The organism is uncultured Nostoc sp. (assembly GCF_964247315.1).
In the GTDB taxonomy this organism is placed as follows: Bacteria; Cyanobacteriota; Cyanobacteriia; order Cyanobacteriales; family Nostocaceae; genus Nostoc.
In genome coordinates this window covers 1-57,671 of record NZ_CAXTTT010000017.1, presented here as the reverse complement: position 1 = coordinate 57,671, position 57,671 = coordinate 1, and the positions used below count along the sequence as shown (strand labels likewise).

The following is a 57,671-nucleotide window of genomic DNA, read 5'->3' as shown; positions in this document are numbered from 1 at the left end:
GCGATCGCGGTTTAGTTATTCGTGTCTGGATTAAAACACAGCCCCTCAAACAATGGGATGTCGCACGGGAATTTCGCCGCCGCCTGAAAGTTGCTTTAGACGAAGCGGGAATTTCCATCTCTGTGCCTCAACAAGCAATTTGGGTTAATGACGAGCAGTTGTTAAATTTTCCGAGTAATGGCAAAGATAATTAGAAATTTGGTTTTATTACTGCCTTTTTCAGTTGATTAGACCAAATCCTGACTTTTTCTAGCTGGGGACTGGGAACTGGGGATAAGGAGAATAACTATACCCAATGCCCAATGCCCAATTTTGTGCGATCGCCTACACTAAGCCTTAATAATCCTTATATTAATAAAAAGCTACTACCTTACTAACGAGTCTTGAACTTTTCCTTGATTTATGTTTGTCAATACCTTCATCAAACGTCCAGTCCTAACAACGGTCTGTACGTTCATTATTTTGCTGTTGGGAAGCATCTGTATTCCGATCCTGCCGATTTCTCAGCTACCAGAGCTTGCTCCGGTGCAAATCACTGTTAGCTCTAACAATATTGGTGCAGATGCTCAAACAACAGAAAGTACTGTCACCAACATTATTGAGCGACAAATTAATGGTGTTAAAGATGTATCTTATATATCTTCTAATACGGGGAATGATGGTTTTAGCAATATAACTGTCTCCTTTCCAACTAATGTCAATAGCGATATTGCTCAAGTAAACGTTCAAAATAAACAAGCACTTGCCGATCCTCAACTGCCAGATACAGTTCAACGAACAGGTGTCACTGTTGAAACGGCATCGAGCAGTCTGCTTCTCGTCTATGGGTTTTACTCAGAAAATAATGAGTATGACAACATTTTTATCAGTAACTATGTTGACCTGTATATTTTCGATCAGATCAAACGGCTTCCAGGTGTAGGAAAAGCCACAATTTTTGGGGAGCGCAAATATGCTATGCGTCTTTGGCTCGATCCCAACAAGCTTGCCCAACATCAACTAACTCCTCAAGATGTTACAGCCGCCCTGCAAGAACAAAATATTCAGGTGGGTGCAGGGGCGATTGGTAAGGAACCAGCACCAGATAATCAAAGCTTTGAATTTGCTTTACGGGCAACCAGTCGATTTAAAGATGCGGCTGAATTTGAAGATATGGTGTTGAAGGTGAGTCGAGGTGGCACTAATAGTACCACTAATGGCACCACTAATAGCACCACTAATAGCACCATTAATAGCGCTACTAATAGCACCCTAGTTAAGGTCAGAGACATCGGTCGAGTTGAACTAGGAGCAGAGAGCTATCTCGCTGATGCCAAATTCACCCTCCCAGGAAATGCTCCCAAGCCAGCTGTGGGTTTGGGTATATATCAACTTCCGGGTAGTAATGCCCTGAACGTTGCTCATGCTGTTGAAAACCAGATCAAAATATTAGAGAAGAATTTTCCACCTGGACTAAAAGCACAGGTGGCATTTGATACCACTCCATTTGTAGAAATTTCTTTAGAAGAAGTTCTGCACACTCTGGTTGAGGCGATTGTCCTGGTGGTCTTGGTAATTTTTGTCTTTTTGCAAGACTGGCGTACCACGATCATTCCCACTGTTGCGATCCCCGTTTCCCTGATTGGGACATGTGCGGCTCTGTTAGTTTTAGGATTTCAGATTAATACACTAACCTTATTTGGTTTCGTTCTGGCGATCGGGATCGTCGTCGATGATGCGATTATTGTGGTCGAGGCAGTTGCGGTCAAACTAGAGGAGGGCATGAGGCCCTTTGAGGCCGCTGTTGAAGCCATGAAGGAGTTAACTGGGGCAATCATTGCCACTTCACTTGTACTCATGGCGGTATTCATTCCAGTTGCATTCATTCCGGGCACTACTGGGATTGTCTACAAACAATTTGCGTTAACGGTTGCTTGCTCCATTGGCATCTCGACCTTCAATGCCTTAACCTTCTCTCCGAGTATGGCAGCCATCCTCATGCGTCCAGCTCAAACTCCACGGGGTCCTTTAGGTTGGTTCTTTAGGCAGTTTAATCGGGGATTTGGCTGGTTCACGCGCCGATATGTCGGGTTTGTTAGCTACCTTACCCATGTCAAGCCGATTGTAATCGGGGTTTTCATTACTGGTTTAGTCGCAACGGTTTTGATGTACAGAGCAGTACCTACCGGATTTATTCCAGAGGAAGATCAGGGTTACTTCTTTGTAATTGTCCAGGGGCCTGACGGGGTTTCTTTGAAATACACCGAATCTGTTATGGAGCGGGTTGCCAAAGAAGTCACATCGCTTCCCGAAGTTCAAGCTAGTTTTATGATCAGTGGGTTTGGTTTCGATGGCAATGCTTCTAATTTAGGCATTGCCTTTGCTAACCTGAAACCCTGGAAAGAGAGACCTAGCGAATCTGAGTCTGTCTATGGAATACTTCAGAGGATGAACAAAAAGCTCTCTGCAATTACAGATGCTAGAGCGATCGCTGTGAATGCTCCTCCAGTGAGAGGATTAAGTACTACGGGTGGTTTTGAGTTTATTATTCAAGACAAAACCGGAAGTGCGCCGATTGAAACCCTAATTGAGAATGCTCAAAAATTGATTGGGGCGGCAAATAAAAATCCTGTTCTCCAAGGAGTCTTCACTCAGTTCACCGCAGACACTCCCCAATTTGACATTCAGGTAAACCGCAACCAAACCAAAGCTCTCAACGTCGAACTCAACGATATCTTTGGGACTTTGCAAAGTTACTTGGGGTCGCAATATGTGAATGACTTTGTGCAGGGACAGCGACAGTATCGAGTATATATCCAAGCAGATGGGGTGTTCCGCTCTAATCCAGATGATATTGGCAAGCTGTATGTTCGCTCTGCAAATGGTGCGATGATTCCGTTGAGCAGTTTGGTGAAAATTACTCCCTTTGTGGGGCCGAAAACCATCTCCCATTACAACTTGTACAGGTCAATCAAAGTACAGGGCGCTCCTGCTCCCGGTGCTAGTTCTGGACAGGCGATTAAAGCGATGGAGCAAATTGCAGCAGAAGTCTTGCCTCAAGGATTTGGTTATGAGTGGACAGGGACTTATCTCCAAGAGAAGACATCTGGGGGAGCTACGGGATTGATTTTTGCCTTAGCGATCGTGATTGTCTTTCTAGTGCTATCGGCTCAGTATGAAAGCTACATTGACCCGATCATTATTTTGCTGACGGTTCCTCTAGCAGTCTTGGGAGCGATGACAGCCCTTTGGCTACGATCGAATATTTTCATGGTAGGTAGCCTCTTCCCCAAAGTGGTGGATGATATCTATTGCCAGGTAGGTCTGGTGACTTTGATTGGTCTAGCTGCAAAAAACGCGATTTTAGTCGTGGAATTTGCCAATCAATTGCATGAGCAGGGCATGAGCTACACAAGGGCGGCGGTGAAAGCGGGGCAAGAACGTCTGCGACCGATCTTAATGACATCTTTTGCCGCGCTGTTAGGATTTTTACCCTTGGTAATCTCTCAAGGGGCTGGAGCTAGCAGCCGTTGGTCTTTAGGAACAGCGCTGTTTGGGGGGCTGATGCTTTCGACCTTCTTGAGTTTGTTCTTAGTGCCAATTTTGTATATTTTGGTTAAGAGCTTGGCTCAGGCTATATCACCTCGGAAGGGATCGGGAGGTTCAAAACCTCCACATTCTCCAAATGGAACTTCGGGATCTAGACATGAGGCTCTACCTGCTGGCTCAAATCAGCCAGAGACGCAACTTAGGTCTCAGCAGGATGGAATAACCTAACTTTTGCCCTTAAGTCTCCTAGTAAAGTGCAGACAACCTAAGAATGCTTGTCAGTGTTAGGGGACTTCTCTAGTCCCTGCATCTTTTTTTTTAGCGATTTGAACTATGCAGGTTATAAAGCGTATCAGCTTATCCACAACATTCTCTAACTCTGATACCATTTTCTGTAATTTCCTGGTTGCTAAAAAAATTAGTCGAATAGAATTAAGTACTTAGATAAGGAAGAGTGAAATGGGACTTAGCGACGGACTTTTGAACCCGACCAAAAAGGCTATGGTCATAGATGATTGTTGCAACATGATTGAAGGACAGCTCGCATCCAAGTCAGGCATGAGCGGCATCGCTTTGAAAACTGCCTTTGCTGCTTTGAAGGGGGTTAAACCAGGGTACATTCCCTATGTCGTTGAGCAGATATTACCGCAATGCTTTACAGCTCTCGATCCCATCTGGAGTCAAGGACTAGAGAAAGGCGACCCAGTTGAATATCTGAGTGCGAATCGCTCTAATACGGCAGACGCGCTACTGGGTGTTACCGATGCAAGAGTCAAGAACTCAAAACGCCAAATCGTGCGAGGAACTTATGAAAAACTTCGCGGTTCAGCCAAAAAGCACGTAGAAGAAGCAGTGCCAGACTTAGCCAAAGTAATCAATAATTACACTAAGGTCTGAGCCAGAGAAGTAGAGACGCGATTAATCGCGTCTTTTAGATTAATTGAAACCAATACAGTTCAGATAAGCCCAAGAAAGTATCTAAAAATACTGCCTAACGCTTTTGCTCTCACTCATTTCTCTGGTTGTTCAATTATGAAGTCAATAGAATCGAGTGTTGAGCTATTAATGCTATAGTAGTATCAGGAATCCAGCAAGATTTCCCTAAATTTGCAGCATTTGAAGGTAAAATAGATACTCAAATGTCTGAATAAATAGTTTGGAGAGGTGTCCGAGCGGTTCATGGTGACGCACTCGAAATGCGTTTTGGGGAAACTCAACGGGGGTTCGAATCCCCCCCTCTCCGTTCAAAAGATTATTGAAAATTTACTACAATATGGCTGAAATTTACCTGCCTTTAACAAGAATCTAGAGCAACTTGTCTGTTTATTTGCAAGTGAAATAGGATTATCGCTTAATATTTACGTAGTCAAATATTCGCCAAAAAACACTAAAATATACATCGCCAACACAGGTTTTTGGGATAAACTAATGCCATCGTGTGAGGAGTGAACGATGGTAAATCGCAGCTTGGGGCGAGTATTCTCATTTAGTCTTATCAGCATTTGTTTATATCTGGGTATTAGTATAGGAGTCATTATCCGGCTTGGGCAATCACAGCGATTAAACGCTGCTACTACACGTACTAAGCCTGTGCAATTTCCATTACCTATTCCTGAACTTACGCCATCAATAACAGAACAACAAACCTTTCCAGATACTATTACCATCAAAGCCGTTGGAGATATTATTCCCGGCACTAATTTCCCTAACTATAGATTACCTCGCTTTCAAGATCAATTATTACCAAAGTCAGTGAGAACTCACTTGCAAGGATCTGATATTTTGTTTGGTAATTTTGAAAGTAGTCTAACTAATTATCCCTATACCGCCAAAGATATTAGTCGAGGACAAGTCTTTGCCTTTCGCTCTCCACCTGCATACGCCCAGCTTTTTGCTGAAGCTGGTTTTAATGTGTTCAATATGGCAAATAACCATGCAATGGACTTTGGGCCAGTAGGGTTCAAAGATACAATGAAAAATCTTCAGGCTGTGGGCATTGCAACATTAGGTCATAAAAATCAAATTCTTTATTTGGAAGCTAACAATATCCCTGTGGCAATGGTTGGGTTTTCTCCTTACGAAATGTATAATTCTATCCATAATTTAGGAGCAGCTCAAGCACTCGTGGTAGAAGCCAAAAATAAAGCCAATATTGTAGTAGTATCGATGCACGCTGGAGCGGAAGGAACGGGGGCACTACACGTTAAGAATCAAACAGAGTTTTTTTATGGAGAAAACCGAGGTAATGCGATCGCCTTTGCTCGAAACATGATTGATGCGGGAGCAGACTTAGTACTAGGACATGGGCCTCACGTTCCCAGAGCGATGGAAATTTATAAGGGAAAAATCATTGCCTATTCTTTAGGAAACTTTTTGGGATATCGGACTTTATCTACAAATGCCCAAACAGGTGACTCAATGATTTTAGAAGTCAAACTCAACTCAGCAGGAGATTTGGTATCAAGTAAAATTATTCCCGTTCGGATGGATCGGCAGGGAATTCCTCATATCGATCGGAGTTTTCAAACTGTGAAACTTATGCGTTATTTGAATAATCAAGCTTTTCCCAAGAATCCGGTGAAAATTAATAAGAAGGGGGAAGTTGTTGTACAGAATAGACTTGATCCTCCCTAAAATAATTCGTAATTCGTAATTCGTAATTAGTTAGTAGGAGTCGGCGCTGTGCTGGACTCACCGCGCTGCTTCACCAAAATCCCAGATTGAAAATCTAAAATTGACTAGTTATTGTCATCTTGTGGCTTTTCCTCGAACTTCTGAATATTCTGAGGTTGACTATTAGTGGGTGAATTTTGCTTTTCCAGTGTTGGTACTACCACAGCAGAAGGATCTGATTGTTTGGATTGTGTTGGTGGTGGTGGTATAAGTACGGGTTTTGACGGACTTACGGGTTGAGGGGAGGCAGGATTTTGACTAGAAGCGGGTAAGTTATTTTGTGGAAATGGCAATGGTGCGGGGGAAGCATTTCGAGATGAGCGGATTGCCCGTAGTTTCTCCACTAAGGAGGGTGTCGGTGAAACGCTACGTGAAGGTGTGGATTGTTCGGAATTACCGCGTTGCGATTCTCTTGTAGGGCTGCTGGTAGATTCTTCTTGGGAAGAACGGCGATTGCGCCGACGCTGCTTGGAATTAAAGGCAGGTGCTGTTTTGGTTCTTGAGGTAGTGTTAGTCTCTTCACCTCTGGATGAAGATGTACTATCAAAATTAGGTGCTTTCGCTGCTGGTTCTTGAGTTGGCTGTTGAAAAAGCGGCTTTACGGTCGGCTGCTGCTGAGATTTGGGTAATATACTCGTAATCCCAAAACCTGCTGTCGCAGCAATTAGGGCTACACCTATACCAATAAATATCTGAGATGACCCCAGCTTTTTAGCCAGTACGGTTTCTTTTGCGATGCCTGGGTTAGGCTGCGCCAACATAGATGGTCTATGAATACGATTTTGGGCAGTTTTCCCAATTAAAGTTGCTGCCTGCTGGGCAGATAAATTGACAGTTGGAACTGCATAAGTGGGTAAGACTTGCGATGTTCCATTCACTTCATTTCCAGGTAGCAATTGCAGCCACTCAGCAACTGTCGCTGGCCGAAAACGAGACTCTACCGCCATCCCGCGCATTACCGCCTGGTTGACAGCAGCACTCAAGTGTGGTTGCAATTCGCGGGGGGAAGGCATTTGTTCGCGATCGCGCAATAATGCTGGCATGGGAACTTGCGCTGTCAAGAGTGCATACAAGGTTGCTGCTAAACCATAAACATCCGTGGCGGGTGTGCGCGCCGCTTGCGTCATATACTGCTCAATGGGAGAATAACCCTCAGAAACCAGACCTGTGTGGGTCTGCCTGACACCACCATTAAATTCCCTGGCAATGCCAAAATCAATTAGTACTACTTCCTGTGTTCCTTGACGAAGAATAATATTATCTGGTTTGACATCGCGATGTAACAAACCGTTGTTGTGTACTACCTGCAACGCTGCCCCAATTTGCCGGATATAATGAATTGCTGTGGCTTCAGGCAAAGTTATCCCTGGTAATACAAATGCGTCTCCCAAGGTTTCACCAGGAATGTATTCCATCACCATGTAAGGCAGTCCAGCTTCCACAAAAAAGTCACTAACTCGGACTATATTTGGGTGAATACACGTAGCTAATCGTCTGGCTTCATCTTGGAATTGGCGCTCGAATTTGGCAAAATCAGGATGTTGTCGCAGCCGTTCATTGATGGTTTTCATCACCACTTCCTGACCCAAGTAGTGATGCCTAGCTTTAAAGGTAATGCCAAAGCCACCCCGCCCTATTTCTTGAATTAGGGTATATTTTCCATCCTGCAAAATTGTGCCTGCTAACATAAAGAGTCCTGAGTCCTGAGCGAGCAGATAAGTACCGAGTCCTGAGTCTTGAGGGATTTCCCAAAAATTTTCCCATATTTTTATCGGGCAGGGTTCTTGCCTGTCTATTTTACGGGATAATTTAGTTGTTGAAATTCCTGAAGTGAAAAAGACCTCCCTATGAGCACAACAGTTTTATCTTTCTCAGATGATAACGCGGGAGTGCAGCAAGCCTAAAGCGGAAGATGGGCTAAAGCTATTTTTTGGATTTGATAAAAGTCATTTTCAGAAAAGCTATGAAAAGCCAAATTCATCAATTGAATATCTGACACGAGCTCAACAAAACTTGAGAAACCGCATTTGTGGGCAAAAAATCTAGGTTTTTATGCTGGTTCATCCTAAAAACCTAGATTTTTGATACATCTGCTAGATGTGAGTTGGGTAACTCAGTAAAATTACATACTTTTATTGCTTTACAAAATTGGTAATTTGCTAGATGATGGCAAAGAAAGGGAAAATAATTAGTAAAAAGCTAGTTTTTTACTCTCAGAAGTTGTGTGAAAACCCTGTAATTACAAAGCTGAAGTTGGTTTGAGTTTCCCTCATTACCTTAGCTGGAAGTAACAAAATGGCAACGCTACATACCTCACACATCTCAGAAAATTCCGCAGTTTCCATCTCCTATACTCATAGTCTAGTCTTCATTGATATGGCGGTTGAAGACTATAGCGATTTAGTCAATGGCGTGCTTCCCAATAGTCAAGTGTTCGTGCTTGACTCGACACAGAACGGTGTTGAGCAAATTACGAAAATTCTGGCGAGTTGGGTAGACGCGCAACGGCTTGTCGTTAGACATCGCTTGAATTTGGCTAACATTCATATTGTGTGCCACGGTGGCCCAGGTTGCTTACAATTGGGCAATACCCATTTAGGAATTGATACCCTCGACGAATACAGCCAGCAACTCCAACAATGGCAGAAGATATTTTCCACCTCTGGCAAAGCCGATAACCCTAGCAACTTACTTATCTATGGTTGCAATGTAGCTTTGGGTGATGCGGGGGAAGAATTTGTAGAAAAACTGCACCAACTCACAGGAGCGAATATTGCCGCTTCCCGTCAGCAGATTGGCAATGCAGCATTAGGTGGTAACTGGGAGTTAGAAGTTCGCACTGCTGATATGGAAGTAAATCTGGCGTTTGCAGAAACGACGCGAGAAGTTTACCCAGGAGTACTAGCAACGTTTACAGTGAATAATACTCAAGACACGGATGATGGCGATGCGAATAACGGTATTACCACCCTGCGGGAGGCAATTAACTTAGCGAATGCTTCTACTGAGGATGATGCGATCGCTTTTGGAGGTGTGTTTACTGATGCCACCCCAGATGTAATCACTCTTACCTCTGGGCCGCTAACGATTAACGATGATGTCACCATTTTAGGAACTGGGGCATCTAAGCTCATCGTGAGTGGAAACAATACCTCTAGGGTATTCGAGATATCGGGGATAGGAACAAATGTCAATATTGATGGTTTGACCGTTGCTAATGGTAATAATACTACTAATGGTGGTGGTATTTTGGTCAATACAAATACCATTCTCAGTCTCACTAACAGCACTGTATCGGGCAATACGGGAAGCGGCATCAATAACTCTGGTATCCTTAGCCTTATCAATATCAGTGTCTCTGGCAATACAGAAAACGGCATCAGTATTAGCGATAGCAGCTTTGGCTTCCTCAACCTTACCAATAGCAGTGTCTCTGGCAACACAGGAAACGGCATCTCTAACGCAGGCGGTAGAGTTAGTCTAACTAATAGCACTGTCTCTAGCAATACGCGAAGCGGCATCTTGAATAACGCTGGTACTATCAAATACTCCTATTTTTCTTTAAAGTCTGGTTTCCTCAGCCTTACCAATAGCAGTGTCTCTGGCAATACAGAAAACGGCATCTCTAACCTTGGCAGCTTTCTTAGACTTACCAATAGCAGTATCTCTGGTAATACGGGAAGCGGCATCTCTAATGTGAGGATCTCTGAGATATATTCTAATGCCTCAAGTTCAGCGATCTTAATTAACAGTACTGTATCTGGTAATAGGGCGACTTCTGACGGTGGCGGTATTTTTAACAACGATACCCTTAGCCTTATCAACACCACGATTACTAATAACACAGCTGACTCAAACAGCGATGGGACTGGCGATGGTGGTGGCGTTTTCAACGATGGTGGAACTATCACTGTTGGGAACACTATCATTGCAGGCAACTTTGACAACTCCACTTCCGGCAACATCAACCCCGACGTGGCTAAAAGCTTCACCGACTCTGGCAATAACCTGATTGGTAATAATACTGGTAGCACCGGCTTGACCGCCAGCACCCTCGTTGGCACCAGTGCCAGCCCCATTGACCCCAAACTCGACCCTCTACAAAATAACGGTGGTGCAACCTTTATTTATGCTTTACTTGCGGGTAGTCCCGCTATTGACGCAGGCAATAATTCCCTAGTTCCTGTTGGTGTGATCACAGACCAACGGAGTGCTGGATTTAACCGAATATCCGGCGATAGAGTGGATATTGGTGCTTATGAAGTCCAGTCCACTAGTCCACCACCTGTTAATACTGATACAGTAGTGACTAATACCAACGATTCTGGAGCAGGGTCGTTGCGACAGGCTATTCTCAATGCCAATGCTACTGCTGGGGCGGATACAATTACTTTTGCAGGCGTGTTCAGCGATGCCACCCCAGATATCATTACTCTCACATCTGGGAAATTGACGATTACTGATGATGTAACCATCTTAGGGACTGGGGCATTAAACCTCACCATCAGTGGCAATAGATTATCAGGTGTCTTAGAAATATCAGGAACAGGTACAGATACCAGCATTGATGGCTTGAAAATTGCTAATGCTAATGATGGCTTTGGGAGTATTTTACTCAATAGTAATGCCAGCCTCAGCTTGACCAACAGTATTGTCTCTGATAATACTGGGTCAGTGGGCGGCATATTTAATACAGGCAACCTTAGCCTAACTAACACCACTGTCTCTGGTAATACTGGGTTGTCATTAGGAGGCGGCATATTTAATACAGGCAACCTTAACCTAATTAACAGCACTATCTCTGGCAATAGCTCAGATAGCTATGGTGGCGGCATCTTAAACACAGGCAGCCTCAGCCTAACGGGAAGCACAGTCTCTAGTAATTATCTGCCTAGCGTATTCGATTATGCTCGGGGAGGGCCTGGCAGCTTTTTAGTAGATAGCTACGGCGGCGGTATTTTTAACACAGGCGACCTCAGCATAACTAACAGCACAGTTTCTAACAGTAGGGCGACCTACGGCGGTGGCATCTTTAATAAAGGCACTTTCACCCTTAACAACAGTACTGTCTCTAGCAATAGTGCGTACAAAGAGGGGAACGGCATCTCTAACGAAGGCACTCTCACCCTCACAAACAGCACTATTACCAAGAATTACATCCAATCATATAGTAATTTTGGTGGTGATGGTTTTTATGATGTTTTTGGTGGGGAAGGTAGAAGTGTTTTCAATGACTCTGATGGCACTGTGATTGTTGGGAATACTATCATTGCAGGCAACTTCGGGTTACAGGGTGACGTTTTCGGTACTTTCAGCGACCTTGGCAATAACCTGATTGGCGATCGCACTGGTAGTATTGGCTTTACTATCAGCACACTCCTCGGCACTAGCGCCAACCCCATTGATCCCAAACTCAGTCCGCTGCAAAATAACGGCGGTGCGACCTTGACTCATGCCTTACTTGAGGATAGTCCCGCCATTAACGCAGGCAATAATGCCCTGATTCCAGTAAGTATTACCACTGACCAACGCAGTGCTGGATTTGACAGAATATCTGAAGGTACAGTTGATATTGGTGCATTAGAGTTTAACGGTCTGATCGGAACCACTAGCGTTGATAACCTAGTAGGCAAGAACTACGGTGACATAATTAATGCTAAAGCTGGGAACGATACTATCACAGGTAATCAAGGCAACGACATCCTAACTAGTGGCGGTGGCAAGGATCAATTTGTTTACAACTTAGGTGATGGTGTTGATACCATCACTGATTTCAGTGGCGTAGGTAAAGGCTCAAATCCCTCGGCAGCAATCATTGGCGAATTGGATACTCTCAAATTCCAAGGTGCTGGATTGACTGCCCGAAATCTGCTACTCACCCAGAATGGTAGCAATCTAGAAATCACTTTTGAAGGGGCGGCTGATAATAAAGTTATCCTGCAAAACTTTCCCCTAGAAAAGCTAGACAACTTATCAACGCTGGGCAATATCCTGTTTGATGAGCAAAGCAGTATTAGTGACAGCTTTGATGTCTTCGATGCCAACTCCACCCAAAGTACAATCTTCAACAAAAACACAGTCACCTTTCTCAATGACCTAAACAACAATGTCAATGGTTTTGACAACTCATCTGATATCATTAATGGTCTGGGGGGTGATGACAGCATTGATGGCAAGAGTGGTAACGACCTACTACGCGGTGGTACAGGTAACGATACGCTACTTGGTGGTGCTGGTAATGATACCCTTATTGGTGGTGCAGGTAACAATAGCCTCGTCGGTGGGGCAGATGATGACATCCTCTTTGCTGGTGACTATAATAATACCCTGACTGGCGGTAGCGGTAATGACCAGTTCATCTACCAAGCCTCTAGCACTAATCATACGATTACTGACTTTAATCAGAGCGAGGATAAGTTAGTCCTTACTGATGTGTTTAAGAGTCAGGGCTACAGTGGCAGCAATCCTATCTTAGATAGTTACCTAAAGTTTGTGCAATCGGGTACTTCTACACAAGTTAATGGTTATTTCGATAACACCTTGGCGACTTTAAATAATTTCACGGCTACAAATCTGGTAGTCGGTACTAATGTCATCATCTAGTGCTCAGTTCTAGTCTGTAGTGAAAAAGCACGCTGTTGCTGTTTGAGCCTAGAATCCCCACCCTTCAAGGGTGGGGAGTATGTCAAAGTTGCCGCACTAATGGCTGATTATCTTTAACTTCGCCAATTAAAACTAAATCGACACAGTTAACAAAGATACCATTTTCTAGAACGCCGGGAATGTTATTCAATGTCTTTTCTAATCCGGCTGGATCTTCAATAGAGTCAAATCTGACATCTAAGACAAAGTTCCCTTGGTCAGTGATTACTGGCCCAGCTTTTTTGACACCCATGCGGAGTTCTGGTTTACCACCGAGTTTTTTGATGGCATTGGTTACAGGAGTAATTGCCATTGGAATCACTTCCACAGGCACAGCGAAACTAGAACCTAAGCGGTCTACTAACTTGCCACTGTCTACTACGACGATGAACTGTTCTGCTAGGTAGTCTACGACTTTTTCGCGGGTATGTGCTGCACCACCGCCTTTAATCAAATTCTTCTGCGGATCGACTTCATCTGCGCCATCAATGGCAATATCGATGCGATCAATAGCATCCAAGGTAGCAAGAGGGACACCGTACTGCTTCGCCAGCACTTCTGACTGAAACGAGGTAGGTATACCAATGATATCTTTGAGTTCACCAGACTTGAGGCGATCGCCCAAAAACTGAATCGTATATGCTGTAGTTGACCCTGTACCCAACCCGACAATGGAACCCGACTTGACTAGGGCGGCGGCGGCTTTGCCAACTTCTTGCTTCATCAACTTTACGGGATCTGCTGCTGTCATTCCCAAAACTCCTGAAAAACTGACTATAGTCCATAGTAGTGGGCAGATAACATCAAAAGATGAAAGGTAAAAAACAAGTTTTTGCTAATTTCTACTTCCTTGATTAGGGACTTCCAAAATATAAAACATCCTAGTGTCCGGAACAAAGGAGATGACTGATGTAAAAAGAATGTATATTAATATACGAATTTAATGAAAAGCCCCCAGTACACCGTTCCTACTTTTAAGCAACTTTTCGCTGAGATTGACCCGGAAATAGCAAATACCTTCACGGTAGAGCAATTAGAAGCGATAAAAAAGGGTTTGGCCTCTCGTGGTAGGACACGTCATTCTATAGACATAAGAGTTTCAGTACCAATTCCCGGATTGAGGTTTTATCTGGTGTTGTTAGCAGGTTCAGAACGTCGCTCTCAAGTGCGTTTACGCTCTGAAAAAGGTTTATATCCTTTTTGGACTCCTGCCAATATCTTGTTCCTCATAGGATTTCTAATCATTCTATCGACTTGTAGCTACACTATATTTTCTTTTGCATTGTCTTCACTTACTCCCACATCTAGCTCCTATTACCCTACTTCAATTCCTTGGATTGACGATAAATCAGAATGTGAACACACTGGTAGAATCTGGAATCATGGGAAGTGCTGGGATACTGAACACAGTCCTAATTTTTAAAATTTATAGCCACACCCTGCGTAGCTAAAGCAACATTGCTCAGCCTAAATTCGTCACTAGCTGAGTTACAGGTTATTAGGAACACCAAATTTTGCGTTAACCTCAGTAACGTAGTTTTTTAAATTCACGTTAGCAGTTAAAAGTACTTATCATGATGCGTCAGCTTTCAATTTCTCTATCTTTAATGGCACTACTACAAAGCTTGCCAGCAATTGCTCAAGTACCAGAATCTACTTCTGGAATCCCATCTGATTCCATTCAACAGGTAACTGCTGTCAAATGGATGACAAACTTTCCCGATGGCAAATTTTATCCCGAAAGGTTAGTGAGTCGGGCAGAATTAGCCTCGATTATGGTAAAAGCATTTCGCCTAGATAAAAGAGAAGCTGTTACCAAAGAAAATTTAACTATTCCAGATGTTCCTCGTTCTTATTGGGCATTTAATGATATACAGACAGTCTTAAAAACTGACATCATGAAAGGCTATCGAGGCAATGAATTCTTCCCTAACCAAAAGGTGACAAGGGCAGAAGCTTTGGCTATTTTCGCCCAGGCTTATGGTGTATTTCAATTTCCTGATGCCGCTGTGAATGAGATTCTAGCTTCACATCCAGATGAAAAATCTATCCCAGCTTGGGCTAGAAAAGCGATCGCTACAGTAGCTTCTGAGGGATTTCTGAATACAGATGCTCAAGGCAATATTTCTCCATTAAAACCCGTAACCCGTGGGGATATGGCTTATGTATTGAGTAAATATTTGCAACGACAACAGCAACAACCCGAAACACCAGAAGTTCCGATGATTCCAAATAGCCCACAATCACCTTAGCTAAACTTTATCGAGCCAACGTACTCAAAATTAGTTTTGACCCGGATTTTTATACTTGTCTCGAAGTTGACGAAGAAGATATAAGGAATTAGATTGTGTTGGTTGCTGCAAGACATTATTCCCATAATTAGTTTGTGGTGGTTGGGTCGGTTGCTGCAAGCCATAATTCCCATAATTAGTTTGTGGTGGTTGGGTCGGTTGCTGCAAACCATAATTCCCATAGGTAGATTGTGGTGGTTGGGTCGGCTGCTGCAAGCCATAATTCCCATATCCCGTAGGGTTTGTGGGTGTGGCAATGCTTTGACTAGGACTCTGGCTAGAGTAAGGTACAACATTACTTGGTACTACATTAGGCACTACTTGACTGTTATTTAAATTGTTGTAGGCATTTTGCGGTAAGTTCGTACCCGTAGTTAACCCATTATTAGGCACTACTTGACCGTTATTTAAATTGTTGTAGGAATTTTGTGGTAAGTTCGTACCCGTTGACGTGTTGCCTGTCCCAGGAGTTAACCCAGTGCTTGGTAGAGAATTCTGACTGGTTAAGCTGTTGACGGGTGGCATTAGCGTTGTTCCTGGAGCGGAGACTTGACCCGAAGCATTTGTCTGAGTTGCAGCGCTACCATTGGAGTCAGACAATTTCTGGTTTATCGATTGGTTAAGCGGTGTTTGCTGAGGGTTGATAGAGAGAGAATTTTGATTATTGTTGGTTTGATTAGGGAATCCAATACCCAAGTTAGAGGATGTTTGGTTTCCTCCTATTGGTTCAGACGCCGCATTTAAGGTTTTAAGACCTAGAAACTGGTTATTACTATTAACCGTTCCAGTACGCAATAAATTGTCTGTTTGAACGACAAAAGGATTTTTAAAGGCTGGGGAGGTGTCGCCGTTAACGCCTAAATCAGGATTTAATTTGGTATTATTAGCAGAGTTTTGTTTGTTACTTACATTATCTAATGGGTCTTTGCTCTTTTTTGCCTCAGTCTTTTGCTCAGACCCATTTGCTGTTGATGAGAGAGTTGCTTGGTCAAGGTCATTAAATAAAACTGGCAGGTTATCAATATCTGCTGCAATAGCTTTGTTTTCTTCTGACAGGGAGGAATCAGCATTTTGTAAAACAACTGGTTTTTTTGGCTTAGAAACGAAAATATCTGGGTTTGACCAGTATTCCCAGGTTCCTAACCCGACTACAGATAAAAAAATTGCAGTTCCCCAAAAAGCAGGTCGCCCTAGATTCAATAACCTGGCTTTGAGATAGCGTAAGTAGGCGGGAGGATAATGACGATTTGGCATGGGATTGGTAATTGAGATTTACTATATAATTGTTAAAATTCCCGGAAGAGGGATTGCTATTTGATGCTTTTACTTCCCTAGAAGGAAATGTCTCAACTGAAATTCGATTGTGATTTTATCGTAACTTCTCAAGAAATTATTAGTCATTATTAAGTCAAAAATTTACTAACAACTATTTTATACTAAACCGTTTAGTTAAAAAAATTTTGAGTATTTTATATCAAGTCCGGCCAATTAGTTATGATTCCCGAATCTATACAGAAACCCAAAAAACCCTTCCCCTCTGCCCTTCTGCTGCCTTAATGATAAGTCTTTAACCGGACTTGATATTAGCTACGATCGCTCCGGCTTCCATTTTCGCTATCTTGATTTTCTACAGGACTAGCAACTTATCAATGTTGCCTACAGAAGAATGGATAGCTTCTGCAATATCTACAACAGGACTTACGCACAAGTAACAGAAAATCGAACCACAGAGAAGCCAGTGCGTTGGGCGGGTTTCCCGACTTGAAGCAACTGGCGCGACGCAGAGAACACGGAGAAATAAGAGTTATAGAGATTTTTGCGTAAGTCCTTTACAATATTCACTTTGGGTAGCAAAGGTGGCATCTCTGTGGTGGAAATATTTAAAATACCCCGCTTTTGTCACTCTCCGAAAACAAAAATCAAAAGTAATGTTTAAAACTCTGACTGGGGTTTCTTTTTGGGCAAAATATAAACTTTTTCCGTATACAGACTCTGTTTAAAGAAACAATATACAAAATTTCCGTGTAATTCACCCTGATATTTAGAACTTTTGCGAATATCATTCACTAGCGATACTCGACTCTATCGATAGCTGTACAGACGTGCTCTTAACTCCTTCTTTGCTTATGCTATACAAGCACCATCAACAAAAGCTGTTGAGATGGATTGCATTGTTCCTAATTGGAACATTTCTGCAATTATTGTTTTACATCCCGACACCAGTCTTATCCCAAAATTCCAATAGCTGTAGCAATATTACAACCCCGCTCACATCTGAAGAACAAACTTATGCTCGTGCTGCTTGGCAGTATTTTGTTAAAAATTATCAGCCAGCAACGGGATTTACCAATTCTACAGGGGGTTATCCTTCAGGTACACTCTGGGATATGGGTAACTACCTGATGGCATTGAATGCTGCACGATGGTTGAATCTTACCGATCAAGCAGACTTTGATTCCCGCCTCAATAAGTTTTTGACGACTCTCAACAGCTTGAAGTTATTTGAAGATGCTTTGCCCAATAAAGTCTATAACGCAGCTACCGCAAAGATGGTTGATTATGGCAACAATCCATTAGAACAGGGTATTGGTTGGTCTGCTTTGGATGTTGGGCGAATACTGGCTGCGTTTGATGTTATCCGTACCTGTCATCCTCAATATAATAATTGGCTCAAAGGAATTGTAGCGAAGTGGCAGGTGGCGCGATCGCTCAAAGATGGACAACTTTTTGGCGCTACTGTTCTCCCTGACAAGAAAACCTTACTAGTGCAAGAGGGACGACTCGGCTACGAAGAATACGGCGCTAGAGGTTATCAACTTTGGGGTTTCTCAGCACCCAAGGCTATTGCTTTAGAACCGTTTAAGTTAGTTGAAATTAATGGTGTGCAAATTCCTGTTGATAGCCGTGACTTTCAAAGTACCAACGTTAATAATTACGTTGTGAGTGAGTCTTACATCCTTGATGGGATTGAATTTGGCTTGCAAGGTGAGTTAGCTGATTTTGCTGCCAGGGTTTTAGATGTGCAAAAACGGCGTTTTGATACCACAGGTCAATTAACTGCGCTAACAGAAGATAATATCGACCAAGCACCTTATTTTCTCTACAACACCGTTTACGCCAACGGTGCAAATTGGGCAACTATTACCGATGCCAATCAACCTTATCCCCAGTTTCGCAGCATCAGTACAAAAGCTGCTTTTGGCTGGCACTATCTTTTTCCCGATAATGCCTATGCTCAAAAAGTTTTTGATGCTGTCAAGGATCTCCGCAGTCCTGATGATAGTGGTTACTATGCTGGTTTATATGAAGAATCCAAACAACCCAATAAAGCTTTGACAGGTAATACTAATGGGCTAATTTTGGAGATTTTATATTACAAAGCTAGAGGAAATCACCCGTTAATTGCTTCCACTTCTGCAAGCGTGTCTACTGGTAAGCCGAGTGAAAATGCTTCTCCAGCAACACCTGCAAATCAACCGAATTCTACTGGTAAGCCGAGTGAAAATGCTTCTCCAGCAACACCTGCAAATCAACCGAATTCTAATGTTAAGACTCCGATCGCAACCCCTGCGGATACTTCTAAACCTACAGAAGTGACCGTTGCACCTATTCCAGCAGTGGATAGTCCCCAGCCATCATCTAATCTAAAACTAGATCGACCACTGACGCCTGTTGAACGGCGCTATGCAGAGGCGGCTTGGCGATACTTTCAAGCAAATTATCATTCCAAAAGTGGGCTGATAGACGATCGCAGTGATTTCAAAGGTGCAACCCTTTGGGGATTGGGAGATTATCTCGCAGCACTTCATGCGGCGCGATCGCTCGATACAATTATCCCCAAAGAATTTGACCAGCGCACCCGCCATCTATTAGCAGCCTTGACAAAGTTACCGTTATTTGCTGGAGAATTGCCAAGTCGAGGTTATGATACCAGAACTCTCCAACCAGTCGATTATGGTGGAAATCTAGTTCCAGAAGGAAACGGTTGGTCAGCTTTAGATTTGGGTAGAATGCTGGCAGCGCTGTACAACTTAAAAAGCTGTCATCCAGAATATACGGCTGCCGTAGATAAAATTGTGCTGGATTGGTCATACTTGCGTGTGGTGCGCGAAGGTATTCTTTCTAGTGCCACCGTTACCAAAGAGCAAGATGGGCGATATCTGACCCGCGTTAACCCCGAAACTCGCTTGGGTTATGAGGAATATGCTGCTCGTGCTTTTCAATTATGGGGGTTTAATCTCGATCGTTCTGCTGTTGGGGGTGAATATCAAACTACCTCAGTGGAGGGCTTGAAAGTCCCAATTCAACGCCATCGCACAGATACTAATTCCAAAAACCAATACACAGTTAGTAATCCTTTTGTACTCTATGCATTGGAGTTTGGATTAGATCCACAAATGCGATCGCTCTTTGAACCAATTTTTCAAGCACAAGCTGAACGTTACCGTCGCACTGGCACCCTCACAGCCTCAGCCACCACCTTAATCGATCGTAAACCTTACACTATCCACAGTACAATTACTGGACAAGGGAAGTCTTGGGTAGCTTTAGGAGATGACGGTAAACCTCTACCAAAGGGGCGATTGGTAAGTACAGCAGTAGCTTTTGCCTATAATGCCCTGCTTCCAGACAATAAGTATAGTCAACAGTTACAGGAAGGAACGACTGACTTATATAATCCATTAGTTGGATTTTATGAGGGCTTCTATGAAACCACAGGTAAAACAGCAGTTGGTTTCACCAGCAGCACCAACAGTATGATTTTGCAATCCTTGCTATACAATGTGACAAATCGACAACCCTTAATTCGTCCGATTACCACTATGAACTCCCTTTGGTGGCAGACAGTTACTAAGGGAGATTCTGGGCGAGGTCTACCAAACAGCGCCACACAACAAACCAAGTTAACTTCTGATAGTTCTGGAAGTTACTGGGTTTCAGATAGTGAAAAGACTCACCTAGTAACTGGCATAAAATAACATAACCAAAATCCTGATTTTCAGGTAGGGGCAATTCATGAACTTTTATGTCAACTTCAGGTTAGATAAAGCGTTCTAGGATTGCCCTCATCCCCTAACCCCTTCTCCCAATATGGGAGAAGGGGAAATAGAGAATTTGCTCCCCTCTCCCAAAATTGGCAGAGGGGCTGGGGGTGAGGGTAAAACTCATGCAGTCAGAAGATTTCAGCTGAAGTTTACACCAATGATTCATGAATTGCCTATACAATATGTAGCTTTGCATAACTCTTAGTAATACCAAAATCTTTGTAAAAACGTAGCAATGCTACGTTTCTACATCCAGATTCATAGATCAATTGAGCAACGCTAATTTTGAATTGATCGAGGAAAATTTGTTAGTCACAAATTTAACTAGGGAATACTTATTTTGATGAGGATGCAGATACATTAACTATTGAGTACTAAGATGACTTCAGTTTCTCTGACAAACTTTTCTGGTAACAGCCGCTCATTACTCAAAAAAAGAACGCTGTTATTTCGCTACCTGGCAGAAATCAATTTAATTTTTGGTATCTGGTATTTACAATGGCGCGTCACCCATTCCATCAATTTTGATGCTCTCTGGATCTCGATTCCTTTGCTGATAGCAGAGATTTACAGCTATTTCGGTGGCGTAATGTTTGTAATTGGGTTGTGGCGACCTTTAGTCAGACAGATTAAGTCTCTCGATCAGATGACCCCACCTCTACCCAGATCCGACTGGCCAACAGTGGATGTGTTTGTCACTTGCTACAATGAGCCGCCGGAAATTGTCGAAGAAACTGCCAAAGCTGCTCTGACAATCGATTACCCGCCAACAAAGTTACGCGTTTATGTGTTGGATGATGGTAACTCGGCTGATATGCGAGCGATGACAGAAAGATTGTGTATTGAAGATTTGCAGTCACCACAATTACAGCTAGAAGCGGAACGGATTGATGCAGAACATTCTTGTTTGTTAGAGCGCTTGAAGCAACTGGAAAATCTGACGCCTAATACTCTAGCTGTCGAACAATGGCTGCAAACATTATCAGAATCAGTAGTGAACCAGCCTGCGGCTGAATTTGTACAAAGTTTGCGATCGCTGATTCTTTGGCTACCTCCGACTCATCAAAGTATTCGCGATCGCCTAATTTCCGAACGCAAAGCTTTAGAAGAAGCTATTCACAAAAAAGAACTAGAACTAGTTGAACTTGCTCGTTTTCGCTACATTGCTCGTCCGAAGACGCCTGGTGTAGCACATCATGCCAAAGCAGGCAACATCAATTATGCAATTTTTTCTGGAGAAACGTCAGGAAATTTTATTGTTACTCTAGATGCTGACCACATTCCCAAGCGAAATTTTCTCAAGCGAGTTCTGCCTTATTTCTACACCTATAATCTTTCAACAGGAAAATACGACCAGAATCAAATTGCTTTTGTACAAACCCGCCAGGATTTTTACAATATTCCTTCAGGCGATCCTTTTGGACATCGAGCAAATTTGTTTTATGGCCCACTTCAACAAGGTAAAGATGGCATGAATGCTGCGTTCTATACGGGCACAAATGCGATCCTCAGACGTGAAGCATTAGTTAGTGTAGGACTGCAAAATTTTGCTGATGAATTTGCTAAAGATGAAAAACGTTTAGATGAATTTGATTTAGTTGGTGGGGTATCCAGTAATAGCATTACGGAAGATATGAATACAGCCATGCGTCTGCATAGTGCTGGCTGGAAATCTATTTATCACAATGAACTTTTGGCAGAAGGTTTAGCGCCAGACGATCTGAGTTCTACTCTGAAACAGCGGCTACGCTGGGCACAAGGAACTATCCAAGTACTAGTGAGAGAAAATCCACTGACAAAATCAGGGCTAACATTTTGGCAAAGGTTGCAATATTTCAAGACGATGTATAGTTATTTCTCTGGTTTTGCAACTCTGGTTTTTATTTCTTGTCCAATTATTTATTTTTTTACGGACATTGTTCCAGTTAAAACCTACGGGTCTGACTTTGCCATACACTTTTTTCCAGCTTTTATTATTAACCGTCTGACTTTCCTTGCAGCTACTTGGGGCATTCCAGCTAGAGAAGTATGGCGCTCCGAACAATATGCGATCGCTTTATTCCCCTTATTAATCCAAGCCGTATGGAGTGTATTCACAGGACAAAAACTCAATTTTCAAGTCACACCTAAGCAACGGCAATCCGGGATTTATCTCCGGCTTGTTTGGCCGCAGTTGGTTGTTTTTATCCTTACCATCTTGGGGATGTTCTGGAGCCTTTACCAATTTGCAATTGGCCATTTAAATAATCCTGAGGTTCACCTGCTTAATGGTGCATGGGCTATCTATAATTTATTACTTTTGTGGGCTATCATCCGCGCATCTGTTTGGCAGCCCCCAAAAGAAGCTTAAGAGGCTAGCAGGGAAAACTGGAAAAGGGCAGGTGAATAAATAACTCATGACAGCTGAATTGCAAATCTAATTTAGAAAGAAAACAGCTATGAACACTCATTCAGACTCAAACAACTTTGGTCAGCGAACTGTCTTAACAATCTATGCTCATGCTGATGATGAAGTTCTACCTGCTGCTGGTACTCTCAGTCTGATGTCCAAAGCAGGATGGAATGTTCGTTGCTTAATTTTGACTGATGGTGGTCTTTCTAGTTCGCCTGTTAAAGGTACACGTCATCAAGAAGCAGATGCAGCTGGTAAAATCATCGGCGCAACTTACGAGTTTCATGCACTTGAGGAGTGCAATTTTTCAACACAAGCAGTGATTAAAGTTACTGAAGAAGCTCTTGGACGTTGGCAACCGGATCTGATTATTACTCACGCACCACAACCTGAAAAATATGGACATAGAGATCATGAAGTGTGTGCGATCGCAGTTTCTAATGTTGCTACCCGCAAAAATATCCCTTTGTGGTATTCAGCACCACCTGTTTTTTTGCGCGGTTTTGAACCCAACTTTTTTGTGAATATCACCTCTGTAATTGAGGAAAAAGTCGCAGCTATCGGTTGTTATGAATCAGAGTTAAATAAAGCATTTATGCAACTTGATGCCATACTTGTTCTGTCTCGCTTTTGGGCACGAGAGTTAGGTCAGAAAGATGGCTATTTTGAAGCTTTTGAAATTTCTCGGCAATGGGTTGATGCTAGCTTTTTTACTGCAATAGCAAATAATAGTAATCAGCAAATAGTAAAACAAAGCTAATTGTAGACTTTATCTATTGCGGTTTAATTAGGTCAATGCCAAAATATAACTACATAGTTTTCAAGCCAAATAATCGGAAAACAAAACCATGAATTTGAATGTAAAAGTACTAGAATTATCTGGAATTTTAGATGGTATTAGAGGTAACGAACTACGTCGTGAAGTTAGCGGTATTCTGGCAAACGGAGCCGATATTTTGTTGCTCGACATGAAAGAAGTAAAGTTTATTGATAGCTCTGGTTTAGGTGCTTTAGTATCAGCAATGCAAATGGTACGAACTGCTAACGGTAAACTGTTTGTCTGTTCGATAAGCGATCAAGTCAGAATGTTATTTGAATTAACTAAAATGGATAGAATTTTTCAGACTTTTGCTGATAAAGATGAATTTTATCGCCAAGTATTAACAACACAATAAGCTGTTAATTAATCAAAGTTTAAGTATGCACATTTGACTATTCTAACCAAAGTTAACTTTTACTAAAGATAAGTCATTATCAAGATTCTCTTGAGTATTTAAGGTGAGAATCTTTGCTAAAAGTTGATTGAGGTTATAGGTATTCTGACTATATTTGGTTAGTAAGTCAATGAAAGCATCGATCCCCCAAATTTTGCCATCTGACTGATTAATTTCATAAGCACCATCACTAAAGATGTATAAAGTGCTGTTTTCTTTAACTTGAAAAACAGCATCCTCAAATTGAACTTCAGGTAAAAAGCCGATTGGTAAATCTAAGGAAGTTAGCTGTTTAACTTCGATGTTGTTCGTGGAGGTATTAGATAACAGTAAAGCTGGTGGATGTCCGGCGTTGGCATAAATGAGTTGACGTTTAAGGCGGTGATAAACTCCATACCAGATTGTGAAGTATTTATCACCGTGCTTACTCATTTGGAAGGCATGATTGAGGGCTTTTAGGACTTCACTTGGTTGAGAAAAGTTAGTGTTCGGTAGAGATTGCGATCGCAAAATATTCAACACCGATACCGATAGGAGAGCTGAACCCACTCCATGACCTGATACATCTAACAAATAAATTGCCAAATGATCCTCGTCAATCCAATGATGGTCGAAGCAATCACCTCCTAGTTGTGCTGAAGGAATAAACAGATTTTCTGTAGTTACTGCTCCTATAAGCGGTGAGGGTAAAAGCGATCGCACATAATCAGCGGCCTCAGCTAATTCTGCTTCCAAAATTTGCTTTTGAGTTTGCAAATCCTGATTTAGTGTCTCCAAAGCTTGCTTTTGACTTTGTAAATCCTGATTTAGCTGGTGTAACCTTAGTCCTGCTCTTACCCGTGCTTTCAATTCATTCATCTCTATCGGTTTGGAGATAAACTCATCCGCTCCAGCGTCAAGTCCCCTAACTCTATCTTCCTCTTCTCCTCGTGCTGCTCCCCTAGCCGTCAATAGAATAAAAAAAGTAGTTGCTAACTGTGGATCTGTTCTAATTCGACGACACACTTCTAGCCCATCTACTTGGGACATCATCCAATCACAGATAATTAGAGCGGGATGTAGCAGTTGTGCTTGTCTAATTCCTTCTTCACCATTGCTAGCTACAGTAGTCTCATAACCCTGCCTTTGGAGTGTACTTTTCAGTACTGCTCGCACTGTCGGGTCATCATCAATAACCAGAATTTTAAACATAAATTACAATTTATTAAGTAAAATGTTCGATAAATAGTTGCTTTAATTTAAGTTATATGCAATTTAGTTTTTCATGTATAGTAAAAATACTCAAATTAAATAAACTAATTAACGAATATGATGATTTCAAAATATTTTCTTAGTTAAGAAGTGAATCATAAAATTTATCTCAAAGTCAATACAGACCTGACAGCTTCACCTCAAGTTTTGTCTTGGTTCGAGCAAATGAATCAACCACCTATTCTCGATAAACAAATTTGGTGGCAATGTCAAACGCTGATGATGGAAGGCTTTACTAACATTGTTGAACATGCCCACAAAAATTTACCTATTGAAACTCCGATTGAGATGGAAGCTGTGCGGCTAGATGAATACATAGAAATTCGCATCTGGTCTCAAGGCAAACCATTTAACTTAGAACAGCAATTGCGCCAAACATCTGAATTTGAGGATAATGATCGAGAGCGCGGGCGGGGTTTAAAAATCATGTCCACCATTGCCGACAAATTGAGTTATGAGCCGACAGTAGATAATCGTTACTGTTTATTTATTAGTAAGAATATACTGACTAATGACTACTAATTAAAAACTCTTGGATGCGTTTAATAAACTCTTCTAACTCTACGATTAAGTTACTAGAACCTCGACGCTCTTGGTTTATCGCTAGTTGTTCTAGTTTTTCTGCTGCCAGATGCATGGTTGTAACTCCCATATTGGCACTAGCACCTTTAATTTGATGCCCTTGGAGCGCTATTTGCTCAAAATCATGAGCTGCGATCGCTATTTTAATGACCTCTAGACGAGGTTGAATATCTTTAACAAACATTTGCAGTAGTTCCAATTCAAATTTTGGGTTGTTTTCTGAAAGTTGATGCAAGCGTTCCCAATCGATTGGAAGGTCAACTGAACCGACATTTGTTGTAGAAACTGTCTGCTTTGTAGCAGCTGTTTCTTTTGCCCTGAATATCACATTTCCCCAATGCTCCAGCATCGTGGCCAAATTTTCTTTCATCACCGGCTTGCTCAAATAGTCGTCCATGCCGGCATCTAAACACATTTGTTTGTCTTGTTTCATCGCATTAGCTGTCATCGCAATTACCACGGGACGACGACCACTAGCAAAGCTGCTTTCTTGCCAACGATGAATTTGTTTTGTTGTTTCCAAACCGTCGAGAATCGGCATTTGACAATCCATCAGAACCAAATCATAGGGAATTTTTTCTAATAGTTGCAACGCTTCTTTCCCATTATTAGCGATATCAGCACTGTAGCCCAGACTTTTGAGTTGCTTCAAAGCTATTTTCTGATTCACCAGATTATCTTCAGTTAAAAGAATTTTTAATTTATGTAGGTCAGGAGACGGGGAAGAAGACGCGGGGATGCTGAATAACTTCTGACTTATGAACGCCAGTTGCTCCACTTGGGGAGACTCGATCGCTTTCGCTTTTGCTATCTCCTGTTGGGAGAAGACCGCACTGGCCCCTACTGACTCCTCTGGAATAACAGAAGCGGCAATCGTAAAGTAAAATGTACTACCTGCATTAAGCTTACTTTCAACCCAAATTCTGCCACCCATTAACTCACACAGTTGCTTGCAGATAGCAAGACCTAAGCCAGTACCGCCATATTGCCGAGTAATGGAGGAGTCAACTTGACTGAAGGCTTTAAATAAGCGTTCAAGGCGATCGCGTGGAATTCCGATGCCTGTATCTTTAACACTAAACTGAATTTCGTCAGTATTTGCAGCACAAGAATGATTAATATTGCTATTCTTGCGGGTTATAACTGAAACTTCTATGCTTCCAGTTTCGGTAAATTTAATCGCATTACTGATTAAATTAATCAAGACTTGGCGCAGTCTGGTAATATCCCCGACAATCGTAGTAGGAAGTTCAGGAGTATCTAAAAATGTGAGTTTTAAACCTTTTTCTTTAGCTGTAGGTGCAAGCATATAAAAAGCCTCATGAATGCAATTTCGCAAACCAAAAGGCTCCTCTTCTAGTTCCAAGTTACCTGATTGTATTTTGGAGAAATCAAGGAAATCGTTAATAATTTTCAGTAAAGAATTTCCACTGGTGTAAATAGTTTCAACAAAATCTTGCTGTTCAGCAGTCAATTCAGTATATTGCAACAAACCGGCCATACCAATTACCGATGCGATCGGAGTCCGAACCTCATGGCTAATCATCGCTAAAAATTCCTGTTTAGCAAGTTCTGCCTGCTTTCGTTCAGTCATGTCTCGCAAAATGTAAACATAACCTTGAAAATGTTCAATTTCTGTTTTTACGATTGAGGATGAAAAAGCTACGGGAATTGTTTTACAACTTTTGGTATAACAAACGGTTTCTACTTCTTTTACTAAAGGATTTATGTCTTGACTGTGGGATATATCAGTATCTTCAACTATCAATGGATACTTATTGACTTCTCTAATAACTTTTGCGATCGGTTGACCGATGAGTTCTATTTCGTTATATTGCAATAAAATTTGTGCGGCATAATTCACTTTTTTTATCTCGCCTGATAGTGTTGTCACTAACAATGCGTCTGCTATTGATGTCACAATTTGGTCAATATATTGTTTAGAAGCTTTTAAATTACGTAGCAAAAGATTTGCTTCATTTGCACCTTGAAATAAAGATTGCTCAAGTACCATCCGTTCTGTAGCATCTTCGACAACGATGGTTATTCGATTGCTGGAATGGTCTTCTTGGATATTATTAGTAATACGAATATCAATATACAAAGGAGAAGCTGTATCTGGCGATCGCATAATTCCTTTTAATTCAAAATTATCTTGTTCTCCCTGTAAAATTGCATCAAAAATATCTTCAAGTCCCTCTAATTCAGGAAACACAATCCGAACATCCTGACCGAGCTTTACTTCATTAGAAATATTGGCAAAATGATTTAATCCCAAAGACATTTCTACAATCTTGAAGTTATCATCAATTATCAAATATTCAATACCACATACAGATAATAAATTTGTCAAAAATGAATTCATCTTAATTAAATTAAACGAGTGGCTAAAGTTTGAAATATTTTATCAACATTATTGCCAGTTTTCGCTGAAGTTACATAAGTGTCTAATATATTAGCTTGATTGGTGAATTGATACATTTGACGAACTTTTTCTAAATATTCGGCTGCAATCATATCTGATTTGTTCAGTGCAACAACAATATAGCTGTTGGGATTAACAGCTAAAAAAGTTTGAATATGCTCCTGGATATGATTGAGCGTTTCTGCTTGTGTCACATCACCGACTATCACAGCACCTTTAGAACCTTGAAAATAATTGTTAGCAACTGCCTTAAACTTATTACTGCCTTCAATATCCCAAATTATTAACTGTAATTTTTGTTCAATAAGTAGATTTTTTTCGGAAACACTAACCAATTTACGAGAGATTTTTACTCCTACAGTTGAAAGGTATTCATCACTAAACTGACACTCTACAAATTGACGAACCAGACTAGTTTTACCAACACCAAAATCACCAAATAAACATATTTTTTTAGAGATTGTAGACATAGTTGAAGAAAGTTAGAAAATGTTTGAGCAAAATCATCGCTATTAGAAACTTAAAATTGCTTGTTTATCGGTTCTAGAGCAACACAGCGGCTTAACCACAAGGGTTGAGTTTCATCAATTCCTGGTGGTAAATTTGTCCTACCAATGATCTGTAGGCGAGATGGCTCAATGCCTAATTTAATCAGTGCTTGTTGTACAGCCTTTGCTCGCGCCAGTGCCAATTTTTGAGATTTGTTCCCGCCAGTACGGTCACTATAACCAATGATTTTTAAATGCTTATTTGGGTGTTGATTAAGGAAAAACTTAACCTGTTGAATCTTATGCGCTGTATCTGCTTTCATTAAACTCGCTGAGTTGAGTTGAAAGTAAAATCGAACTTCAATCTGTGGGGGTTCTACTCGTACCGCGCTAGACACAGATTTTACACCAGGAATTTGTTCAAATGCCTTAGCAATAATCTGAGCATCTGCAATTCGGTTGACAGTTCCTTCAACAGTTACTTTACCAGCGATGTATTGAGCGGAAATTGTTATATCGTCAGTCTGATTTAAAACTGCTGTGACTCGTTTGACTTCAGCAGCAGCTAATACGGGGTCTGCTGGTACTTCTACTAATAAAATTTGATTGTCAATCACCCAATTAGGAGAGGTGATTTTGACAGTTTGCTCGGCTTTCTGGCGAAGAAGTTGATTAGGTAATCGTCCTGTTAATTTTAATTTGTTGTGTTCTACTTTTACAGTTAGCCGATATACGGCTAGTTCTGGAACAGAAGTTAGAGCTAACGAAGTTTGATTTTCAATGGAATGTATAACTCCACTACGGTATTGCCAAATACCCCAAGGAATGATAATGGTACTGATAACTGTTAAACCTAATATTAGTAGCGGTGAGATTTTTGTTTTCTTTTTCTCCTGAATACCTGTATATTTCAGTTCTTCTAGAGGTGTATGAACTTCAAGAGGAATTAAATCTGAATTACCGTCAAATTTTTCAATTAAATCGCCATACTTTTTAATAATTGTGCTAAAGACTTGTCGCATTTTTTGAATAAAGTTTTTGCTTGGCTCTCCGCGCACAACAATCGCTAAATAACAGTATCCTGCAACTTCTAAAATTATTTTTGATGTTCCGTATTCAATTGCATTTAATTCTGTTATGCTTCCAGATTGATTGATGCAATCATTAGCAAAGCTGCGAATTGCTGTCAGCATTCCTGCTACCATTTCAGCTTCAAGTTGCTCTGCATCAGAATGCTGAATATTTGAGATAACTAAACCAGATGCTTTATGAATCAAGAAAATAGCTTGAATTGTAAATGGTAGAGCTTCTTTAAGAATTAATTCTGCTTCTGAAACTCCCTGTAGCTTGGCACGAATTTTACGTTTAAAGCCTTCAATGCTGAGGGTTTCTTCAACTTGTCGGTTAATGGCACGGATTGTCTCTGCCATATATTTGGCTATGGTACTACCAATAACTGGGTAGAGTGCATCCACCACAATATTCTGCTCAATTTCAATTTGCTTTTTTATAGCTCGTCCCATTGCCGGAGCGATCGCATCTGAAACTTCTTCTGGAGCTATAATAATCTGTTGGGAAATAGCTAGAGGAATTACAGGTGCGATCGCCTCACTCATGCTAACTTTATTTTGTTCAGTGCGACTGCGGATAGTCTCATCGATAATGGGAGCAATTATTTGGACAATTTCCTCTCTCGACTCTGTAATCTTCAGCTTTAAAAGCTCAGAAACCCACGGTAGTAGTAGATTTATTAGCTCATTAGGTTCGTAAATTTGATGCTCTATCTTTGTTAATTTTTGTTCGATTTTATCTGTAATATTATCTATTTCTGCTAACTCATATCCGATTAAGATTTCCCGTAATTTTTGCAATGCATCCTCTGAGTTATCTAACTTTTCCTCAAATGTAACTATTTCAATAGTTTCCTCTAATTCTTCTTGAGGAGTTTGTGAGTAATTAGATATATCTTGAGTCAAATTAAAATTTGACTCTAAATAAGCTTCACATACTTCTAATGTCACTGGAGGAAGTTGCAATAATTCAACTTTTTCTAGAATATACTCATTTTTCTTATCAGTTTCTAATGGTAATAAAGGAAAAGACTGCTCAGGTGATTCGATAATTTTGAGTTCGATTAGCAAATGCAGCAAGTTGTCAAGCTGTACAGCTATTTCTGGCTTTAAATCAGCAGATTGAGAAATCGAATTTTTCACCTGAGTCATCCTTTTTAAAGTGCTGAGTTAGGAGTTATAAGTTATTATCTCCCTCATTTTTATTTACCTTCTGACTTGATTACGAATGTAATTCCGCCGTACTGTTAGAGTGAGTTAACACTTACTTTTGACAACTTTGTAGTTTCTAGAAGTGGTACAGCAGTATATTCGTCGCTACGTTCATTGGCTGCTTCTCGCAATTTGGGAATAAATTCAGTTTCTTTGAGACGCATTCCTAAGGCAAACAAAGTTTCAGCCATATCGTCTTTAGAAACTTTAGTGTCTGTTAACTGCGAGAAGCGTCGCTCTACTTCTTCTAAAATCAGATCGCGTAATGCTGTGACATCATCTTGTAATTGAACTTTAGTTTGAAAGATTTCATCTCGAATCGAAGTAGTTTGGCTATCTAAGGTTTCATCAAGCGACTGAACGCTGCTAGAAAACTTTTTATTAAGTCTATCAACCTGTTGCCGTAAGTCAAGAGTTTCTTCTTGAGTTGCGAGGCTAAATGACTTCAGCTTTTTATCCAGGGACTCAAACCCCGCTTTTAGTTCAGCAGAAAAGTTGGACTTGAGTTGCTCGACATGCAATCGCGTCTGTTGTTGCAGGAGAGATATATCTGATTCCAGCTTGCCAAATCGATTTTCGTACTCTCTTAGCTGTGTTCCAAGAATAATATCGCGGATCTGATCGATATTGCCAAGTCTTTCTCGTACATCGTCTCTACTCATCTGACTCATTAGGAAAACCTCGCTTTTCAGGAATCAATTGGGAATAAGAGGTGATGCATTTAACTGACATTTAGGCTAAAAATTCTTAGCTTATGATGCAGCTAACTCACCGAATATACTTTGTTATTATTCCCAGTTGTTCACAATTTCTATCTGGAAAAGAGGAAATGAATAATGATAAATGGAAAATAAGTGTTTTTCATAACTTACTTAGAAAAAAGTGCTACCGTTAATTTGTTAATAAATATTATTATTTTCGGTTGTAGTGTTATTCTCTTTACAATTCAAAAAATCTTGGATGCGTTTAATAAAGTCTTCTAACTCTACGATTAAGTTACTAGAACCTCGACGCTCTTGGTTTATCGCTAGTTGTTCTAGTTTTTCTGCTGCCAGATGCATGGTTGTAACTCCCATATTGGCACTAGCACCTTTAATTTGATGCCCTTGGAGCGCTATTTGCTCAAAGTCATGATCTGCGATCGCTATTTTAATTAACTCTAGACGAGGTTGAATATCCTCAACAAATATTTGCAGTAGTTCCAATTCAAATTCTGGGTTATTTTCCGAGAGTTGGTGTAAGCGTTCCCAATCAATTGGGAGGTTAACTGAACCGACATCTGTTGTAAAAATCTGCTCTGTGGCAGCTGTTTCTTTTGCCTCGAATATCACATTTCCCCAACGCTCTAGTGCTCCCGCCAATTTTTCTTTTATTACTGGCTTGCTTAAATAGTCATCCATTCCGGCATCTAAACACATTTGTTGGTCTTCTTTCATGGCATTAGCTGTCATAGCAATTACCACAGGACGATAACCACTGGCAAAGTAGCTTTCTTGCCAACGATGAATTTCTTTTGTGGTTTCTAAACCGTCGAGAACTGGCATTTGGCAATCCATCAGAATTAAATCATAAGGAATTTTTTCTAACAGCTGCAAAACTTCTTTTCCATTACCAGCGACATCAGCACTATAACCCAGACTTTGGAGTTGTTTCAAGGCAACTTTCTGATTCACCAAATTATCTTCGGCTAAGAGAATTCTAAGTTTGGGGGAGCTAGGAGAATAATAGTTGCGGTTGTTTTCAGAATTTTTCAGTTTTAAATTCTGACTTTTGACTTCTAACTCCTGAATTTTGACTTCTGTCTCTTCTTCTAGCTGCGTTCCTAAAATAGTCATGATGGTATCGAGGAGTCGGGACGGCTTAACAGGTTTGACTAAATAAGCTGCAAATCCTATTTTTAGCGATCGCTGGATTTCATCGCGTTGATTAGTAGAGGTAAGCATAATCAGAGGTAGCCCAGCGATCGCTGAATTTGCCTTAATTTGTTCTCCTAAAGTCATGCCATCTATTTCTGGCATCTGCATATCAATCACAGCTATGTCATAGAAATTTTTTTGCTTGGCAGCCTCCTGAATAGCTTTGAGGGCAGTAGTAGCCGAAGCAGCCTGATCCACTAGAATCCCCCAACGGGTAGCTTGATGGTGGATGATTTTGCGATTAGTAGCATTATCATCCACTACTAACAAGCGCCGATTCAGCAAAAGTTCGCCTTCGCCTTCTAAGGAAATAGGCTCAAGTTGCTTGGTAAGAGTTACTTCAAACCAAAACTTAGATCCTTTCCCCAAGCGACTTTCTACGCCCATTTCTCCTCCCATCAAGCTTACCAGTTGCTTGCAGATGGCTAATCCCAAACCTGTACCGCCATATTTACGGGTGGTGGAAGCATCTACTTGAGTAAATGGCTTAAAGAGTTTGGATTGATCTTCTGGCGTAATGCCAAGACCGGTATCTGTAATGGCAAAATAGATCGTGGCTGTAGTCAGGGAAAGCGATCGCAATTCTGCTCGTAATACTACCTCTCCATTACTGGTGAACTTGATCGCATTGCCGATCAGGTTCATGAGAATTTGCCGCAGGCGGCCAGCATCGCCTTGGAGGCGGGTAGGGACGTTGCTATAAATTAATCCTGCAATTTCTAATCCCTTATGATGGGCTGAGGGAGCCAATAATTCCAACACCTCTTCTACACAGGTAGATAAGTCAAAATCTAGAGTTTCTAGTGCCATTTCCCCAGCCTCTAGTTTGGACAGATCCAAAATTTCGTTGATCAGGCTTAAGAGAGCATCGCCACTAATGCGAATTGTTTCCATAAAATCTCGCTGCTCGGAGTTTAGGGGAGTTTCTAACATTAAGCTTGTCATCCCCAACACAGCATTCATGGGAGTCCGAATTTCATGGCTCATGTTGGCCAAAAAGGCACTTTTGGTTTGAGAAGCTAATTCAGCTTGGTGACGGGCAATTTCGAGTTCTCGTCGCTGTTGAGTTTCTGCATCTAACATTTGGGCTTGGGCTAAAGCAATACCTACTTGGTCAGCTATTTGCCGTAAAAGATGAGTTTCAAAGCTAGACCATTGGCGATAACTGCCGCACTGATGGACAATTAGTAAACCGCAAAGTTCTTCTTTGACAAGAATGGGTATGACTAAATTACATTGGACTCCAAATTGTTGCAGTAATTCAAGATGATTTTTTTGGACTTCAACTATATCTAAGTCAGCAAGCCCCAGATTCGGTCTTTGACGGTACTGCTGTAGATAGTATTGCTGGATGTATTCGGCTTGAAAGTAAGCATCAGTAAGCTTTTTATCTTTAATTGCCAGCCAGCCAGAAATTACTGCTTCAACCACGGTGGCTCCAGATCCATCTGCCAAAGGCTGATAAATCAAAACTCGGTCGCTATGGAGAATTTTTTGAACTTCGGTGACAGTGATTTGGAAAATTTCTTTGATTTGCAAAGACTGACGAATTTTGAGGGTGATTTCAGTAAATAGTTGCGATCGCAAGTTTTGACGTTGGAGTTGTTCTTCTGCCTGCTTGCGCTCAATAAACTGCCCTACTTGCTCACCAATCGAATTCATGACTTTTGCCAAATCTAGGTCAGCTTGTTGGATCTCATGGCTAAAGCAGGTAATGACACCGATAACTTTTTTACCACTACGGATCGGAAAACCGAAAGCTCCGTGCAGTTCTGCTTGAGCAGCGATTTGAGAGCGGATGAAACTTTGATCTTTAGCGACATCAGCAATCCAAACAGGTTCAAGGCTAGTCCAGACACGACCAGGCAGCCCAATTCCTGGTGCAAATGTGGTCTGCCGACTGAGGATATCAAATTCTTGCATCTCGAAGGAAATTTTATACCATGAATTTAGCAAAGACAGTAGATTTGCTTGCGGATTTAGCATCCAAAATTCACTTAAATCCCATCCCAAGCTTTCGCAGATTCCTTGCAGGATTTGGGGCATGGCTTCGTTGATTGTGGTTGACTCTGCCAAGACGCGGGTTGTGACATACTCAGCTTTCAGATGTTGTTCAGCTCGTTTGCGTAAGCGCAGCTCCTCGTAAACATCGGTGATGTCGATACCTGTGGCGACAATGTATTCAACGTGGCCCTTATGATCTTGCAAGGTAGTATTAGTCCAAGAAATCAGCCGCCGACTGCCATCCTTAGCTACCCAATAGTTTTCGTACTCATTGGGCCCTTCACCAGCTCGTAACTGCTCAAAAACTGCCTTAACTTGCTCTACCTGTTCAGGAAGTAAAAACAGGTTCCAGAAATGCCTTCCTTTCACCTCATCAAATGAGTAACCAGTTATTTGTTCACAAGCTTGATTAAAGCGAACGATTTGTCCTTGTGTATCAACAACTATTACCAAAGCGCTGGCTGTATCAAGGACTGCTGAGATAAAGTTGCGTTCTTGGTTCAGTATTTCCTCTGTTAATTTACGCTCTTTTACCTCACGAGAAATTAAGTAGTAGACTATAGCCAGAATCAGAAAACTTAGAAAAATAGCGATCGCCAGTGTCAAAAGAGTGGTGTTAGCACTGGCTTTTGCAGCTTGTGACTGCTGTTGGAGCAATCTTTTATCCTGATTCTCTATCTCATGTATGACCTTGCGGATATCATCCATGAGATGTTTTCCTTGATTTGTCTGGATTAACTGCAACGCCGCCTCGAATCCCTGATTTTGACGCAGGTCTATAGTCTGCTTGAGTATGACAAGTTTTGCAGCTATCAGAGGTTCAAGGGTTGCGAACTGCTTTTGTTGGTTAGATTGATCTGTGATTAAATCCCTTAGTTCTACAATTTTTTGATCGATGTTTCCAACTACTGCTTGATAAGGTTCTAGATAACTTTCTTGTCCAGTGAGGATATAACCGCGTTGTCCAGTCTCAGCATCCTTCATGTCGGACAGTAATTCTTCTAGTTTATTGATTTTCTCTTGAGTTTTTTGTACCTGATTATTATTATCAATCAATATGCGTGTATTTTGATAAGAAATCACGCCAATTAAAACTAAAATTGCCGATGCTAACCCAAACCCTCCAGCTACTCTTTGAAAAAATTGTTTGCGTTCCTTCTGCGTCTGTTTGCGTGTATCATTCGCTAATACTAAACTTGCTAAAGCGCGCCGTATTTCTAGTTGTTTAATTACCTGGCGACCTAAAATTCGTAATGCTTCCAATTGTTCTGGGGAGAGGTTTCTTGGTACGCGATCCTTAACACAAAGTGTTCCTAGTGCATATCCTTCAGCGTTAGTCAGTGGCACACCAGCATAAAATCGAATATTAGGGTCAGAAGTGACTAGTGGGTTTTTCGCAAACCTTTCGTCTTGTGTGGCATCAGGCACAACAAAAACTTCAGGTTGCATAATAGCATGGGCACAGAATGCCATATCTCGCGATGTTTCTAGGGCATCCAAACCAACTTTTGACTTGAACCATTGGCGATTAGTATCAATTAAGCTGATTAAGGCAATGGGAGTTCCACAAATATATGAAGCTAAACGGGTGAGGTCGTCAAAGGCTGCTTCCGACCGAGTGTCGAGTATTTTATACTGCAAAAGAGATTCGATTCGCTGTGTTTCGTTATCAGGTAATGGTGCTTTCATTCTTCAGCCTTATACCATTTTAAATTTGAGATTTTGGATTTGAGATTATTTATAGGGTTTACCTTCTGCCTTATACCTCCTGCCTCCTAAAACTTGACCCGCAACTGTCCTGTGAAGGAATTACCACCGTAAGTACTTCCGCCGGTTTCTTGATTGCGGACATTACTAAAGCTATAGCCCAAGTCTGCTTCTATACTGGGTGACAGTTTTACCGTACAGCGCGTTTGATAGGTATTAGCGTTGTCAAATTCTCCTTTAAGTCGCTGCCGCCCTAAATTGCCAGCAAGGCGACAGCGTAAGAAATTAGTAATATCTCCCTCCCAAGCTACCTCACCGTTGTAAACTAGGAAATCTGGTGGAGAAAAATAACCGCTTGTGCGTTCTAAATCGCGATCATAACTCCAAGTGAATAAGTTAGCTGCTAAAGAAAATTGTCCGAACTTGCGCTCCAATCTACTAAAAGACTGCACATCGGAATTACCATCGTTGTAACTACCCAAACGCAATGACGAAAACAAGCTGGTGTCACGGTCAATCTGCCAGTATAAATCAGGCCCAAATCGCCAAGCAGTAATTTGATTGTCTAAAGTTCGAGCATTGGATTTATAAGGTCCTTGTTCTAAATTACCTGATAGTACTACTACCGATAGCAATCGACCTGATGACGAAACTCGCGGCGGCGAAATGGGAGCCTCCACCTTAGCATTGAGATTGATAGCTGTGGGTAAACGATTGAATACATCGACTCCAGCTGCTGTTTGTAGAGTTGCTTGTCCAATTTTTCCTTGCCATCCAACTTGCAAGGGAAAGTTGGTTACTGATTCAACACCGCGTTGCTCAAAGAAGTTAAAACCTGTCTTGAAAAAGATTTTATTGCCATTTCTCAATCGAAACTGAACTGTTGGCTCAAGGAAAAAATTAGTTTGGCCAAAGTTGTCTGTCTCATAGTGATAGTCTGTATCAATACTTTCCAAAACTGCATCCGGCGTTTTTGGTTTGGTGGAAGTTGTTGGTGGACTAGAATTCTGCTGCGGTGGTTCGGGTAGCGATGGCGGTAATCGCAAATCAGGATTGAAGTTTTCGGGCGCCGCCATCAAAATAGGTGTTGGCTCTAACCTATAGGGGAGTGGTTTTAAGTATTGCTCTGCTGACTCAGGATTTACTGTGGTGACTTGCTCAGTCAATCCTAAAGGTGATTTCCAGGTCTGATGTGCTTGGGCTGCTTGTAATTTAGCTGCTGATAATATCCAAATACCTACGCTACAGATTACTCCCAATTGAATCTGTAGGCATCCCAAAAGAAATACAGCGTACAAACTATATCGAAAAACAAAGAGATAACGTCTAAAACTATCTGCCATCGGTTGATACTATATTTGTAAATGAAAAATTTGCTGCCAAATAGTTTTCTGGCTGCTAGCTAATGTATTCGGACTGAAATTATGATGCCCATAATCGATGCTTGTTAAAACATAGGAATGGTGGGTGTCAGAGGCGTGTTAGTGCTACGTAGCGTTAACACCAAAGGCAAGCGAGACACCAGGGAAATCCAAGTTCATCAGAAACTAAGGCAGTATTTAGAAGAGTACAACCCTAACCGCCGTAAGGAGTTTCTGTTTCCGGGGCGGCATGGGTTGGGACATATTCACAAGGTTAGTACTGATAAAATTCTCCGAGATACCTGTGCGCGGCTCTTGATTGAGGGCGTGAGTACCCACAGTTTCAGGAGGACGGCGTTAACCCAAATGAGCGATGCCGGGATACCGTTGCGTCACATACAGGAGATATCGGGACATCGGACTTTGGCAGCTTTAGAGCGTTATCTAGGCGTAACCGAAAAGCAGAAGCAAAATGCGATCTCTGCTTTGGATTTTTGAACAATGTAGGGAACTTAATCTATCAGTGCATTAATAAAACTTTATATAGTAAAATTGTTACATTTTCTGTAGCCACAGCCTAGTAATTTCAAGAAAGCATTTAAAACTTTAATGCTAAATGCTAAAGGTCAAAATTTCTCAATAGTTACTTAGAAAAATGGACTGTTCAATAAGATGCATATATGAAATAATACGAACAATTTGAATGAAGCCAATAGTAAGCCACAACATCAAAGTCAATAGTAGAATAGATACAAAAAATCCCATCGAGGGAGACTTTAACGGAGTAATAGATAGGATTAGCAATGTATTCATCACTAACATACCAAACCCCGAAATATTGCGCGTCTTTTCCATCATAGAAACATATCCTTTCTCTTTTCGCGCTTGTATGATATTTCTTACATTTTCTAGGCGTTTTTCATTAAATAGCCGAAGAGTTAAATCTTCTCTGCTCGTCGCAGAAATACTTTTTTCAAGAATTTTTTTCAGATTTTTTCGGGGATTGTCCTTACGACGCAACATAACACAAGTTATAACAGCATATATGGTAGCTTCACTCAGAGTGCATTTTCAAAGCCTCGACCGATCAGTGTCATTGCGCGGTCGAGGTTTATTAAATTTCTTAGAGTACAATTTTCCCATTTCGGCACGGTGATGCCTGTTAACCCGATTCAGCTTCTGACTTTTCCCGTTAAGTCGTGAAACAACGAAATAGCAAAGGTTTCACACTATATCTTATTCTCAAAAAATTAATTTTAATGACAATGAATCACGAGAAAATAGGGCTTTAGGCTAGGGGTATAGTAAGCGATCGCTCCATCAAGGAGATAACGGGAAAAGTCAGATTCAGCTTACTTTCTGAGACTAATGCTTTGTCAGTATAGCTTTTCTATTTCTTTGCTTTTAGCCCCTTTGTCACCCCTTCAGCTGATTTTGACCAACTGCCAACAGTGATTGTTGAGTCTACTGTTCCCATCTCAGAGTTTTCAGCATTGTCAACCTCAAGACTTCGGAGCAATTCTCGAATTACATCTGTTGCTGGTCTTCCTGTGAGAGTACAGTAGTGTTCAAGTTTCTTCATTTCCTCAGTTGTGAGATTTACTGTCAGTCGTTTAACAGCCCATTTTTTCTTCATAATTTTCTTTGATCTTCAATATGTTGCTTTTTCTTGAAATCACCAAGTCATTACAATTACTCCCGTAGTGCATAGCCTACACCACGGACTGTATGAATCAAACGTCTTTCATTATTTTCTTCTAACTTGAGTCGCAAATAACGAATATAAACCTCAATAATATTAGAATCACCCATGAAATCGTAACCCCAAACTTTCTCTAAAATTTGATCTCTAGTAAATACTTGACGTGGATGTGAAAGGAGATATTCTAATAAGTCAAATTCTTTTGCTGTTAACTGAATGCTTCGTTTCTCTCGAAATACTTCACGAGTGCGCCGATTTAAGCTTAAATCTTCAAATTGCAACAAATCCTCGTCTGTTTCTTGCGTGCGGCGGAGATGAGCGCGAATTCTAGCTAATAATTCCTCAATGCTGAAGGGCTTAACTACATAATCATCAGCTCCTGCATCTAATCCTGCCACGCGATCGCTCACTTCATCTTTTGCTGTCAACAAAATTACTGGTACTGTACTACCTGTTGCTCGCAAACGTCGACAAATTTCCAAACCTGTCAACCCTGGAAGCATCCAATCCAGAATTGCTAAATCTGGTGATGAGTCTCGCGCCAGAGTCAAGCCTGCGATGCCATCATAAGCGACACTTACCCGGTATCCTTCGCTACTAAGCTCTAATTCGACAAATCGTGCCAGTTTGACTTCATCTTCCACCAAAAGAATATGTGCTGTCATATTTTTGCTCCTAAAGCAGGTAATATGAGAATAAAAGTGCTACCATAACCTGGCTTTGAAAGGATGGCAAAATTGCCTTCCATACCTTCGGTTAGGTGTTTCACAATCGATAAACCTAAACCTGCTTTGCCAGTTAAACGAGGGCTGCCTTTATTCTCACAGGAAACGGGGTGACTTCCAAATAGATTACCCGATGCTTAAATTCCTGGCATTGCTGATTAGATGTAGGAATCTTGGTGTAGAAATGTTGCATTGCAAAGTATCTACAAAGGTTTTGAAATTAAGTAAAATCATTTTCATACTGGAATTCAGCAACACCAAATTTCTCTGTAATCTGTACTATGTCTGCAATCAAATCAAGAAACTGGGGATCTAAGTCTTGCAATTTTTACAAATCAGATAGAGCTACTATATGTAGGTAAACTGATTGTAAACATACTCCCTTCTCCTAACTTTGATTCCACACTTACACTACCTCCCATACCTTCTACAAGTGTCTTAACAATCGATAAACCCAAACCACAACCCCCAGTAGTATGAGAGCGAGATTCATCTACGCGATAAAATCTCTCAAATATCCGTGCTTGCTGTTGCAAAGGAATGCCATAACCTTTGTCACAAACTTGAATAATAGCCCGTTCTTGAAGCCGATCTAACTTAAAAATTATGAGTGTGTCAGCATCAGAATACTTAATGGCATTATCAATTAAATTTAGTAACACTTGTTTAAAGCGGCTATAATCTGCTTTGATTTCAATTGGATAAATTTCTGACTCGATTGTAATTGGGCGATCGCTATATTTTTTTGCCATCAAGACAACTTCTTCAACCAAGTCATTCAGCACATAAGATTTCATTTGAAAGTATAAGTAACCGCTATCTGCACGTGCTAAATCAAGTAAATCTTGTAGCAGACGGATAATGCGTTCAGCTTCTGATGCCGCAGTTTCTAAAGCTTCTTGTTGAGTTTGGGTTAAGTTATTCTGCCTTCGCAAGACGCTTTGCAAATAACCATGTACAATCGTTAAAGGTGTGCGTAATTCGTGAGAAACATTACTCACAAATTCTCGCTCTTGCTCCCATGATTGGGAAAGACGCGATAACAGCATGGTTAAAGTTTGAGCTAATTCTTTAACTTCACTTGGTGCATTATCAAGATATAGCTGTACTTGTCCTAAATCTTTAGCGGAAATTACAGAAGCCATTTGATTTAGCTGGCGCAGAGGTTGCAGAGAACGCTTAATATAAAATGCGATCGCAGCAGTTAAAACAAAAATTGCTAAAACACTAGTAATACCTAAACTCTGCACCATTACTACAAACATTCTCTGTTCGCGGGTAATATCCTTGACTACAAATAACTCGCCTAGTAACTTACCCTGTACTCGCACAGAACTACCACATAATACAAAGTAGCTTTGGTTTACTTTGTAAACTTGTGGTTTAATCGGCATCTTAGTCAGAGACATTAATTCAGCTACCGTAGTATCAGATAATAAATCCAAAGTGGTAGATTTTGCTAAAATTTTATTATCGGGACTTTTTAGCCATAATAATATGTTGGTATTTGCCAAATTATTAATAGCTTTTTGCAACCCCGTTTCAGGTTGCATCATTTCACTATAAATTTGCACATCTTGCGGCAAGCGCTTGGCAATTTGTTCTATATTATATTTATGACTATCAACTAAAATTTGCTGCATTTTCCAACTAGTCCATGTAGCGAGGCTACCTAATACTAAAGCTGAAAATGATGCAATACCAACCGTGAGGCGTGATTGTAAGGAAAATGGATCTATATTTATCCCAACTTTTATGATTTGCTTCACTGTTTCGGTTGCGTTTTAGGTGTTTAATAAGGCTTGAAAAATAAAATCAGACCGCTAAATGTAAAGTCACTGCTAACCGCTACATCTTTAGTTATAGCAGATTTAAACTTACCTCTGTTGCATACCTACAGTGAAAAGTGCAGCTATTCCAAAAAAATTGCTAAATATTTTATTTAATTGCTATTTCAAATCCGCGAATTCTTGTCTAATAATAATCTAAATGCATTTACTAGTAATTAAATTAATTTCTGCTGAGAATTACCTTAATATTTTTAATCCTCGAAATTGATTACAAGGCAGAGTAGTAACAACAAGCCTTTTTCATGAGGGCGGCAGGGAATCGGATTTGGATGTTATTATGTTAAAGCGATCGCGTCTTTATCCTTGTGTATTTCTGGTTCTTGATGCTGTGCTTCATATTCACCAAATTGCTGGATTAATTTCGCAACTAAACCTGTCCAGCCAGTTTGATGACTAGCGCCAATTCCGGCTCCATTATCACCATGAAAATACTCATAAAATAAAATCAGATTTTGCCAGTGTGGATCGTTTTGAAACTTTTGCATTCCACCATAAACAGGACGTTTACCAGAGGCATTTTGCAAGAAAATTCTGGTTAACCTTTGAGATAATTCTGATGCAACTTCCCAAAGTGTCATCATTTGACCAGAACCTGTTGGACATTCCACTTTGAAATCGTCTTCTAGATAATAATGAAACTTTTGTAGAGACTCAATTAGGATGAAATTCACCGGAAACCAAACGGGACCGCGCCAGTTAGAATTACTACCAAATAAACCACTACTAGATTCAGCAGGTTCATAATCGACTCGAAATTGCGAACCATTGACATCAAAAATATAGGGATTTTCAGCATGAAATCTCGAAAGTACCCGAATGCCATAATGCCCAAAAAACTCGCTTTCATCTAGCATTTTTTGTAAAATACTTCTGAGCTTATCTGTGGAAGCGATCGCGATCGTGCCGTTGGTTAAAATCAATAATCGGCCCCTTCGGCACAATTCGATTTGGATTAATATAAGTCATACTCATGTAATAGCCGCGCTTAGTATAGTCTAGATTGCAAGTCTCTTTGAACTCAGGACGCTGATATAGGTCTAGTAGATAGTTCCAAAGATTTGGATAGTCGATAATTCGCCGCAAATTGCACTTAAAGTGACCGTAATACACTGAATCGAAGCGATACAGAGTTGTAAACATACAAATATCGGCTTCGGTGAGTTGATTGCTGCATAAATACCGCTGCTCGTTCAGAATGGCTTCCCATCGATCTAAACTCTCGAAGAGTTCTGTTACCGCATCTTCGTAAGCTGCTTGCTCCGTCGCAAAACCAGCGCGATATACACCAGCATTGATTGGCAGATAGATTGCATCGATCGTTTCATCAATCTTATGCTGTAGGTCGCGTGGGTATAAGTCTATTTTTTGTGTTGCCAATTCCCCAAACTCTACATCAAACATCCGCATGATTTCGTGAGATTCGTTATTGACGATCGTTTGAGTTTGCTTATCCCACAACACCGGAACAGTGACTCGTCCCGTGTATTTGGGATCGGCTTTCAAATAAATCTCTTGCAAATATTGAGTGTGATTCACCCAGTCAGGAATAGCTCCTGGTGCTTCAGTAAACATCCATCCCTTGTCGCTCATAATCGGATCGACGATAGAGACTGAGATTACATCATTCAAACCTTTGATTTCTCGCATAATTAAGGTGCGATGCGCCCACGGACATGCCAAGGAAACGTAGAGGTGATAGCGTCCTGCTTCTGCCTTAAACCCACTAGAACCATCGGCGGTTATGCGATCGCAAAACGTTGTTGGCGTTTCATTGAACTTACCATTGGGATCTGATTTATTCCCATCGGTTGTCCATTTGCCTTCGATCATCATTCCTGACGCCATGATTTCCTCCTAACACTAGGGCGTGTCTATCAACTTTTGAGGATTACTTCAGCATTACATCTTTCCTTTTCTGAAGGATATTAATTTCTTAAAAATTCTTGACAAAATCGACTTTGCAGACAGAACACGGTTCGGATAAGCAGGAGATTCCCCATATCAACTCTCCGTTGCCAACCAAGCACGTAAAACCTCTGCCACTGTCCACGCTTGGGCAATGCATCCCCGTGGAGTCATCGGGGCATCACCATCAAAAATTTCGCTGAGACTACCAACACCGTGCGCGTTGAGATGATTAGCCATTGGTTCCAAAAATTGACGAGCCTGCTCAGGATTTTTGTAGACGCGCAGGTGTGCTAAGACAAACGGCCCCAACAACCAACCCCAGACTGTCCCCTGGTGGTAAGCTCCATCACGTTGATACTGATTACCACCGTATTTACCCTGGTATTGGGGATGTTTGGGGGCAAGCGATCGCAACCCATGAGAAGTCAGCAGCGTTCGCCCACAAGCTTCCACCACACTCCTTTGCTGGGCAGGTGTGAGCGGACTTTCTGGTAATGACACAGCAAATATTTGGTTAGGACGCAATAACGCATCATCACCATCAGGACTGTCTAAAACGTCATAGCAATAACCTGTCTCGTCATTCCAGAAGCGAGAAAATCTATACTTTGCCCGGTCTGCCATTGCCTCATACTCTTGATGTGGTTTACCAAGTTGACGGGCAAACTTTGCTATTGTCCGTAAAGCATTATACCAGAGGGCATTAACTTCAATCGGTTTGCCAATTCGGGGCGTAACTACCCAATCGTCAACTTTGGCATCCATCCAGGTCAGTTGTACACCTGCAACGCCTGCATAAAGTAAGCCATCGGCTGCATCGAGGTGGATATTGTAGCGTGTACCGCGACAGTGCCAATTAATGATGTCTGCAAGTATGGGAAAGAGTTCACCAAGCAAATTATCGTCTTCTGTAGCGCTGTAGTAGGCGCGGACTGCTTCAAAGTACCAGAGTGTGGCATCAACTGTATTGTATTCGGGTTGCTCGCCCGCATCAGGAAAGCGATTAGGCAGCATTCCCTGGTTTACATATCTGGCAAAAGTGCGAAGAATTGAACGTGCTACCTCTGGACGACCAGTTGAAATTGTCAAACCAGGTAGACTAATCATGGTGTCGCGTCCCCAGTCGCTAAACCAGTGATAACCTGCGATGATGGTTTTACCGTTGGGGTCTTCTGGCAATGAGCGATCGACAATAAACTGGTCAGCTGCTAATACTAAGTGGTCGATCCAACTAGGTGATTCCTTAGTCTTCAGGGGTCGATTATTTTTCCAAAATCCTGTTAGCTTCTCCTCTTGAGCGCGACGTAACTTTAATGCCGCTTCGCCGTTGAGATTTGGTTGTTTTTCTGTACTGGCTACAAATGCGTAGGCGCAGCCCGTCGTAGACATCGCTTCTCCAGGATTAAGTGTAACTTCAAAAGTGGCAGCATGAAGGTGGTCTTCTTTATCTTTCAATCCCCGATAGCGTTCAACTGCCAAGTCAAAGCCATGATACCAATTGTGGACAACAGATGCACTAGCGCGTGAAATGCTGCGATCGCCTTTAAGCGAATCGCTTAACAGATATAGTGGTACAGCACCCGGATAAGCTGTTACACAAATTCCCTGTTCCATCGGCTCAACAGACATCTGCCAACCATTGCTTTGAGTATCGCTATGATAATCGCGGTAGTTGACCATTGCTTTGAGCGTCAACTTTAGCGGTTGGGTGGCACGACGCAAAGTATATTGGACATAAGTTGTGTTCGCGCCTTGTTGCATCCACACCCGTTTTTCTAATAAGGCATCGGCAACAGCAAAACGCCATACAGGAATTGTACCTTCCAGAGAAAAACGTTCAATATACTGATAACCGTGGGGGCTGACAATCCCATCTGCCCAACGATTGGTGTCTAGAGAATAAGAGCAGGTATCATACAATACAGTTTCATCTAGTTTTGCCAGCAGTAAGGTACGACCCAAAGGTGGTTTCAATGCTGCTACCAATAGTCCGTGATAGCGGCGAGTCAATAAACCAGCCACAGTCCCAGAGGCGTAACCACCAATACCGTTAGTAACTAACCACTCCCGCGATTCTGCAATGTCAAGATTGCCGCAGATTTCCCGCCCAAATTCTATACACATAAGTCACGTCGCTTTGCTCTAAATTCAAAATCAACAATCGCCATAATGCTTTTCTCTCTGCATTTTCCGTGCCTCTGCGACTTTTAGGTGAGTATTGAAACCATAAATTTGCAGAGAACACGGAGAAAAGAGGAATTATTATCCAAAAATTTTACTCACTTTCAAAGGGCTAATCCTAACTTTTGTTAGATTGGAGATTGCTCCTCAGTTATTTGAGATTCATTTACTAGAGGATTGAGGACGACTTCATTAGCAACACTATCAGGCTTGCGGGCACGAATTGCTGGACGCGTAGGCGTAGCCCGTCGTAGACATCGCCTATAACCTGCTCTTTCAGCTTTTTGGTGTTCGTAATCAATTAATCTGCCATAATATTCATGCTTGCTTAAATTCATCGACAAGAAAATATGCTGGCGGATATTACCAAAACCTTTGCGATTAAAAAACTTTAATGCTGAAGTATTGGTGGGGTCAGTATCTACCAGCATAAACCGCGCCCCATCTTCAATCATCCGGGCGACGACTTTATCAACCAACTTGTCTGCAACTCCCCGACGCTGATACTTCGGACTAACTCCCAGCCATAAAATGTATCCATAAGTCCAGGATGCTTTGGTGATGATGGTTCCTAAAATGAATCCTGCTAATTCTCCATCTGTTTCAGCCACAAGACAGTATTCTGGATCGGTGTTGTAAAGTCCAATCACTTCCCATTCGTCCCAGGTGCGGTATAAATAAGGATATAAATCGCTAGTAAATAACCCTTCTCCCAAGTGGTAAATGGGAGCAATGTCATCAATTCCTAATTCGCGTACATAAATTGCTTCAGTTTCATCAAAACTTGACATAAATTTATAAATTGTGATTTATTTACATAGGTATGTTGTTGAATGAAAAAAAAGAGCATTTACCAAATCTAGCTCTTTTAATCAAAATGCTTTCAAATGCTTTAGAGTTAAAAAAAGGACTTTACATTACTTTTTAATCTTCCACAAGACTCTACAGATATAAGGAATCTGTTTTAGCAACAAAATTCTGCGGTTCAAATCAAAGTGAGACTTCTTGAATGCTGTCAAAATTTGGCAATGAGTCTTTTATTGCTTCTTCAGTTACTTGTATGCGATCGCACCGTTTGGCAAACTGACAATAATCACAGTTTTTACTACCCTCCACCACTTGGGGAAACTGCTGGTTATTTTGGTAATTTTCCAACCAATTAGTTAACTGACTCAATAGTTGATTAAGTTTCTTTCCTGTTTGTGCGTGTTGAACAGTATTGTAATTAAATTTAATACTTTGCGGTTTGCCCTCAGATTGGACAAACCAATAAGTCATGGAAATCTTTTCTGGCAAATAGTCGCTAGTTTCTGCCAATACATACAGATAAAGCCGTGTTTGCCAGTTGGATTCTAACTTGCGTTTATTGGGTGGTTTAGGATAAGTTTTCCAGTCGAGAATTTGCGCTTGTTGGTTATCTGCAATCAATAAATCATAGACAACCGTCAGCAGATAGTCCTGAACTTGCAGAGTTCGGTAGTGTTCGCTTTCACGGAAAGTTTGATTATCAGATGCAGTCGTTAAGATTTCTGGGGCTGCATCGGCAAAACCCAGCATCCAACTTTGCAGTTGAGCATCTGCTTCCAGGAAACTATCAATTGGCAAACCCATTTCTCGCTGTTGCATTAGCAAGTGAAAACGACTACCCAAAGTTAGCCGTTCTTCTTGTTCTGGATTTGAGGGGGAATTGAGTTTTTCGAGATAGGTATGTTGAAATTTACGCGGACAAGCTTCTAGTAAGTTAAGTTGTCCTTGAGACAGTCGCAGTAGTTGAGTGGAAGTTGACAGCATTCTTCCATTTTAGAAGTAAATTAGAATCTGCAACTCCCATTTGGCAGACTATTTGTAAAAACAGTTATTTTTTATTGCCTTCACAGATAGTTCTTACGTCTGCTATTTCAACTCGTCTCGATCTTCCTCGTTACGAAGCCTTTAGCTGACCTTCACTCAGCTAAAGGCTATTTATGGTCAGTATGAGTCTTAGTCTTAACCCCAAGACTCATAGATCATGGCGATCGCAAATAGACAAATTAGGAAAATCGCTATCCTCGCAACCCATAACCATAGCAGGGCGGCCGCATCATGTCAACAAAAGGATTGTATTTTCAATAAGCTCCCAAATAGTCGCATTAATTGTTGCTTATTGACACAGGTTGAAGCGATCACTTTGAGCTTGGGAAACTAAACCAAACGATAAATGCTGATTTTTTCGTTGGTTCTTAACCTTGGTTGTGATCAAGAGTAATTTAGATGCGTTTGCCCTGATAACCATAGACTTGTGGATAAAAGCATCCCAACTATCGCATTTGCCCCAAAAGTGTGAGACACAACAAAGGCTATTCCCAGCCCCAGCAGCGCCAGCAGAAAATATTTGAGTCCTATACAAAACCACCTGAAAAACAGATTATCGTTATCTTTTAGACTGGGTTTCATAGTTTTTTTCCTGTTTTGAAAGTTGAATCTAGGTAGCAGTTCGCGCTCCCCTGACCACACTAAAGAAACAGCGAATTTCCACAGCTTTGCTCCCACCAAATCAAGGTACACAACAGTCCTACTCCTGAGTGGAGTGGGAATACCAAAAAAGCTGGTCTTGATATTTGCAGATTATGAAAAATTAAGCTCTTTGATGAATTTCCAGAGCAATCTGGATATCAAAAATTAGGCGCTCAATGCGCGTAATTGCATAGAAGGCATACTACGCACATTGAACCCTCGAAATTCCTACAGGTAATTTGTATACAAATTGCCTTTTTCAGAATTTGCAGTTCCAGCCTTTGCCTTTATCTTTATGCTCACTAAGTTTTTTTAATTCACCCGTAACCTTACTAAGTCACCGTGGTTTCTACTGCTAACCTCACTATAAAGTAACTTGGTTACTTAGCTCAAGGTAAACTGTAGAGAAAATTATTTAAACAGCATAAGATACTACAAATCTCAATACGCTTGGGTTGAACGTAAGCGTTACCCAACAGAGTCTCGATAATGTTGGGTTTCATTCCTCAAACGCCACTTGCTTCAACGGGGGAACCCCCGCAACGCAGTGGTTCCCCAACCTACGTTAGTATAATTTTTGGGCTTAATAAAACTGTATTGCTACAAATCTGGCTGAAGTTTCCAAATGAATCCTCACTTTTGGCAGTAAGGGACTTTCAAATAAAAAAATACTCAACTACCTATTGTGAGGTGAGCGTCTCACTTATCCCTAACTAGCTTAAAGGTAACTTATACGACCTCGCCTTTACGGTATCACAGAGAATTCTGACAATTGAACCTTAAGTACTTGGCTAAAAAGGCTCAATTTGATATTGTTGATCGACATATCAAATTGATATATCAAAATGCTGAAGCTAGCAGTGTTAGGTCTATTACAGCGAGAGCCTTTAAATGGTTATCGGCTCAAACAGCAACTAGAGATGTTTATGAGTTGCAGTATTTGTGTCAACTATGGCGCGATTTATCCTCTTTTGAAGCGCATGGAAGAACAAGGTGAAGCGATCCTATGTGCAGAACAAGGAGAAGAAAATGGACAGTGTGGAAAGGTATATGAGATTACACCCCTCGGTAAAAGCACTTGGTATGAAGAGATGTTGGCATTTCCTCATGAAAGCTGGGTGAATATGCGATCGCGATTCTTTATCAAATTTTTTTTCTTTAGTCATTTATTACCCAAAGAACGAGTGCAGTTAATCGAACATCGATTGATGTTATGTCAGTTACGCCTTGCGGAGAAAAAAGCACTTGAAGTTACTGATGATTTATATCAAGCGAAAGTGCAAAAGCGCGCAGTTGAAGTGATCAAATCAGAAATTGAGTGGCTAGTTGAGCAACTCCAAACAGAACAACTTCAACTGGCTCAAACGCCAACCTCAGTCATGAGTGCTGAGTGCTGAGTGCTGAGTGCTGAGTGCTGAGTAAAACTGCTTTAACACAAAAAACTTTTGAAGTATCCTAACTAACTATGTGGATCGTCAAAATTGCTTTACGTCTTCCGTATACATTCGCGATCGCTGCTTTAATGATTGCGATCCTGGGTGCAGTCACGATATTTAGTACACCAGTTGACATTTTTCCCGCAATTAACATTCCGGTTGTCAGCGTAGTTTGGACTTACACTGGTACCACATCTGAGGAAATGGCACAGCGAATCGTCACCATTAGCGAACGCGCTATGACAACAACCGTTGGTGACATCGAACACATTGAGTCTCAATCTTTAAGTGGTGTTAGTGTCGTCAAGGTTTTTTTCCAACCCAACGCTAACATCGCCTCAGCAGTTGCTCAAATTACCTCTGTCAGCCAAACAATTCTTCGCCCTTTGCCACCTGGGATTACACCGCCATTCATCATTCAATACAACGCTTCTTCGGTGCCGATTATCCAGATGAGTGTCAGTAGCAAAAGCTTACCAGAAGAAGCACTTTTCGACTATGCTACCAACTTCGTCCGCACCCAATTAGCAACAGTGCAAGGAGCGAGTATACCTCTGCCTTATGGTGGTAAACCTCGGCAAATTATGGTTGATATCGATCCCCAAGCGATGTTGGCTAATGGCGTTTCTGCTCAAGACGTGACTAATGCTGTCAGTGCCCAAAACTTGGTTTTGCCCGCAGGCGATATGAAGATAGGCGATCGCGACTTCGCCGTACAAATCAACAATAGTCCAGATGTGGTGGCAGCCCTCAACGATTTGCCGATTAAGCAAGTTAATGGTACTGTCATTTCCATTCATGATGTCGCCCAGGTAAGAGATGGCTTTGGCGTGCAATCAAACATTGTACGTCAGAATGGCAGGCGATCGAGCTTACTTAGTATTTTGAAGAGTGGCAATGCCTCAACGATTGATGTGATCGAGCGGGTTAAAAAAACTTTGCCTCGCATCCAATCCACCTTACCCTCAGAACTGAATTTAGCGTTTTTGTTCGATCAATCTATATTTGTGAAAGCTTCGATTGAAGGTGTTCTCAAAGAAGGATTGATTGCAGCCTGTCTGACTGCGGTGATGATTTTGATTTTCCTGGGAAGTTGGCGCAGCACCGTAATTGTAGCCGTATCGATTCCTCTCTCGATGCTAGTTTCAATTATTGTGATGAGTCGTTTGGGACAAACTTTCAACATCATGACTTTAGGTGGTTTATCCTTAGCTGTTGGTATTCTTGTAGATGATGCCACAGTGGAAATTGAAAATATCCACCGAAATCTCGGACAAGGTAAACCCATCAAGCGAGCAATCTTAGATGGGGCGCAGCAAATCGCCACTCCAGCACTTGTAGCAACATTATGTATTTGTATTGTCTTTGTGCCGGTCGTGTTTCTCAGTGGAGTGGCAAAGTACCTATTTGTCCCCCTAGCGATGGCGGTAGTATTTGGAATGCTTGCTTCCTATCTGCTATCTCGGACTGTAGTCCCGACAATGGCAAGCTATCTTTTACCAGCTGAAGTAGACTGGCATAGAGAAAGCGAAAATCATAATGGTCATAGCGACAACCACCATACTGATTCGCCAGTCCAAAACAATAATGGTCGCGACAACCACCATACTGATTCGCCAGTCCAAAACAATAATGGTCGCGACAATCACCACAGCCATTCTTCACTAGTCGAAATTCATGATAATCGCGACCACCACACCCATTCGCCAGTCCAAAACAATAATGGTCATAGCGATGATCACCACCAAACAGAAGAAGCAGCAACGACAACTGCCAAATCTGTGAAGAAAGATTGGATATGGCGGCTACACGAAAAGTTTAATCGGCAATTTGAGAAACTTCGCAGTTGGTACTATAATCTCCTGACCTCAGCATTAAGTCACCGCCGCATAGTCTTTGTGTTATTTGGTGCTTTTATTGTCAGTGCAGGAGTTTTGTTGCCATTCGTCGGTCAAGACTTTTTCCCTGAAGTCGATGGTGGTCAGTTTAGCCTTCATGTTCGAGCCTTACCTGGTACTCGTTTGGAAGAGACAGAAAGAATTGTCAGCCAAGTCGAAGGCGTTATCCGCCAGACTGTACCGAAAGAGAATCTCTCTTTAATTCTGGATAACATCGGCTTACCCACCAGTGGCATTAACCTTACTTATGGCTACAACGGTGCCACAATTGGATCGGCTGATGCTGATATTCTTGTGTCTTTAAAAGAATCTGGTGCAACTTTTTCTTACGTCAAGGAACTCCGCCAGAAATTGAAAGCGACATTTCCCAGCTACACTTTCTTTTTTGAGCCAGCCGATATTGTGACTCAAATTCTCAATTTCGGTTTGCCTGCTGCTGTTGACGTGCAAATATCTGGCCCTCTGAAAAACTCAAAGGGCAACTTTGAAATTGCCCAACAAATCGCCGCCCAGATGACGCGCATTCCTGGGGCTGTAGATGTACATCTTCAGCAAGTTGTCGATGCTCCCAAATTACGTCTTGATGTAGATCGCACCGAGGCTCAACAACTGGGTATGACCCAGCGTGATGTTGCCAATAGCGTTCTTACTTCCTTAAGTTCAAGCGGTCAAGCTGCAATTAACCAGTGGCTCGATCCCAAAAAAGGCGTGAGTTACACCCTTGCGGTACAAGTTCCTCAGTACAAACTTGACTCTATTGACAGCCTAAAAAATACGCCAGTTGGCAACGGTCAAACAGCACCCCAACTTTTAGGTAATTTAGCTAGTGTAAAACGCGACACAGTGATGCAAGTTGTGAATCACTACAACATTCAGCCAGTTTTCGATATCTACGCTAACGCCTCTGGTCGCGACCTTGGGGGAGTTGCCAATGATGTAAATCGAATCATCGCTGATTATCAGAAAAAATTGCCTAAGGGAAGTCAGATTAATGTTCGCGGGCAAGTGCAAACGATGAACTCTTCGTTTTTGGGACTTGGTTTAGGACTTGTGTTTGCAATTGTGTTGGTTTACTGCTTAATGGTGGTCAACTTCCAATCTTGGCTCGATCCCCTGATTATTATGATGGCGCTGCCAAGTGCTTTAGCTGGTATTGTCTGGATGCTGTTTGTCACCCGCACCACTTTCAGCGTTCCTTCGTTAATGGGTGCAATTATGAGTATCGGTGTAGCGACATCAAACAGTATTTTAATGATCACTTTTGCTAATGAGCAACGTCAGGAAGGGCAAAATGCCTATAAAGCAGCGCAAGCGGCAGGTCACACGCGGTTGCGTCCTGTGTTGATGACTGCCTTAGCCATGCTCATCGGCATGGTGCCAATGTCTCTTGGTCTTGGTGAAGGTGGTGAACAGAATGCACCCTTGGGTCGCGCTGTAATTGGTGGCTTGTCAGCTGCAACAGTTGCTACTCTCATCTTTGTACCTGTGGTATATAGCATGTTACGGCGTCAACAACCTCGTCCTATCGATCAGGATGATGATGATTTAAATTTCTCAGATTCGCAGACAGCATATTCGTTGTCATCATCTCAAGGCAAGTCATAGCATATAAGAGCTACGGTGTACACATAAATCTCTTAAAGTTACTACGTAACGTAGGGTAGATTAATTTTTGCAAGTCGATGCAACAAAGGTGCAAGTCAATGCAACAAAGGTGCAGGTCAATGCAACAAAAGTGCAAGTCGATGCAACTAAGGTGCAAGTCGATGCAACAAAGGTGCAGGTCAATGCAACAAAGGTGCAGGTCAATGCAACAAAGGTGCAAGTCAATGCAACAAAAGTGCAGGTCAAAAACTTGTGTGTACACCGTAGGGGAAAGGGAAAAGGTTAAAGGGAAAGGGTTTTTTCTGAGCCGCTTTCCTCTTACCTCTTACCCCTTATCCTACTTTTGCAAGAAGTCTAATAATGGTAATGACTCTAGCTGCTAAATTTCTGCTTTCTTAGATAATACAAGACAGTTTACCTATGGATTCTCAGCATCGTCCATCTCCTGATTCTGAACAACAAACGACTTCTAAAAAACACAGGCGCGGTATCGGTGCAATTGGTTGGGCTGTAATTGGTGCTGTTTTTTTTGGTGGCTTACTGGCCATAGGCATTCTACCCCGATTAAGCCAAAAGTCAGAATTACAAGCAGCAGTCAAGGAAGCAAGCACCCTACCCTCGATCAACGTGATCACTCCCCGTCGCGCTACTGGTGCTACCAAATTGGAACTACCTGGCAGTGTTGTAGCCCTGAATCAAACGACTATCTATGCTCGCAGTACTGGGTATTTAAAGCGGTGGTACGCAGATATTGGCGATCGCGTCCAAGCCGGTCAGTTGTTAGCAGAAATTGATTCACCAGACATAGATCAGCAAGTTTTGCAAGCGAAGGCAGAGGTAGCACAAGCACAAGCCAATGTATCTCAAACTCGTGCTAGTTTAGCTAAAGGCGTTTCTGATTTGAAGCAAGCCCAGGCTAATCTATTGATCGCACGTCAGAGTTGGCAGCGCTGGAGTGTTCTTGTAAAGCAAGGTGCAGTGCCTCAACAAGATGCAGATACAAGATATGCTACATATCAAGCTAATCTTGCCAACGTTGAGGCAGCAAAAAACACTATTAATTCTGACTCTGCTAACGTCAAAGCAGCACAAGCTAACGCCTACGCCATTCAAGCAAACTTCCAGCGTAATACTGTTTTGCAGTCTTATAAGAAAGTCACTGCTCCTTTTGCAGGAGTGATTACTGCACGTAATGTCAATACAGGTGTTTTAATTTCAGCAGGTAATGGCAACACCAGTAACAGCACCAGCAACACCAACACTAACAATACCAGCCTTTATACTATTGCTGCTTATGACAATCTAAACGTAAATGTGAGTGTTCCCCAGAGTTTATCACAGTCACTTCAAACTGGACAAACAGCACAAATTACAGTTAGAGAGTTACCCCAACGAGTGTTTACGGGTAAAGTAATACGTACTAGCAACGCTATAGACCCAACTACTCGCACTTTGCTGACACAATTAGAAGTGCAGAATTTAGACGCGATGCTGCGACCTGGGATGTATGCCAATGTCAGATTTGCGATTAATCGCACTAATCCTCCTTTTATCGTGCCAGATAGTGCCTTAGTCGTTAATGGCGGAGGTACGCAGGTAGCAACTGTAACCAAAGACCATAAAGTGCATTATCAAAAAGTTGCCGTTGGGCGAGATTATGGTACTGAAGTGGAAATTACATCAGGTCTGACAGGAAATGAATCGCTGATTGCGACTCCTACGGTTGATGAGATAGAGGGTTTGCACGTGCAGCCTGTTGCACAAAGAAAGTAGACTCAATGTATCTAAGTGAGGTACACTAAACTCATCCGCGCGATCGCCCATCCCGTCAGAAAAAGAACGACAAAGCCGAAGAAAACATTCCCACAGCAAATGTTTACCCTGAAATATTCAGGGGATACCAGATTGGCAGTAATGTTATCTCACATAGTGAGATAACATTAGTTTGTAATCTGTCTTTGTGTGAGTATGAGTGTCATTCCCGAAAACGTTCTTTTGGCTTTAGCCGAAAAACGGTGCTTGTCTAACAGCGAGCTCGAAGTGTTTTTATATGCTGTTGAGAGACAATCGCCAAATGCGATCGCTAAAAAATTAGCAATCAGCGCTGAGGCAGTACGCAAAAGATTAAGCGAAGTTTACAAGAAATTTGATGTTACTGGTAGCGGCCCAGGTAAACTCACTAAGTTACAGCAAGTTATAGAATCTGAGTATCAAGCATCTTTGCTGAATATTACCCAAAACCGCCAAGATTGGGGTGAAGCGCCTGGTGTCTGCGTTTTTTATGGACGTGTAGCAGAATTGTCTGGGCTAAGGCAGTGGCTAATCGAGGATAACTGCCAACTAGTGGCAATATTGGGAATGGGCGGAATCGGCAAAACTACTTTATCTGTGAAACTGGCAAAGGAAGTTCAAGAGAATTTTGAGTATTTGATTTGGCGAAGTCTCCGCAATGCGCCACCTGTTGCAGAGATGTTAGCGAACTTGATCGGGTTTTTATCTGATGATAGGGAAACAGATTTGCCAGAAAGCGTAGATGGTAAAGTAACGCTGCTGATTCATTATTTACGAGAGCGTCGTTGTCTGGTGGTATTTGATAATACAGAGACAATTTTACAAGAAGGCGATCGCGCCGGACAATATAGACAAGAATACAAAGATTATGGTCAACTACTTAGACGCGTAGGGGAAGAACCACATCAAAGCTGTTTGGTGCTGACATCTCGCGAAAAACCAAAAGAATTTGCGCCTTTAGAGGGAAAAGCATCACCAGTTAGAACATTATCATTAGTTGGCTTAGGAGAAACAGAAGGACAAGAAATTCTCCAAGATAAAGGGTTATTTGGCTCACAACAGGAATGGGTCAAACTTGTTGAAAAGTATTCAGGCAATCCTTTAGCATTAAAGCTCGTTTCTGAGCCAATTCGAGAGTTATTTGATGGTGATATCGCTGCTTTTCTGGCTGAAGGAGAGATCATTTTTGGTGACACCCGAAATTTACTAGACCAGCAATTTAAGCGGTTGTCAGAGATCGAAAAAGAAATAATTTATTGGCTAGCAATCAAGCGCGAGTTAGTTTCTCTCGACGAATTGCTAAACGATCTTGTGCGTACCTTGTCCAAAAGGGAAGTGATGGAAGCGCTAGAATCTCTACGGAGGCGATCGCTAATTGAACAAAGAACAGCACTTTTCACCCTCCAGTCTGTGGTCATGGAATACATGACTGACCAGCTGATTGAACAGATTTGTCACGAAATTACCACTTGTAATATTAGACTATTTATCAGCCATGCTTTAATGGAAGCTACGGCCAAAGATTATATTAGAAACACTCAGATTACCCTAATTATCAAACCAATTATAGATAGGTTATCAACTATTTTTAGATATGCTAGAAATATTGAACATCATCTATATCAAATTTTATTGTCCCTGCGACAAATTCCCCAAACAGCAGGATATGCAGGTGGAAATCTATTAAATATTCTTTGTCAATTACAAATTGATTTTAGCGGCTATGACTTTTCTAATCTGACTATTTGGCAAGCATATTTACAAGGTGTGAATTTGCATCGAGTGAATTTTGCTAATGCTGATTTAGCTAAGTCTGTTTTTTCGGAAACATTAGTTAGTGTTTCGTCAGTAGCATTTAGCCCTAATGGAAAACTTTTGGCTACGGGTGATGCTGATGGCAAGACTTACTTGTGGCAAGTTGACGATGGAAAGCTACTTTTTACCTGTATTGGACATAGTAGTTGGGTAAAATCAGTTGCCTTTAGTCCCGATGGTCAAACTTTAGCTAGTGGTAGTGACGATCAAACAGTGAAGTTATGGGATGTTCGTGACGGTAAATGCCTGAAAACCTTGCAGGAACATAGCAATTGGGTAAGGTCAGTTGCCTTTAGTCCCGATGGTCAAACTTTAGCTAGTGGCAGTGAAGACCAAACAGTGAAGTTATGGAATGTCCACAGCGGCAAATGTCTGATAACTTTGCAGGGGAATACCAATCGAATTATGTCAGTTGCCTTCAGTCCCGATGGTCAAACTTTAGCTAGCGGTTGTGACGACCAAAGTG

Annotated in this window: 37 protein-coding genes, 1 tRNA gene and 2 pseudogenes (1 of these 40 running past the window's edge); 19 read left to right on the top strand and 21 right to left on the bottom strand. The window is 41.5% G+C overall.

What is annotated here, in order from left to right; genetic code table 11:
• From ACFE93_RS07700 to ACFE93_RS07680, 5 genes are all read left to right on the top strand, one after another.
• Positions 1 to 194, top strand: partial view of a mechanosensitive ion channel family protein gene (locus ACFE93_RS07700; RefSeq protein WP_375472754.1) — the 3' end only. It extends 1,453 nt beyond the left edge of the window; the window shows 194 of its 1,647 coding nt (coding positions 1,454-1,647); its start codon lies beyond the left edge, outside the window; the stop codon is at positions 192 to 194.
• 208 nt (positions 195 to 402) lie between these two features.
• Entirely contained in the window at positions 403 to 3,756 is a 3,354-nt protein-coding gene (locus ACFE93_RS07695; protein ID WP_375472753.1) for an efflux RND transporter permease subunit, read from the top strand.
• A gap of 231 nt (positions 3,757 to 3,987) precedes the next feature.
• The gene (locus tag ACFE93_RS07690) at positions 3,988 to 4,425 is read left to right on the top strand and encodes a DUF6918 family protein (RefSeq protein ID WP_375472752.1); all 438 of its coding nucleotides are present in this window, start codon (positions 3,988 to 3,990) and stop codon (positions 4,423 to 4,425) included.
• Between the two features lie 261 nt (positions 4,426 to 4,686).
• A tRNA-Ser gene (locus ACFE93_RS07685) sits at positions 4,687 to 4,771 on the top strand.
• Between the two features lie 209 nt (positions 4,772 to 4,980).
• Positions 4,981 to 6,162 carry a CapA family protein gene (locus tag ACFE93_RS07680; protein ID WP_375472751.1) on the top strand — a complete coding sequence of 394 codons (1,182 nt, stop codon included), beginning with the start codon at positions 4,981 to 4,983 and terminating at the stop codon, positions 6,160 to 6,162.
• A gap of 104 nt (positions 6,163 to 6,266) precedes the next feature.
• Here ACFE93_RS07680 and ACFE93_RS07675 read toward each other — a convergent pair whose 3' ends face one another.
• The gene (locus tag ACFE93_RS07675; protein WP_375472750.1) at positions 6,267 to 7,889 is read right to left on the bottom strand and encodes a serine/threonine protein kinase; all 1,623 of its coding nucleotides are present in this window, start codon (positions 7,887 to 7,889) and stop codon (positions 6,267 to 6,269) included.
• A 607-nt stretch (positions 7,890 to 8,496) separates the two neighbouring features.
• Here ACFE93_RS07675 and ACFE93_RS07670 point away from each other — a divergent pair.
• Entirely contained in the window at positions 8,497 to 12,804 is a 4,308-nt protein-coding gene (locus tag ACFE93_RS07670) for a DUF4347 domain-containing protein (protein WP_375472749.1), read from the top strand.
• Positions 12,805 to 12,886: 82 nt separating this feature from the next.
• On the opposite strand, the gene rpiA is transcribed toward ACFE93_RS07670, so the two are convergent.
• Entirely contained in the window at positions 12,887 to 13,594 is a 708-nt protein-coding gene (rpiA, locus tag ACFE93_RS07665) for a ribose-5-phosphate isomerase RpiA (RefSeq protein ID WP_375472748.1), read from the bottom strand.
• A 192-nt stretch (positions 13,595 to 13,786) separates the two neighbouring features.
• Between rpiA and ACFE93_RS07660 the strand changes: the two genes are divergently transcribed.
• Entirely contained in the window at positions 13,787 to 14,266 is a 480-nt protein-coding gene (locus tag ACFE93_RS07660) for a hypothetical protein (protein ID WP_375472747.1), read from the top strand.
• A gap of 154 nt (positions 14,267 to 14,420) precedes the next feature.
• Positions 14,421 to 15,095, top strand: a complete 675-nt coding sequence (locus tag ACFE93_RS07655; RefSeq protein ID WP_375472764.1) for an S-layer homology domain-containing protein — start codon at positions 14,421 to 14,423, stop codon at positions 15,093 to 15,095.
• A gap of 30 nt (positions 15,096 to 15,125) precedes the next feature.
• Here ACFE93_RS07655 and ACFE93_RS07650 read toward each other — a convergent pair whose 3' ends face one another.
• Positions 15,126 to 16,388 (bottom strand): hypothetical protein, encoded by a 1,263-nt coding sequence (locus tag ACFE93_RS07650; protein ID WP_375472746.1) that lies wholly within the window; start codon positions 16,386 to 16,388, stop codon positions 15,126 to 15,128.
• 872 nt (positions 16,389 to 17,260) lie between these two features.
• On the opposite strand from ACFE93_RS07650, the gene ACFE93_RS07645 reads away from it, so the two are divergent.
• The 4 genes from ACFE93_RS07645 (at position 17,261) to ACFE93_RS07630 (ending at position 23,746) form a co-directional block, all read left to right on the top strand.
• Entirely contained in the window at positions 17,261 to 20,113 is a 2,853-nt protein-coding gene (locus tag ACFE93_RS07645; RefSeq protein WP_375472745.1) for a DUF3131 domain-containing protein, read from the top strand.
• A 445-nt stretch (positions 20,114 to 20,558) separates the two neighbouring features.
• Complete coding sequence (locus tag ACFE93_RS07640) at positions 20,559 to 22,529, top strand: glycosyltransferase (RefSeq protein WP_375472744.1); 1,971 nt, start codon at positions 20,559 to 20,561, stop codon at positions 22,527 to 22,529.
• Positions 22,530 to 22,617: 88 nt separating this feature from the next.
• On the top strand, positions 22,618 to 23,331 hold the full coding sequence (locus ACFE93_RS07635) for a PIG-L deacetylase family protein (protein ID WP_375472743.1): 714 nt from the start codon (positions 22,618 to 22,620) through the stop codon (positions 23,329 to 23,331).
• 88 nt (positions 23,332 to 23,419) lie between these two features.
• On the top strand, positions 23,420 to 23,746 hold the full coding sequence (locus ACFE93_RS07630) for an STAS domain-containing protein (protein WP_375472742.1): 327 nt from the start codon (positions 23,420 to 23,422) through the stop codon (positions 23,744 to 23,746).
• A 42-nt stretch (positions 23,747 to 23,788) separates the two neighbouring features.
• Here the strand turns inward: ACFE93_RS07630 and ACFE93_RS07625 are convergent, their stop codons facing one another.
• On the bottom strand, positions 23,789 to 24,976 hold the full coding sequence (locus ACFE93_RS07625; RefSeq protein WP_375472741.1) for a SpoIIE family protein phosphatase: 1,188 nt from the start codon (positions 24,974 to 24,976) through the stop codon (positions 23,789 to 23,791).
• 150 nt (positions 24,977 to 25,126) lie between these two features.
• Here ACFE93_RS07625 and ACFE93_RS07620 point away from each other — a divergent pair, with 150 nt between their 5' ends.
• Positions 25,127 to 25,558, top strand: a complete 432-nt coding sequence (locus ACFE93_RS07620) for an ATP-binding protein (RefSeq protein WP_375472740.1) — start codon at positions 25,127 to 25,129, stop codon at positions 25,556 to 25,558.
• On the opposite strand, the gene ACFE93_RS07615 is transcribed toward ACFE93_RS07620, so the two are convergent.
• The 6 genes from ACFE93_RS07615 to ACFE93_RS07590 form a co-directional block, all read right to left on the bottom strand.
• On the bottom strand, positions 25,545 to 27,983 hold the full coding sequence (locus ACFE93_RS07615; protein ID WP_375472739.1) for an ATP-binding protein: 2,439 nt from the start codon (positions 27,981 to 27,983) through the stop codon (positions 25,545 to 25,547). The two genes, ACFE93_RS07620 and ACFE93_RS07615, sit on opposite strands and share 14 nt — an antisense overlap.
• A 5-nt stretch (positions 27,984 to 27,988) precedes the next feature.
• Positions 27,989 to 28,513, bottom strand: coding sequence for a Rab family GTPase (locus tag ACFE93_RS07610; protein ID WP_375472738.1), 525 nt, complete (start codon positions 28,511 to 28,513; stop codon positions 27,989 to 27,991).
• 50 nt (positions 28,514 to 28,563) lie between these two features.
• On the bottom strand, positions 28,564 to 30,753 hold the full coding sequence (locus ACFE93_RS07605) for an OmpA family protein (protein WP_375472737.1): 2,190 nt from the start codon (positions 30,751 to 30,753) through the stop codon (positions 28,564 to 28,566).
• Positions 30,754 to 30,848: 95 nt separating this feature from the next.
• Entirely contained in the window at positions 30,849 to 31,484 is a 636-nt protein-coding gene (locus ACFE93_RS07600; protein ID WP_375472736.1) for a hypothetical protein, read from the bottom strand.
• A gap of 228 nt (positions 31,485 to 31,712) precedes the next feature.
• A complete protein-coding gene (locus ACFE93_RS07595) occupies positions 31,713 to 36,422 on the bottom strand; it encodes a response regulator (RefSeq protein ID WP_375472735.1) in 4,710 nt (1,569 codons plus the stop codon).
• A gap of 86 nt (positions 36,423 to 36,508) precedes the next feature.
• A complete protein-coding gene (locus ACFE93_RS07590) occupies positions 36,509 to 37,783 on the bottom strand; it encodes a hypothetical protein (protein WP_375472734.1) in 1,275 nt (424 codons plus the stop codon).
• Positions 37,784 to 37,900: 117 nt separating this feature from the next.
• On the opposite strand from ACFE93_RS07590, the gene ACFE93_RS07585 reads away from it, so the two are divergent.
• Positions 37,901 to 38,299 carry a tyrosine-type recombinase/integrase gene (locus ACFE93_RS07585; RefSeq protein WP_375472733.1) on the top strand — a complete coding sequence of 133 codons (399 nt, stop codon included), beginning with the start codon at positions 37,901 to 37,903 and terminating at the stop codon, positions 38,297 to 38,299.
• 138 nt (positions 38,300 to 38,437) lie between these two features.
• On the opposite strand, the gene ACFE93_RS07580 is transcribed toward ACFE93_RS07585, so the two are convergent.
• From ACFE93_RS07580 to ACFE93_RS07530, 11 genes and pseudogenes are all read right to left on the bottom strand, one after another.
• The gene (locus ACFE93_RS07580; RefSeq protein ID WP_375472732.1) at positions 38,438 to 38,824 is read right to left on the bottom strand and encodes a hypothetical protein; all 387 of its coding nucleotides are present in this window, start codon (positions 38,822 to 38,824) and stop codon (positions 38,438 to 38,440) included.
• Positions 38,825 to 39,191: 367 nt separating this feature from the next.
• Positions 39,192 to 39,437, bottom strand: coding sequence for a CopG family transcriptional regulator (locus ACFE93_RS07575; protein ID WP_375472731.1), 246 nt, complete (start codon positions 39,435 to 39,437; stop codon positions 39,192 to 39,194).
• Positions 39,438 to 39,493: 56 nt separating this feature from the next.
• On the bottom strand, positions 39,494 to 40,168 hold the full coding sequence (locus ACFE93_RS07570) for a response regulator transcription factor (protein ID WP_375472730.1): 675 nt from the start codon (positions 40,166 to 40,168) through the stop codon (positions 39,494 to 39,496).
• Positions 40,165 to 40,302: pseudogene (locus tag ACFE93_RS07565) on the bottom strand (ATP-binding protein); the annotation flags it as partial. The pseudogene ACFE93_RS07565 and the gene ACFE93_RS07570, both read right to left, overlap by 4 nt.
• A 261-nt stretch (positions 40,303 to 40,563) precedes the next feature.
• Positions 40,564 to 41,997: a sensor histidine kinase gene (locus ACFE93_RS07560; protein ID WP_375472729.1), complete on the bottom strand. Its 1,434-nt coding sequence runs from the start codon at positions 41,995 to 41,997 to the stop codon at positions 40,564 to 40,566.
• A 356-nt stretch (positions 41,998 to 42,353) separates the two neighbouring features.
• Positions 42,354 to 42,977, bottom strand: a pseudogene (locus ACFE93_RS07555) (glucosidase); the annotation flags it as partial.
• Complete coding sequence (locus tag ACFE93_RS07550; RefSeq protein ID WP_375472728.1) at positions 42,955 to 43,923, bottom strand: glutathione S-transferase family protein; 969 nt, start codon at positions 43,921 to 43,923, stop codon at positions 42,955 to 42,957. The pseudogene ACFE93_RS07555 and the gene ACFE93_RS07550, both read right to left, overlap by 23 nt.
• A 156-nt stretch (positions 43,924 to 44,079) precedes the next feature.
• Entirely contained in the window at positions 44,080 to 46,110 is a 2,031-nt protein-coding gene (locus ACFE93_RS07545) for an amylo-alpha-1,6-glucosidase (RefSeq protein ID WP_375472727.1), read from the bottom strand.
• A 185-nt stretch (positions 46,111 to 46,295) separates the two neighbouring features.
• The gene (locus ACFE93_RS07540) at positions 46,296 to 46,958 is read right to left on the bottom strand and encodes a GNAT family N-acetyltransferase (protein WP_375472726.1); all 663 of its coding nucleotides are present in this window, start codon (positions 46,956 to 46,958) and stop codon (positions 46,296 to 46,298) included.
• Between the two features lie 199 nt (positions 46,959 to 47,157).
• The gene (locus tag ACFE93_RS07535; RefSeq protein ID WP_375472725.1) at positions 47,158 to 47,958 is read right to left on the bottom strand and encodes a PD-(D/E)XK nuclease family protein; all 801 of its coding nucleotides are present in this window, start codon (positions 47,956 to 47,958) and stop codon (positions 47,158 to 47,160) included.
• Between the two features lie 444 nt (positions 47,959 to 48,402).
• Positions 48,403 to 48,600, bottom strand: coding sequence for a hypothetical protein (locus ACFE93_RS07530; protein WP_375472724.1), 198 nt, complete (start codon positions 48,598 to 48,600; stop codon positions 48,403 to 48,405).
• A 905-nt stretch (positions 48,601 to 49,505) separates the two neighbouring features.
• On the opposite strand from ACFE93_RS07530, the gene ACFE93_RS07525 reads away from it, so the two are divergent.
• The 5 genes from ACFE93_RS07525 to ACFE93_RS07505 form a co-directional block, all read left to right on the top strand.
• Positions 49,506 to 50,057 carry a PadR family transcriptional regulator gene (locus ACFE93_RS07525; protein WP_375472723.1) on the top strand — a complete coding sequence of 184 codons (552 nt, stop codon included), beginning with the start codon at positions 49,506 to 49,508 and terminating at the stop codon, positions 50,055 to 50,057.
• A gap of 68 nt (positions 50,058 to 50,125) precedes the next feature.
• Positions 50,126 to 53,599, top strand: a complete 3,474-nt coding sequence (locus ACFE93_RS07520) for an efflux RND transporter permease subunit (RefSeq protein WP_375472722.1) — start codon at positions 50,126 to 50,128, stop codon at positions 53,597 to 53,599.
• Between the two features lie 67 nt (positions 53,600 to 53,666).
• Positions 53,667 to 53,885 (top strand): hypothetical protein, encoded by a 219-nt coding sequence (locus tag ACFE93_RS07515; protein WP_375472721.1) that lies wholly within the window; start codon positions 53,667 to 53,669, stop codon positions 53,883 to 53,885.
• 134 nt (positions 53,886 to 54,019) lie between these two features.
• The gene (locus tag ACFE93_RS07510; protein ID WP_375472720.1) at positions 54,020 to 55,372 is read left to right on the top strand and encodes an efflux RND transporter periplasmic adaptor subunit; all 1,353 of its coding nucleotides are present in this window, start codon (positions 54,020 to 54,022) and stop codon (positions 55,370 to 55,372) included.
• A 195-nt stretch (positions 55,373 to 55,567) separates the two neighbouring features.
• On the top strand, positions 55,568 to 57,671 hold a 2,104-nt coding region (locus ACFE93_RS07505; RefSeq protein WP_375472719.1), incomplete at its 3' end, for an NB-ARC domain-containing protein.

Coding starts and splice junctions, on each gene's coding strand:
- ACFE93_RS07680 (WP_375472751.1), top strand. CDS start 4,981: ATGGTAAATCGCAGCTTGGGGCGAGTATTCTCATTTAGTCTTATCAGC.
- ACFE93_RS07640 (WP_375472744.1), top strand. CDS start 20,559: ATGACTTCAGTTTCTCTGACAAACTTTTCTGGTAACAGCCGCTCATTA.
- ACFE93_RS07610 (WP_375472738.1), bottom strand. CDS start 28,513: ATGTCTACAATCTCTAAAAAAATATGTTTATTTGGTGATTTTGGTGTT.
- ACFE93_RS07605 (WP_375472737.1), bottom strand. CDS start 30,753: ATGACTCAGGTGAAAAATTCGATTTCTCAATCTGCTGATTTAAAGCCA.
- ACFE93_RS07570 (WP_375472730.1), bottom strand. CDS start 40,168: ATGACAGCACATATTCTTTTGGTGGAAGATGAAGTCAAACTGGCACGA.
- ACFE93_RS07650 (WP_375472746.1), bottom strand. CDS start 16,388: ATGCCAAATCGTCATTATCCTCCCGCCTACTTACGCTATCTCAAAGCC.
- ACFE93_RS07630 (WP_375472742.1), top strand. CDS start 23,420: ATGAATTTGAATGTAAAAGTACTAGAATTATCTGGAATTTTAGATGGT.
- ACFE93_RS07615 (WP_375472739.1), bottom strand. CDS start 27,983: ATGAATTCATTTTTGACAAATTTATTATCTGTATGTGGTATTGAATAT.
- ACFE93_RS07520 (WP_375472722.1), top strand. CDS start 50,126: ATGTGGATCGTCAAAATTGCTTTACGTCTTCCGTATACATTCGCGATC.
- ACFE93_RS07625 (WP_375472741.1), bottom strand. CDS start 24,976: ATGTTTAAAATTCTGGTTATTGATGATGACCCGACAGTGCGAGCAGTA.
- ACFE93_RS07585 (WP_375472733.1), top strand. CDS start 37,901: ATGGTGGGTGTCAGAGGCGTGTTAGTGCTACGTAGCGTTAACACCAAA.
- ACFE93_RS07690 (WP_375472752.1), top strand. CDS start 3,988: ATGGGACTTAGCGACGGACTTTTGAACCCGACCAAAAAGGCTATGGTC.
- ACFE93_RS07575 (WP_375472731.1), bottom strand. CDS start 39,437: ATGAAGAAAAAATGGGCTGTTAAACGACTGACAGTAAATCTCACAACT.
- ACFE93_RS07600 (WP_375472736.1), bottom strand. CDS start 31,484: ATGAGTCAGATGAGTAGAGACGATGTACGAGAAAGACTTGGCAATATC.
- ACFE93_RS07635 (WP_375472743.1), top strand. CDS start 22,618: ATGAACACTCATTCAGACTCAAACAACTTTGGTCAGCGAACTGTCTTA.
- ACFE93_RS07590 (WP_375472734.1), bottom strand. CDS start 37,783: ATGGCAGATAGTTTTAGACGTTATCTCTTTGTTTTTCGATATAGTTTG.
- rpiA (WP_375472748.1), bottom strand. CDS start 13,594: ATGACAGCAGCAGATCCCGTAAAGTTGATGAAGCAAGAAGTTGGCAAA.
- ACFE93_RS07670 (WP_375472749.1), top strand. CDS start 8,497: ATGGCAACGCTACATACCTCACACATCTCAGAAAATTCCGCAGTTTCC.
- ACFE93_RS07545 (WP_375472727.1), bottom strand. CDS start 46,110: ATGTGTATAGAATTTGGGCGGGAAATCTGCGGCAATCTTGACATTGCA.
- ACFE93_RS07530 (WP_375472724.1), bottom strand. CDS start 48,600: ATGAAACCCAGTCTAAAAGATAACGATAATCTGTTTTTCAGGTGGTTT.
- ACFE93_RS07595 (WP_375472735.1), bottom strand. CDS start 36,422: ATGAAAGCACCATTACCTGATAACGAAACACAGCGAATCGAATCTCTT.
- ACFE93_RS07510 (WP_375472720.1), top strand. CDS start 54,020: ATGGATTCTCAGCATCGTCCATCTCCTGATTCTGAACAACAAACGACT.
- ACFE93_RS07675 (WP_375472750.1), bottom strand. CDS start 7,889: ATGTTAGCAGGCACAATTTTGCAGGATGGAAAATATACCCTAATTCAA.
- ACFE93_RS07660 (WP_375472747.1), top strand. CDS start 13,787: ATGAAAAGCCCCCAGTACACCGTTCCTACTTTTAAGCAACTTTTCGCT.
- ACFE93_RS07580 (WP_375472732.1), bottom strand. CDS start 38,824: ATGTTGCGTCGTAAGGACAATCCCCGAAAAAATCTGAAAAAAATTCTT.
- ACFE93_RS07550 (WP_375472728.1), bottom strand. CDS start 43,923: ATGGCGTCAGGAATGATGATCGAAGGCAAATGGACAACCGATGGGAAT.
- ACFE93_RS07645 (WP_375472745.1), top strand. CDS start 17,261: ATGCTATACAAGCACCATCAACAAAAGCTGTTGAGATGGATTGCATTG.
- ACFE93_RS07525 (WP_375472723.1), top strand. CDS start 49,506: ATGCTGAAGCTAGCAGTGTTAGGTCTATTACAGCGAGAGCCTTTAAAT.
- ACFE93_RS07540 (WP_375472726.1), bottom strand. CDS start 46,958: ATGTCAAGTTTTGATGAAACTGAAGCAATTTATGTACGCGAATTAGGA.
- ACFE93_RS07695 (WP_375472753.1), top strand. CDS start 403: ATGTTTGTCAATACCTTCATCAAACGTCCAGTCCTAACAACGGTCTGT.
- ACFE93_RS07535 (WP_375472725.1), bottom strand. CDS start 47,958: ATGCTGTCAACTTCCACTCAACTACTGCGACTGTCTCAAGGACAACTT.
- ACFE93_RS07655 (WP_375472764.1), top strand. CDS start 14,421: ATGCGTCAGCTTTCAATTTCTCTATCTTTAATGGCACTACTACAAAGC.